At 72.2% G+C, this 41,634-nt stretch carries 38 protein-coding genes; 23 read left to right on the forward strand and 15 right to left on the reverse strand.

The window, feature by feature from the left end; all coding sequences use genetic code 11:
• From VK611_06475 to sulP (VK611_06505), 7 genes are all read right to left on the reverse strand, one after another.
• Positions 1-2,560, reverse strand: a 2,560-nt coding sequence (locus VK611_06475; GenBank protein HMG40955.1) for a PQQ-binding-like beta-propeller repeat protein, incomplete at its 3' end; no start/stop codon positions are given.
• An 83-nt stretch (positions 2,561-2,643) separates the two neighbouring features.
• Positions 2,644-2,853, reverse strand: coding sequence for a hypothetical protein (locus VK611_06480; protein HMG40956.1), 210 nt, complete (start codon positions 2,851-2,853; stop codon positions 2,644-2,646).
• A gap of 35 nt (positions 2,854-2,888) precedes the next feature.
• Positions 2,889-4,574, reverse strand: coding sequence for a sulfate permease (gene sulP / locus VK611_06485; protein HMG40957.1), 1,686 nt, complete (start codon positions 4,572-4,574; stop codon positions 2,889-2,891).
• 14 nt (positions 4,575-4,588) lie between these two features.
• On the reverse strand, positions 4,589-4,747 hold the full coding sequence (locus VK611_06490) for a hypothetical protein (GenBank protein HMG40958.1): 159 nt from the start codon (positions 4,745-4,747) through the stop codon (positions 4,589-4,591).
• Between the two features lies 1 nt (position 4,748).
• Complete coding sequence (locus VK611_06495; GenBank protein HMG40959.1) at positions 4,749-5,288, reverse strand: DUF6325 family protein; 540 nt, start codon at positions 5,286-5,288, stop codon at positions 4,749-4,751.
• Positions 5,289-5,371: 83 nt separating this feature from the next.
• Entirely contained in the window at positions 5,372-6,964 is a 1,593-nt protein-coding gene (locus VK611_06500) for a SulP family inorganic anion transporter (GenBank protein ID HMG40960.1), read from the reverse strand.
• 42 nt (positions 6,965-7,006) lie between these two features.
• Positions 7,007-8,767 carry a sulfate permease gene (gene sulP, locus VK611_06505; protein HMG40961.1) on the reverse strand — a complete coding sequence of 587 codons (1,761 nt, stop codon included), beginning with the start codon at positions 8,765-8,767 and terminating at the stop codon, positions 7,007-7,009.
• Between the two features lie 146 nt (positions 8,768-8,913).
• Here sulP (VK611_06505) and VK611_06510 point away from each other — a divergent pair, with 146 nt between their 5' ends.
• The 8 genes from VK611_06510 to VK611_06545 all read left to right on the forward strand — a co-directional run bounded on the left by VK611_06510 (position 8,914) and on the right by VK611_06545 (position 16,315).
• On the forward strand, positions 8,914-11,274 hold the full coding sequence (locus tag VK611_06510) for an arylsulfatase (GenBank protein HMG40962.1): 2,361 nt from the start codon (positions 8,914-8,916) through the stop codon (positions 11,272-11,274).
• A 50-nt stretch (positions 11,275-11,324) separates the two neighbouring features.
• Positions 11,325-11,714 (forward strand): PLDc N-terminal domain-containing protein, encoded by a 390-nt coding sequence (locus tag VK611_06515; GenBank protein HMG40963.1) that lies wholly within the window; start codon positions 11,325-11,327, stop codon positions 11,712-11,714.
• 36 nt (positions 11,715-11,750) lie between these two features.
• The gene (locus VK611_06520) at positions 11,751-12,734 is read left to right on the forward strand and encodes a formylglycine-generating enzyme family protein (GenBank protein ID HMG40964.1); all 984 of its coding nucleotides are present in this window, start codon (positions 11,751-11,753) and stop codon (positions 12,732-12,734) included.
• Positions 12,735-12,796: 62 nt separating this feature from the next.
• The gene (locus VK611_06525; protein HMG40965.1) at positions 12,797-13,291 is read left to right on the forward strand and encodes a hypothetical protein; all 495 of its coding nucleotides are present in this window, start codon (positions 12,797-12,799) and stop codon (positions 13,289-13,291) included.
• Between the two features lie 40 nt (positions 13,292-13,331).
• Positions 13,332-14,114, forward strand: a complete 783-nt coding sequence (locus tag VK611_06530) for a ZIP family metal transporter (GenBank protein HMG40966.1) — start codon at positions 13,332-13,334, stop codon at positions 14,112-14,114.
• A gap of 94 nt (positions 14,115-14,208) precedes the next feature.
• Positions 14,209-15,033 carry a hypothetical protein gene (locus VK611_06535; protein HMG40967.1) on the forward strand — a complete coding sequence of 275 codons (825 nt, stop codon included), beginning with the start codon at positions 14,209-14,211 and terminating at the stop codon, positions 15,031-15,033.
• A gap of 8 nt (positions 15,034-15,041) precedes the next feature.
• Positions 15,042-15,836, forward strand: a complete 795-nt coding sequence (locus VK611_06540) for a hypothetical protein (GenBank protein HMG40968.1) — start codon at positions 15,042-15,044, stop codon at positions 15,834-15,836.
• A 23-nt stretch (positions 15,837-15,859) separates the two neighbouring features.
• The gene (locus VK611_06545; protein ID HMG40969.1) at positions 15,860-16,315 is read left to right on the forward strand and encodes a RidA family protein; all 456 of its coding nucleotides are present in this window, start codon (positions 15,860-15,862) and stop codon (positions 16,313-16,315) included.
• Positions 16,316-16,440: 125 nt separating this feature from the next.
• Here VK611_06545 and VK611_06550 read toward each other — a convergent pair whose 3' ends face one another.
• The 3 genes from VK611_06550 to VK611_06560 are packed head-to-tail and all read right to left on the reverse strand — an operon-like array spanning position 16,441 to position 19,303.
• Positions 16,441-17,451, reverse strand: a complete 1,011-nt coding sequence (locus VK611_06550) for a hypothetical protein (protein ID HMG40970.1) — start codon at positions 17,449-17,451, stop codon at positions 16,441-16,443.
• A 39-nt stretch (positions 17,452-17,490) separates the two neighbouring features.
• Positions 17,491-18,354 carry an LLM class F420-dependent oxidoreductase gene (locus tag VK611_06555; GenBank protein ID HMG40971.1) on the reverse strand — a complete coding sequence of 288 codons (864 nt, stop codon included), beginning with the start codon at positions 18,352-18,354 and terminating at the stop codon, positions 17,491-17,493.
• Positions 18,355-18,382: 28 nt separating this feature from the next.
• Complete coding sequence (locus tag VK611_06560; protein HMG40972.1) at positions 18,383-19,303, reverse strand: SDR family NAD(P)-dependent oxidoreductase; 921 nt, start codon at positions 19,301-19,303, stop codon at positions 18,383-18,385.
• Positions 19,304-19,397: 94 nt separating this feature from the next.
• On the opposite strand from VK611_06560, the gene VK611_06565 reads away from it, so the two are divergent.
• Positions 19,398-19,973: a helix-turn-helix domain-containing protein gene (locus VK611_06565; GenBank protein HMG40973.1), complete on the forward strand. Its 576-nt coding sequence runs from the start codon at positions 19,398-19,400 to the stop codon at positions 19,971-19,973.
• Positions 19,974-20,055: 82 nt separating this feature from the next.
• On the opposite strand, the gene VK611_06570 is transcribed toward VK611_06565, so the two are convergent.
• A complete protein-coding gene (locus tag VK611_06570; GenBank protein ID HMG40974.1) occupies positions 20,056-20,964 on the reverse strand; it encodes a pseudouridine-5'-phosphate glycosidase in 909 nt (302 codons plus the stop codon).
• Positions 20,965-20,981: 17 nt separating this feature from the next.
• Complete coding sequence (locus VK611_06575; protein ID HMG40975.1) at positions 20,982-21,938, reverse strand: carbohydrate kinase family protein; 957 nt, start codon at positions 21,936-21,938, stop codon at positions 20,982-20,984.
• Between the two features lie 271 nt (positions 21,939-22,209).
• Here VK611_06575 and VK611_06580 point away from each other — a divergent pair, with 271 nt between their 5' ends.
• The 4 genes from VK611_06580 to VK611_06595 all read left to right on the forward strand — a co-directional run bounded on the left by VK611_06580 (position 22,210) and on the right by VK611_06595 (position 26,114).
• Entirely contained in the window at positions 22,210-23,961 is a 1,752-nt protein-coding gene (locus VK611_06580) for a S8 family serine peptidase (GenBank protein ID HMG40976.1), read from the forward strand.
• Positions 23,962-23,982: 21 nt separating this feature from the next.
• Positions 23,983-24,276: a hypothetical protein gene (locus VK611_06585; protein ID HMG40977.1), complete on the forward strand. Its 294-nt coding sequence runs from the start codon at positions 23,983-23,985 to the stop codon at positions 24,274-24,276.
• A 100-nt stretch (positions 24,277-24,376) separates the two neighbouring features.
• Entirely contained in the window at positions 24,377-25,588 is a 1,212-nt protein-coding gene (locus VK611_06590; protein HMG40978.1) for a glycoside hydrolase family 172 protein, read from the forward strand.
• A gap of 40 nt (positions 25,589-25,628) precedes the next feature.
• Positions 25,629-26,114: an SRPBCC family protein gene (locus VK611_06595; GenBank protein HMG40979.1), complete on the forward strand. Its 486-nt coding sequence runs from the start codon at positions 25,629-25,631 to the stop codon at positions 26,112-26,114.
• A 341-nt stretch (positions 26,115-26,455) separates the two neighbouring features.
• On the opposite strand, the gene VK611_06600 is transcribed toward VK611_06595, so the two are convergent.
• Positions 26,456-28,135 (reverse strand): fatty acid CoA ligase family protein, encoded by a 1,680-nt coding sequence (locus tag VK611_06600; protein HMG40980.1) that lies wholly within the window; start codon positions 28,133-28,135, stop codon positions 26,456-26,458.
• Positions 28,132-29,007 carry an alpha/beta hydrolase gene (locus VK611_06605; protein ID HMG40981.1) on the reverse strand — a complete coding sequence of 292 codons (876 nt, stop codon included), beginning with the start codon at positions 29,005-29,007 and terminating at the stop codon, positions 28,132-28,134. The genes VK611_06600 and VK611_06605 overlap by 4 nt, the downstream gene beginning before the upstream one ends.
• An 82-nt stretch (positions 29,008-29,089) precedes the next feature.
• On the opposite strand from VK611_06605, the gene VK611_06610 reads away from it, so the two are divergent.
• From VK611_06610 to VK611_06630, 5 genes are all read left to right on the forward strand, one after another.
• Positions 29,090-29,746: a TetR/AcrR family transcriptional regulator gene (locus tag VK611_06610; protein ID HMG40982.1), complete on the forward strand. Its 657-nt coding sequence runs from the start codon at positions 29,090-29,092 to the stop codon at positions 29,744-29,746.
• A gap of 85 nt (positions 29,747-29,831) precedes the next feature.
• A complete protein-coding gene (locus VK611_06615; protein ID HMG40983.1) occupies positions 29,832-31,343 on the forward strand; it encodes an alpha/beta hydrolase family protein in 1,512 nt (503 codons plus the stop codon).
• Between the two features lie 104 nt (positions 31,344-31,447).
• Complete coding sequence (locus VK611_06620; GenBank protein HMG40984.1) at positions 31,448-32,215, forward strand: class I SAM-dependent methyltransferase; 768 nt, start codon at positions 31,448-31,450, stop codon at positions 32,213-32,215.
• A 112-nt stretch (positions 32,216-32,327) separates the two neighbouring features.
• A complete protein-coding gene (locus VK611_06625; GenBank protein HMG40985.1) occupies positions 32,328-33,530 on the forward strand; it encodes a hypothetical protein in 1,203 nt (400 codons plus the stop codon).
• A gap of 41 nt (positions 33,531-33,571) precedes the next feature.
• Positions 33,572-35,851 carry an arylsulfatase gene (locus VK611_06630; GenBank protein ID HMG40986.1) on the forward strand — a complete coding sequence of 760 codons (2,280 nt, stop codon included), beginning with the start codon at positions 33,572-33,574 and terminating at the stop codon, positions 35,849-35,851.
• Positions 35,852-35,894: 43 nt separating this feature from the next.
• On the opposite strand, the gene VK611_06635 is transcribed toward VK611_06630, so the two are convergent.
• Entirely contained in the window at positions 35,895-36,242 is a 348-nt protein-coding gene (locus VK611_06635) for a DoxX family protein (protein HMG40987.1), read from the reverse strand.
• Positions 36,243-36,343: 101 nt separating this feature from the next.
• Between VK611_06635 and VK611_06640 the strand changes: the two genes are divergently transcribed.
• The 5 genes from VK611_06640 to VK611_06660 all read left to right on the forward strand — a co-directional run.
• The gene (locus VK611_06640; GenBank protein ID HMG40988.1) at positions 36,344-36,826 is read left to right on the forward strand and encodes a MarR family transcriptional regulator; all 483 of its coding nucleotides are present in this window, start codon (positions 36,344-36,346) and stop codon (positions 36,824-36,826) included.
• Positions 36,823-37,293, forward strand: coding sequence for an OsmC family protein (locus VK611_06645; protein HMG40989.1), 471 nt, complete (start codon positions 36,823-36,825; stop codon positions 37,291-37,293). Before VK611_06640 ends, VK611_06645 begins: the two co-directional genes overlap by 4 nt.
• A 298-nt stretch (positions 37,294-37,591) precedes the next feature.
• Positions 37,592-39,571 (forward strand): hypothetical protein, encoded by a 1,980-nt coding sequence (locus VK611_06650; protein HMG40990.1) that lies wholly within the window; start codon positions 37,592-37,594, stop codon positions 39,569-39,571.
• 67 nt (positions 39,572-39,638) lie between these two features.
• The gene (locus VK611_06655) at positions 39,639-40,409 is read left to right on the forward strand and encodes a phytanoyl-CoA dioxygenase family protein (GenBank protein ID HMG40991.1); all 771 of its coding nucleotides are present in this window, start codon (positions 39,639-39,641) and stop codon (positions 40,407-40,409) included.
• A 43-nt stretch (positions 40,410-40,452) separates the two neighbouring features.
• Positions 40,453-41,634: HAD-IC family P-type ATPase (locus VK611_06660; GenBank protein HMG40992.1), on the forward strand; the 1,182-nt coding region annotated here is incomplete at its 3' end.

Consider the following 41,634-nt stretch of genomic DNA (forward strand, 5'->3'; position numbering starts at 1 on the left):
CGACCCCGGGCACGGCGCTGGTCGGTCCGTAGCTCGCGTCGGCGGGCAGGCCGCTGGTCTCGGTGTTCTGCCAGACGACAGCGCCGGTGTCCAGGTCGAGGGCGTGCACCGTCGGCCGCTGCGGATCGAGGACGTCCTCGCCGGGAGCGGTCGAGAAGTACACCCGGCGGGCTGCCTCGTCGACCGAGGCGGTCTGGATGACGCCCCCGACGGCCCCGCCGGGCACGACGTTGGTCTGCCAGTAGGGCAGGTCCGCCGGGTCGTCGTCGTCCCAGGCCACGCCGTTGCGGACGTTCTCGCCCTCCCGGTCGACCACGTAGTAGGTGCCGTCCTTGCCGCCGATGCCCACGACGTCGCGGACCTCGTCGCCGACGGTGAGGCTGAACAGGTTGGGCGCCGCCCCGAAGGCCAGGTCGTCGTTGTCGACCTCCCGGGGCCGCCAGCGCCACTGCGGGGTCCCGTCGACCGACAGGGCGACGACGGCCTCGTCGTAGGCGGGCATGGGCGGCGCCGGGACCGGCGTGGCCGGATCGTCGTCGGTGTCGCAGTTGCTCGTGCCGAAGATCAGGAGCTGGCGGTCGGGATCGAAGGCCGCCGCCGACCAGATGTTGCCGCACCCGTTCGGCGTGCGCGGGGCGTCGCAACCGCTCCTCGTGGCCAGGAAGCCGGGCGGCAGGCCGAGCTCGGCCTCGGAGTGGTAGCCGTCGAACCGGCGGATCCCGTCGGACGAGGTCGGGCGGCAGACCAGGCCGCTCTCGGGGTCGAAGAACCACCGCAGTGTCCCGTTGACGGCATCGACGGCGTAGAAGCCGCCCTTGCCGGTGGCCACGTCGTTGACGTCCATCCCGAAGAAGACCAGGCCGTCGGCCACGACGGGCGTGCTCTCGATCTGGTTGCGCTCGCGGTCGAACGAGCACAGTCCCGGGGCGGCGCCGGTGGCGGCGTCGCGACAGCCGGTACCGGCGGCGAAGCGCCACCGCTCGGCCCCGGTGGCGGCGTCGAGCGCGTACATGGTCTCGCCGGCGGCGACGAACACCGTGCGCTGCCCGGCGACGTCCGCGATCGTCGGTGATCCCGACGCCGGGAACGACGACCCCGGCTGGGCCTCCCAGGCGAAGCGCCAGCGCTCGGCGCCGGTGGACCAGTCGAGCGCGTAGACGAACCCGTCCCACGAGGTGAAGAACGCCAGGCGGGTCGGGCCGGCGTGCGGCCCCGGCAGGTCGACGGTGGCCACGCTGGGCGACGACGTGACGACCGCGTCGGTCCGGAAGCGCCACCGTTCGACCAGCCCGCCGGCGGTCGCGGGCGTGAGCTTCGTCTCGTCGGGGTTGAAGAACTGGCGGTCGTGGCCGCCGGCCAGGGTCGGCCACTCGAGGGGGAGCGGCGGTTCGTCCGGCTCGAGGTCGCCGGGCAGCAGGGCGACACCGTCGGGGAACGCCAGACCCTGCCGGACGATCTGGGGCGGCCGCGGGTCGCCGGCGGCGTCGAACCGGATGCGGCGCACCTTGCCGTTGGGGCCGGGACCGACGTCGGGCAGGGCTCCCACCAGGTCGAGGTCGGCGTAGTAGACGGTGCCGTCGGCGCCGACGGCGATGCCCTGCGGGTTGCCGGTCGGCGCGGGCAACTCGGTGCCGTGCGGCTCCAGCAGGAACCGCACCAGGTTGCCGTCGAGGTCGTACTCGGCGATCCCTCCGGTGAGCACGCTGGCGGCGTAGAGGTTGCCGTTGGGGGCGAGCGCCAGGCCGGAGAACGTGAGCATGCCGTCGCCGGCGGTCGCGAAGACCTCGCGCTGCACCGCATCGGCGACGGGCGCACCGGTGGCGTCGGTCGCCCCACAGCCGCCGGCGGCGTCGGGCCCGGTCGGGAAGGGCGGCGAGAAGCGGTCGATGCGCAGGCCCGACGACTGCGAGACGTAGACGCGGCCCTGCCGGTCAACGGCCACCGACCCGGCCGTCCCCAGGTCGCCGGCCAGCTTGCAGAAGGTGGTCGACGCCTCGTCGGTGTCCGGATAGGCACCGGGTGGGCCGGGGAACCGGTCGTGGGGCGGGAACCACTGGATCAGCTGGCCGTTGGCGGTGCCGAAGCCCTGGAAGCCGACCTCGCTGGTGAACAGGGTCCCGTCGGGGGCGAAGGCGCAGCCGTGCGGCTCCGGGCCGTCCGTGTGGTAGGTCGCGGTCAGCTTGCCCACCTGGGTGCCGGCGGCGTCGAACACGCCCCAGCCGGCGGGCGGGTGCGGTTGCCCGCTGTCCTCGCCGCCGATGAACCCGCCCGGCGCGTCGGGACGCTGGCAGATCTGGCCGTTGATGTCCCGGCCGTGGTCGGGGTCGTCGCCGGCCGACTCCACCAGCACGTCCTCGGCCAGGGTGCCGGTGCCGATGGTGTCGACCTCGAGGCGGCGCAGCCGGTTCCCCTCCGTGACGTACAGCAGCTCGCCCGAGTCGCCGGTCGACGGCGCCGGGGCGGGCGCGGTCGGGGACGTGGTGACGATCGGATTGGCCACGCAGGCGCCCAGCGCCAGCACGACGCCCAGGGCGCGGGCGCGGTCGAACGGGCTCACCATCACGCTTCCCCCCAACGGTTCCCCCCGGTTGTGCCGGCATTGTGACGGATGACGTGAGTGTTAGCAATACCCGCTGTCGTGCTCTACCGCTGAGGTCGGCGGTCGATGCGTCTGGCGAGGGCGGCCATCTGGGTGTGGCGTGCCCCACGTCGTTCGCGGCGTTCGACGCGGGTCCACCACGACGTGACGTGATGGCCGAGCCGACCACGGAGGAGCCGCAGGTCGTCGATCAGCTCGGCGACGAGGAGCACCGCGACACCGGCCCACAGCAGGGCCTGTAGCCATCGCTTCACGGTCGGGTCGATGGTGGCTCTCGCCGGGCGGTCGGTCATGTCGCTGTGGTCGTCGCCTCGATGGCGGCCTGGAGAGAGGGGTACACCCGGTCGAGGGACTCGACCGCCGCGGCGTCCCGACGCAGGACGTCCCGCACCTGCCCGAGGTCCCCGGCGATCACCAGCTGCACGCCGCCGGCCTCGAGCTGGTCGGTCAGCTCGGCCAGCATCTTCACGGCGGTGACGTCGACGGCGGGGATCGACTCGGCGTCGAGGATGACCGTCCGCACGCCCGGTTCGGCCGCGTGCGCCTGAATGGCACGGCGGACGGCGTCGGCGTTGGCGAAGAACAGCCCGCCCTCCACCCGGAGCACGGCGAGGCCCGGGAGCGCGGCGTTGTCCGGGTGACGGTCCCGGTCGGCGTACTGGTCGTCGGTGCCGGGCACCTTCCCCAGCTCGGCGACGTGGGGGTGCGACGCCCGGTAGAGCAGCAGGAGCAGCGAGACGCCGACGCCGATGAACAGGCCCGGCAGCGTGCCGAAGACGAGCACCCCGAGCAGCGCCGCTACGGCGGCGATGAAGTCCGGTCGGGCGGCGACGCCGTAGATGGCCCGGAGCCGGCGGGACGAGAGCCGGTAGAGCTCGACCAGCGTCCGGTAGTCGACGAGCTCGACGACCGCGGCGATGACGACGGCGGCGAGCGTGGCTTCCGGCAGGTCCTCGAACAGGCCGGTGAGGAGCAGCAGGGTGACCACGGTCATGGCCGCCACGAGCAGGCCGGAGAGCTGGGTGTGCGCGCCGGCCGACCCGTTCACCGCGGTCTTCGACAGGCTGCCGTTCACGACCATGCCCTGCGAGAGCCCGGCGCCCAGGTTGGCGGCGCCCAGCCCGAGGAGCTCCCGGTTGGGGTCGATCTCGTAGTGGTCCCGGGCCGCGTACGTCTTCGCGGCGCCCAGCCCTTCGGCGAAGCCGACCAGCATCACGCCGACCGCGGCGCCGGCCAGCGCGAGGTACTCGTCGAGGTCGAGCCCGTCGGGCGTGCCCAACGACGGCAGCCCGCTCTCGATCGGGCCGACGATCGCCACCCCGTGGTCGTCGAGGTGGAACTGCGAGACGAGGACGACGCCGAGCGCGACCGTCACGAGCGAGCCGGGGATCACGGGCGCGACGCGCCGCAGGACCAGGACCACCGCCAGGCAGCCGGCACCGACCGCGCCGGTGACCGCGCTCGTGTCGCCGAGGTTGCCGAGCACGTGCCACAGCTGCTCGAAGAAGGTCTCGCCGTCCTTCTCGATCCCGAGCAGCTTCGGCACCTGGCCGACGATGATCGTGCACGCGACCCCGACGATGAAGCCCTTGATGACCGGCTCGGAGATGAAGCCGGCGAGGAAGCCGAGGCGGAGCAGCCCGGCGAGCAGCGCCAACGCCCCGGTGACGACGGCCAGCGCGGCCGTCAGCGCCACGACGTCGTCGGAGCCGACCGCGACATCGGCGACGGCGGCGGCCGAGAGCGCCGCCGTGGCCGACATCGGCCCGGTCACCAGGTGCTTCGAACTGCCGAACAGCGCGTAGAAGATCAGCGCCGGAGGTGCCGCGTAGAGCCCGATCACCGGGGACACCCCGGCGATCGACGCGTAGGCGAGGGACTCGGGTACGAGCACCGCCCACACGGTCAGCCCGGCGACGAGGTCGCTGCGCAACCAGCGCCGGTCGTAGCCCTGCAACGAGGTGAACAACGGCAACGAGGACCGGCGCCTCAGAACCGCCGGCCGACCCGGCGGACGGTGCGACGGGTCGACCGCCGGCGGACGCCCCGGGTGACCACGGCGGCGGTGGCGACGGTGGCCGCGGTGCGGGCGACCGGCGCGGGTCCGAGCACGGCGGCCCGGCGCATGCGGCGTCTTGCGAGTGGCATCTCAGTCTCCTCGGTCTTCCTGGTCGACTTCGTCGACCTCGTCGACCTCGTCGGGCTCGTCGTCGTCGGGCTCGTCGTCGTCGGGCTCGTCCTCGTCCTCGTCCTCGTCGTCCTCGACCGCGGCGAGCAGCGCCTGGATCGGGATGCGGCCGCCGGCGACGAGCTGCCCGCCGGAGTGGCGGACCGCAGCCCCGAACGGCGCGGCCCAGGTGTTCTCCCAGACGAGGACCGCGGCCGAGCTGCCGGGCTCGAGCGCGGCGGCGACGGCCTCCACGTCCTGCTCGCTCAGCAGCATCGCCAGCCCCTCCTCGAAGGACCGGAGCGCACCGAGCTCACCGACGTCGAGGTCGGACAGCTCGAACGCCTCGACCGAACCGTCGGTCTCCGTCTTCAGCACCAGCAGATCGAGCACCCGGACCAGGTCGCGCTCGACCAGATCGACGAGCGCGGGAGCTATCTCCCCGTTGAACTTGCTGCCCGGGAACTCGATGACGATCCAGTCGACGGGCCCGAGCTCGTCGACATCCGTGACGTCGTCCATCTGGGGACTCCCCTTCGTCGGTCGACCACTGCCGACGCATCGTCCGCCTCGATCGGCGCGACGGGATCATCCCTTCGGGATGACTAGGGCGAGGCGCCGTAGCCGGCGAGGGCCTCGCTCAGGGAGGCGAAGTGCCGGATGCCGTCGTCGCCCCCGGGCGGCGCGTGGGCGGCGGCGGCGAGGTCGCCGGCGATCCACAGCTCCACGCCCCGCTGGCCGAGCTGCACGGCGAGGTCGGCGTGGACCGCGAAGAGGGTGCTGCCGTGACGTGGCTGGTTGGACCAGTCGAGCAGCAGCACACGGGGCGGAGCGGGCAGGGCGTCGACGGCGGCGACGAGGCGTTCGGCGACCGGGCGTCCGCTGGCCCAGTACACCGGGAGGTCGACCCGGGCGACCACGAGGCCCGGACGGAGGGAGGCCGGGTGCTCCCCGAGCGGCACCCACGGCCCCTCGGGCTCCGCCTGGACGGAGATCGCCGGTCGGCCCAGCACCCGGAACAGCAGCAGGTAGCTCAGGGCGACCCCGATGACGACCCCCGCCACGGTGCCCCAGAGGAGCACGCCGAGGGCGGCCAGCGCCGCGACGACCAGCTCCTCCCGGCGCACCGCGGCCAGGCGCCGCAGCGCTCCGACGTCGACCAGCCCGGCGGCCGCGACGATCACGACCGCACCCAGCGTGGCCTGGGCGAGGTCCTCGAACAGCGGCGCCAGCAGCGTCAGCGTCATGGCCACGCCGACCACGGTGACCAGGCTCGCCGACTGGGAGCGGGCGCCGGCACCCTCGTTGACCGCGGTCTGCGACAGGCCCCCGGCCGCCGGCATCGACCCGAAGGCCGAGCCGGCCACGTTGGCGGCCCCGAGGGCGACCAGCTCGCGGTCGACGACGACCGGCGGATCGTCGGGGCGCCGGAACGATCGCGCCGCCGAGGACGACTCCACAAAGGCCATGAGCGCGATGGCGACCGCCGGCCCCAACAGCCCGGCGCTGCCGTCGAGCTCCGGCAGCGCCGGCCGCGGCAGTCCCTGGGGGACCGGCGTGATCAGCGCGACGCCGTCGTCGCCGAGGCCGAGCGACCACACCGCCGCGATCCCGAGCCCGACCGCGAGCAGCGGGCCGGGCACCCGGGGCACAACCTTGTGCGCCACCACCAGCCCGGCGATCGTGGCACCCGCCAACGCCGCGGTCGGCAGGTCGACGTCGCCGACGTGGCGGAGCGCGGCGCCCACCTGCTGGAAGAAGTTGTCGCCCGAGGCGTCGATCCCGAGGATCTTCCCCAGCTGCCCGGCGGCGATCACGAGCCCCGTGCCGACCTTGAAGCCGACCAGGACGGGCACGGAGATCAGGTCGGCGAGGAAGCCGAGCCGCAGGACGCCGCCCACGGCGAGGACGGCGCCGGTGAGCAGCGCCAACGTGATCGCCGCGCTGGTGGCCTGCGCCGGGTCGCCCTGCGCATCCGCAGCGACGAGGGCGGTGGCCGTGAGCGCCGCGACGGTCGACGTCGTGCTGACGCTCAGCACGCGTGACGTGCCCAGCACCGCGTAGACCGCCATGGGCACCAGCCCGGCGTAGAGGCCGAGCTGCACGGGCAGGCCGGCGATGGTGGCGTAGGCCATGGCCTGGGGCACCACCACCGCCGCCGTGGTCATCCCGGCGATGACGTCGGCCCGACGCTCCATCGTCGACACAATGGGCGGTCCCCGGTCGCCGAGCGTCACCCCTTAGGGATGACAGTCGGGGCCCGGGGTCGCCGTCGACGCGTAGGCGCTGACGGCGGCGCGGACCGTGGGGTGGAAGTGCTCCGCGCCGATCGCCTCCGTGAGCCCGGTGGCGTCGAACACCTCCCGGACCGGCTGCTTCAGGCGGGCGACGGCGAGACCGATCCCGTCCTCGTCGAGCGACCGGCGCAGCTCCCCGAGCGCCTCCGCCCCCGACGCGTCGAGCGCGGTGACCGCCTCGGCGTCGAAGACAAGGTGGTGGGTGCGGGTCGTGGCCCCGGCGATCGCCTCCGCCACCCGGGCCTTGACGTAGCGGGCGTTGGCGAAGAAGAGCCGGTCGTCGAGGCGGTAGACGACGATGCCCGGGGTGGTGCGGGCGCTGGGGTGGACGGACACGTCGGCGTAGCGGCCGAGCCGCTCGACCCAGCCCACCACGGCGTCGTGGGGCTGGGCGCTGCGGGTCACGGTCTCGACGATCGAGAGCAGCACGGCGAGCACCAGAGCCGGGAGGACCCCGAGCACGACCACCCCGACGGCCGCGACCGCCGCCACGACGACCTGCGCACGCCCGGCCTGGGCCAGGGCCCGCCACAGGTCCGGCTCGATGAGCCCGACGGCGGCACCGACGATGACCGCGCCGAGGCACGCGGTGGGGAGCAGCTCGACCGGGGCCGTGAGGAACAGCAGCACGACGGCGACGACCAGGGCAGCGATGCTCCCGACGGCCTGGGTGCGGCCGCCCATCTGGTCGTTGACGGCGGTGCGGGAACCGCTGGCGCCCACCGGGAAGCCCTGCGTGACGCCCGCCGAGAGGTTGGCGGCGGCGAAGGCGACCAGCTCCTGGTTCGCGTCGATCCGCTGCCCGTGCTGCCCGGCGAACGACCGGGCGGTGAGGATGCCGTCGGCGAAGCTCACGAGGAAGATGCCGATCGCGGCGGGCAGCAGCGTGAGCACGTCGCCGAGCGGCAGGGTCGGCCACGTGACCGACGGGAGGCCGGAGGGGATGTCACCGATCACGGCGACGCCTCGATCCTCCAGCCCGGCCGCTGCCGACAGCGCGATCCCGGCGATCACCACGACGAGCGCGGCCGGGACCTTCGGCGCCCGCCGGCGCAGCACCAGCAGCGCGCCGATCGACACCAGGCCGATGAGCAGCGTGAGCTCGTCGACCTCAGCCAGCTCCTGGACGACCTCGACGAGCTGGGGCACGGCGTCGTCGGCGTCGACCGAGATCCCGAGGATCTTCCCCAGCTGGCCCACGATCAGCACGACGGCGACGCCGTGGATGTAGCCGACGAGCACGGGGCGGGAGAAGTAGTCCGCCACCCAGCCGAGCCGCAGGAGCCGGGCGACGGCGAAGATCGCCGCCACCAGCACCGCCAGCAGCGCCGCGGCCTCGGCGTAGCGCTGGGGGTCGTCCGTGAGCGGCGCCACTGCGGTCGCCACGAGCACCGCCAGCGCCCCCTCGGGTCCGACGATCAGCTGGCGTGAGGATCCGAAGACCATGTAGGCGACCGCCGGCAGCAGTAGCGCGTACAGGCCGAAGATCGGGTCGAGGCCCGCGATCTCGGCGTAGGCCATGGCCGACGGGATGGCCAGCGCCGCGACGGTCACACCGGCGACGGCGTCGCGCTTCAGGCTCCGGCGCTGGTAGTGGGCGACGTGCGCCGTCACGGGGAAGGTGCGCTGGAGCAACGGCTGCTCGGCCCGCGGTCGGAACGGGGAGACCTCGTCGCCGTCGCCGTCCCGGTCCCCGTCCACCACGGGTGCACCGTGCGCCCCTCGTCGGGGTCCCCGGCTCATCCCGCCAGGGTGATTGCCCTCGACGATCACCCCGAGGGGATGAGGCGACGCGGTCGGGTCGGGCGGATGGTGGGGAGGATGCTTCGACCTGCGGGAGGACCGCGACCATGACACGCGACAACGACCTCAACCGGTTCTCGCTGCCGATCGTGGACCGCGCCTACGTGGGCCTCACCACGTACGACGCCAAGGACCCCGACACCGCGTACCCGCCGATCGAGCCCCTCCGCCCGCCCAAGGGCGCACCGAACGTGCTGGTCCTGCTGGTCGACGACGCCGGGTTCGGTTCGTCGAGCGCCTTCGGCGGGCCGATCGACACCCCGAACGCCGAGCGGCTGGCCGCCAACGGGTTGAAGTACAACCGCTTCCACACCACCGCGCTGTGCTCGCCCACCCGCCAGGCGCTGCTCACCGGCCGCAACCACCACTCGGTGGGCATGGGCGGGATCACCGAGATCGCCACCTCCGCGCCCGGCTACAGCTCGGTACGGCCCAAGGAGGCCGCGCCCCTCGCCGAGACCCTCAAGCTCAACGGTTACTCGACGGCGCAGTTCGGGAAGTGCCACGAGGTCCCCGTGTGGGAGACGAGCCCGATGGGCCCGTTCGAGCAGTGGCCCACCGGCTCGGGCTTCGAGCACTTCTACGGGTTCATCGGCGGGGAGACCAACCAGTACGCGCCGGCTCTCTACCGCGACACCGTGCCCGTCGAGCCCGACCGCACGCCGGAGGAGGGCTACCACTTCACCGAGGACATGACCGATCGGGCGATCGACTGGGTCCGCCAGCAGAAGGCGCTGATGGCCGACAAGCCGTTCTTCGTCTACTACGCGCCGGGAGCGACCCACGCCCCGCACCACGTGCCGGTCGAGTGGTCCGACAAGTACAAGGGCAGGTTCGACCAGGGCTGGGACCGGCTGCGCGAGGAGACCTTCGCCCGTCAGAAGGAGCTGGGGGTCATCCCGCCGGACGCCGAGCTGACCGCCCAGCCCGCCGAGATCCCCGCCTGGGACGACATGCCCGACGAGCTCAAGCCCGTGCTGGCCCGCCAGATGGAGGTCTACGCCGGGTTCCTCGAGCACACCGACCACCACATCGGGCGGCTCCTCGACGCGTTGCGGGACCTCGACGTCCTCGACGACACGCTCGTCTACCTGATCATCGGTGACAACGGGGCGTCGGGCGAGGGCACGTTGAACGGTTGCTTCAACGAGCTGATCACCCTCAACGGCGCCGCGGGCCTGGAGACCGCCGAGTTCATGGCCTCCAAGATCGACGACTTCGGCACCCCGGCGGCGTACAACCACTACGCGGTCGGGTGGGCCCATGCCATGGACACGCCCTTCCAGTGGACCAAGCAGGTGGCCTCGCACTGGGGCGGCACCCGCAACGGCACGATCGTGCACTGGCCCAACGGGTTCTCGTCGCGGGGCGAGGTCCGCACCCAGTTCCACCACGTGATCGACGTGGCCGCGACGGTGCTGGCAGCCGCCGGGGTCCCCGCGCCGACGTTCGTGCACGGCGTGCAGCAGATGCCGCTGCACGGCGTGGACATGGCGGCGAGCTTCGACAACGCGGCGGCACCGGAGCAGCGCGAGACGCAGTACTTCGAGATGTTCGTCAACCGTGGGATCTACCACAAGGGGTGGACCGCGGTGACCCGGCACAGCCTGCCCTGGGTCGTGACCGAGGTGCCGGCGCTCGACGACGACGTCTGGGAGCTGTACGGACCCGACGACTGGACCCAGGCCCGGGACCTGTCGGCCGAGCAGCCCGGCAAGCTCCACGAGCTGCAACGGCTCTTCCTCATCGAAGCCGCCAAGTACGACGTGCTGCCCCTCGACGACCGCCGCTTCGAGCGGTTCAACGCCGACCTCGCCGGTCGCCCGCAGCTCATCCAGGGACACTCGCAGCTGCTCTTCGGTGGGATGGGCCGGCTCAGCGAGAACTCGCTGCTGGTGGTCAAGAACAAGTCCCACTCGGTGACCGCCGAGATCGAGGTACCCGGCAGCGGGGCGCAGGGGGTCATCGTCGCCCAGGGCGGCGCCTTCGGCGGATGGTCCCTCTACGCCAACGACGGCCGGCCCGCCTACTGCTACAGCCTCTTCGGCCTGCAGAGGTTCAAGGTCGAGGCCACCACGCCGATCCCGGCGGGTGAGCACCAGGTGCGCATGGAGTTCACCTACGACGGTGGCGGGCTCGGCAAGGGCGGCGAGGTCGCCCTGTTCGTCGACGGCGACCAGGTCGGAGCCGGCCGGATCGACGCCACCGTGCCGATGGTCTTCTCGGCCGACGAGACCGCCGACGTCGGGAGCGACTCGGGCACCCCGGTCAGCGACGACGAGCACGGGGGGACACCGTTCAACGGCCGCGTGCGCTGGGTCCAGATCGACGTCGACAAGGCCGCCGAGGACGTCGACCACCTCATCACCCCCGAGGAGCGTCTCCGGCTCGCCATGGCGCGCCAGTAGCCCGCTCGGCTCGTCCAACCAGAAGCGACTCATCAGAAGGGGAAATCGAGATGACTTTGGCAACATGGCAGGTCGGCGAAGTGTTCTTGTCGATGCTGTGGTTCACGTTGTTCTTCCTGTGGATCTGGCTCGTCATCACGGTCTTCGGCGACATCTTCCGGAGCCGTGACCTGGGCGGATGGGCCAAGGCGATCTGGTCGCTGTTCATCATCGTCCTGCCGTACCTCGGGGTGCTCGCCTACCTGATCGCCCGGGGGCACAAGATCGGGGAGCACCGGGTCGAGGACGTCCGGCAGACCGACGCGGCGATGCAGTCCTACATCCGGTCCGCGGCCGCGACGCCGACCAGCGACCTCGTCCAGCTCACCGACCTGCACGACCGCGGCGTCATCGACGACGTCGAGTACGAGTCGATGAAGCGGCGCGTCGTCGTCCCGTGACCGGCTGAGCGACCCGACGAGCCCGTCAGCAGCAACGTGAGCACCTCCTCCACCCGACGCCGGAAGCCGCGCCACGGCGGCGACGGCGCCGGCGACGCCGACGAGATGGCGTGGGTCCCGGGCGGCTCGTTCGTCATGGGCTCGGATCGCCACTACCCGGAGGAGGCGCCTGCCCGTCGGGTGGCGGTCGAGGGTTTCTGGATCGACCGCCACCCCGTCACCAACGAGCAGTTCGGCCGCTTCGTCGCCGAGACCGGCCACGTGACGCTGGCCGAGCGGCCGCCGGACGCCGCGGACTACCCGGATGCCCGGCCCGATCTGCTGATCCCGGCGTCCGCGACGTTCCGCAAGCCCCGCCCGCCGGTCGGCCCGGGCGACGTCTACCTCTGGTGGATCCTCGTGCCCGGGGCCAACTGGCGCCATCCCCGCGGCCCCCAGAGCTCGCGGCGCGGGCTCGAGCGACACCCGGTCGTCCACGTCGCCTGGGAGGACGTCGAGGCGTACGCCGGCTGGGCGGGCAAGGCGCTGCCCACCGAGGCGGAGTGGGAGCGGGCTTGTCGGGGCGGTGGTCCCTACGGGGCCGAGTTCGCCTGGGGCGACGAGCTGACCCCGGGCGGGAAGCACATGGCGAACACCTGGCAGGGCGAGTTCCCCGTCGAGAACCTGGCGCTCGACGGCTACGAGCTCACCTCGCCCGTGCGTTCGTTCCCGCCCAACGGCTACGGCCTGTTCGACATGATCGGCAACGTCTGGGAGTGGACCGCCGACCCGTACGTCGACCACGGCGACCGTGCCCCGAGCCCGGGCTGCTGCGGCGGGAGCGTTCCGCACGAGGCCGGCCAGTCCGACGAGGCCGACCTCTCCGAGGCACCCGTCCTGCGCCGGGTGATGAAGGGCGGCTCCCACCTCTGCGCCCCCAACTACTGCCGGCGCTACCGGCCGGCGGCCCGCATGGCCCAGGCGGTCGACACGTCGACGTCGCACCTGGGGTTCCGTTGCATCCGGCGGGACCGCGGATGACCCCTGCGAACCGCCGACGCCTGACGCTGATCCCGACGGACCCACCACCCGAGGAGCTTTCGATGTCCACCGTTCCGGCCCCGGCCCCGGCGCCGCCCAAGCTCTGGCTGCTGCGTGCGGCCAAGGCGCTCGTGGTCTTCGTCTACGTCGTGGTGATCGTCGACCTGGTGCTGCTCACGCTGGGGTTCGTCCTCCAGCTGTTCGGCGCCAGCACCGACGCCGAGTTCACGAGGTGGGTGTACCGCAACGTCGAGCGCGTCATGGAGCCGTTCCGGGGCATGTTCCCGTCCAAGGCGGTGTCCGACCAGTCGGTCCTCGACGTCTCGCTGCTGTTCGCCATGATCGTGTACTCGATGGTCGGCCTCACGGTCCACGCCCTGATCACGTGGCTGACCGAGAGGATCGTCGCACTGCGCCGCCGCCAGCACCTCGCCCCGGCGGGCGTGCAGCCGGGCACGCCCACGGCGCCCCCGCCGGGTCAGCCCGTCGAGCCGGGCTACCCGACGCCCCGTTACCCGCGTGGGGTGCCGGCCGGCCCGGGACCGGGCCAGCCCTGACCGCCTGACCGCCTGACCGGGACAACCAGGAGTCGAGTCCGTGCTCGCCGCAGCGATCTGGGGCTTCGTCGCCGGCTCGGCGCTGCTGCTGGGTGGGTTCATGGCCCTGCACCGGCAGTGGTCGACCCGGGCGATCGGCCTGTTCATGGCCTTCGGCTCTGGGGTGCTCATCAGCTCGGTCGCCTTCGAGCTGGTCGAGGAGGCCCTCGAGCTGGGCGGCGGCGGGCCGACCACGCTGGGCATGACCGCGGGAGCGCTGACGTTCTTCGGCGGCGACCTGCTGGTCAGCCGACGTGGCCGGCCACACCGTCAGCGGGGGAGTGCCGGCTCGTCCCCCGACGATCCCCAGGTCGAGCCCGTCGAGCCCGTCGGGGAGGAGGCGAGCAACCCGATGGCCATCGTCCTCGGGGCGGTGTTGGACGGTGTCCCCGAGGCCGCCGCCATCGGCATCTCCCTCCTCGACAGCGGGCGCGTGGGCGGCACGTTCGTGATCGCCGTCTTCCTCTCGAACGTGCCCGAGGCGCTGTCGGCCACTGCCGGCCTGGCCCAGTCGGGTCGCCCGCCCCGGACCATCATGCGGATGTGGTGGTCGGTGGCGGCGGTCTCCACGCTGACCGCCGCCGCGGGCTATGCCCTGCTCGACGGAGCGAGCGACGGTGCCCTGGCCGCGCTGTCGGCCTATGCCGCGGGTGCCGTGCTCACCATGGTCGCCTCGACGATGCTGCCCGAGGCCCATCGCGAGGGCGGCCCGATCAGCGCCCTGGTGACCACCGGCGGCTTCCTCCTGGCGGTGCTCATCGGCTCGCTGGCCCAGGCGGTCTGACGGCTCGGCCGGGCCGCGGATACCGCGGATCCCGCGATCTCGCCCCGTCGGGGTGATGCCGGGGCGGGGGAGCGCGGGTCAACTGGCCACGGAGATGAACCTCGTCGTCGCCATCCTCACCGTCGCCGCGGCGACTGCCGTCGCGATCGCCGCGATGCTGCTGGTGCGGCGGACGGCGCCGGACGGCAGCTACTTCCACGACGGGGACCGGGCCGCGGGGGTCTTCGGGGTGTTGGCGACCGGCTTCGCGGTCCTGCTGGGCTTCGTCGTGTTCCTGGCCTTCACCAGCTACGACGCCGCCCGCGCCGGGGCCGAGGACGAGGCGCTCACCGTCGGGCAGCAGGTCGAGACGGCACAGTTCTTCCCGCCGTCGGTGTCCGGCGAGCTGACCGGTGAGCTGGTCTGCTACGCCCGCTCGGTGGCCGGCGTGCAGTGGGAGCGCATGGAGTCCGGGACCCTGGGGGAGCAGGTCAACCCCTGGGCGGTCGAGCTGTTCCGCACGCTCCGGACGGTCGAGCCGCAGACGGCGACCGAGCAGTCCGCCTACGACAACTGGCTCGACCAGACGTCGGCCCGGGAGGAGGCGCGCAACGCTCGGATCCACGGCGCCGTCGGTGTGATCCCCACGCCGCTGTGGGTCGTGCTGTTCTTCAGCGCCGGCCTCATCTTCGTGTTCATGCTCTTCTTCGCCGACAGCGGCGAGCGGGCAGTCGTCCAGGCGATGCTCATCGGCGTGGTCGTGGCGGTGATCACCGCGATGCTGCTGCTGCTCAACTTTCTCGACAACCCGGTCCATGCCGGCGTCGGCGGCCTCCGCCCGGTGGCGATGGAGCGCACGTTGGTGGTCATCGACCAGGAGCTGGAGATCGTCGGGCACGACGTGCCGCCACCGTGCGACGCCCGCGGGATCGCGCTGTAGGTGGTGGCGTGGACTGGTTGACCTCCCTGCCGGCGGCGGTGCTCGTCGTCGGCTGGCTCGCCTTCGCTCTGCTGATCGCCTTCGGCGCCCGGTTCGCGGTGCGGGCGGCGGTGCCGGCCGACGAGCACGACCAGGTGCAGGGCATCGCGTCACCCCTCATGCCCGCCCTCGGAGCCGCCTTCGGGGTCCTGATCGCGCTCACCCTGGCCGGCGAGGCGAACTACCTGAAGTCGGCGCAGGACATCGTCGCCGACGAGGCCTCGGCGGCCTCCCGGCTGGCCTGGGCCGCGACGAGCCCCGGCGTCCGGTCGGAGCCCATCCACGACGCCCTCGGCGACTACCTCCGGGCGACGCGCGCCACCGAGTGGCGCGGCGGAGGTGCCGCGGAGGGCGACGCGGGGGTCGCCGACGCCATCGCGACGTTGGAGCACGTGGTGCGGACGGAGGCGGCCCGCGCCGAGCTGGGTACGCCGACCAGCACCGAGCTCCTCGTCTCGTTGGATGCGGTGACCGGCGATCGGCGGCAGCGCATCGCCGCGGCCGCGCGTGAGATCCCGGTGCTCTACGTCGTCACCCTGGTCGTGGGTGGGGCGGCGTTGATCGCCAACGCCGGTGCCCTCGGCTTCCGCAGCAGCGTGCGGACCTCGTTCCTCGTCGGCGGCCTCGCCTGCGTGGTCGGACTGAGCCTCGCCCTCCTCTTCTCCCTCGGCGCGCCCTGGCGGGGATCGCTCGTCGTCAGCGGCGACCCCGTCGACGCCGTGATCGACGACCTGGAGACCGGCTTCTTCGACTCCACCCGTTGATCGCGGCCGTGTAGACCTTCCCCATGACCGAGCCGGACCTGAGCGGCCTCGCCATCCCACCCGTCTTCCCGCCGGCCGGCACGTACCGCAGCGCCGTCGTCCACGACGGCATCCTGTGGACGGCAGGCCACATCCCCCTCGGAGCCGACGGGACGCTCGTCACCGGCAGGCTCGGCGAGTCGCTGACCGTCGACGAGGGGAGGGAGGCGGCGAAGCTCGCCGCCCTCAGCCTGCTCGCCACCGTGCGACACGAGCTCGGCGGCTCGCTGGAGCGGGTCGACCGGGTGCTGCGGGTCTACGGCGTGGTGAACGCCACCCCGGACTTCACAGACCACACCGCCGTCATCGACGCCGCCTCCGACATCCTCGTCCGGGTGTTCGGCGAGCGCGGCGAGCACGCCCGCCTGGCCGTCGGCGTCGCCTCCCTACCCGCCAACCTGGCCCTCGAGGTAGAGGCAACGATCGCCATCCGCCCCTGACCTCCACTCGGCTCGGGCGGTTTGGCGAGTCGTTTGTGGTCGTTTGGTTGTTCTCGAGTCGCTTGTGGTCGGTCTCCGACGACGAACGACTCGACTGTGGTTTGGCGACTACAGATGACTCGGGCTCAGGCGGGGAAGTCGATGTAGGCGTCGATGAGGAGCTTGCCGAAGTCGGGGGCCGGGGGGCGGGGGCCGTCGAGGCGGCCGCGGGACCGGAGGTCGGTCTCGAGGGTGTCGAGGATGTGGTCGAGCGTGAGATCGTCGTGGTGGGCGGCCCAGGCGTCGCGCTCGGCCTCGTCGGCGAAGCAGTAGGCCTTCCACGAGACCGAGTAGCGCAGGTCCGACGTGCGGTACTCGGCGACCGGGGCATCGGCAGCGACCGGGCCAGCGTCGCCGCCTCGGACGGTCCAGCGGTCGTCGCCCTCGGGGTGCAGGCGCATCCCCGGCTCGAGTCGCGACAGCGGCGCCTCGTCGCCGGCCACCCGGTCGACGCCGTGGAACACCGTGTCGGTGTCGAGCACCACGCCGGTGTTGTGGCGGGGTTCGTAGGTGGCCGCCGGGCCGTCCGGGCCCTCGGGGTAGTAGGCCAGGTCACCGCCCTCGGCGTCGCCGAAGTAGGCGACGGCGGTGGCGATCCGCATCCGCCAGCTCTCGAACAGCTCCGAGTGGCGCATCACCACCAGCAGCCACTGCGGCACGATCCGCCGGTTGGCGCCCCGGAACTCGGGGACGTCGGTGTGCACCGCCAGCTCCTGGCCCGGGAGCAGGATGTTGGCGTAGACGATGGCCGGCACGGTCACCGGCCGGTCGTGCAGGCGGGCGGCGGCCGCCAGCAGCCCGGGGTCGTCCCGGAAGGCCTCGACGCCCGGGGAGCAGGCGTGCTCGCCGTAGAAGTAGGTCTCGCGGAAGTAGTTGGTCCGGGCCGCCAGCAGGCGACGGTCCTCCCGCCGGCCGAACCGTCCGCCGGTGCGGACGAAGTTGGCGCTGGCGTCGTAGCGCTGGGCCAGCTCGGGGGCGAAGCCGGTGTCGAAGCCCTCGTTGCTGTACTGCCCGTAGCTCCCGTAGCCGTGCCACAGCGCCACCATCTGCTCGGCAGCGTCCTCGGCGAGCAGGGGATCGAGCACGGTCGGCGTCACGACCCCAGCGTAAACGGCACCCGCGCCCGCTTCGGCGGGTCACCAGCCGGCGATCTCGGGGATCACCTTCGCTCCGAGCACGTCGAGCGCGCCGAACGGGTCGGGGCCGGGCACCATCACGTAGGCGACGGTGAAGCCCAGCTCGTGGAGGGCTCGCAGCTGCTCGACGAACGGCTCCGCTCCGCCGGACACGTCGGCCATCAGCGTGGCGGTCTTCTCGACGTCGTCGTAGTCGCGGCCCTCGCTCTCGCAGTGGCCGCGCAGCACGTCGAGCTTGTGCGCGGCCTCGGGCCCGCCGAAGAGGTTGCAGGCGTCGGCGTAGCGGGCCACGAGCCGAAGCGTCTTCCGCTCCCCGGTGCCGCCGATCATGATCCGCGGGCGGGGCGAGGTGAGGTTCTGCGGCGAGCTCAGCGTGCGACCGAGGTGGTAGTGGGTGCCGTCGAACGGCTCCTCGCTGTCGCTCCACATCTGCAGGCAGATCTTCAGGGTCTCCTCCAACCGCTCGAACCGCTCGGCCGTCGGCGGGAACGGCAGGCCCAGCCCGAGCGATTCCTCCTCGTTCCAGGCGGCGCCGATGCCGAGGCCGGCGCGGCCGCCGGAGAGCACGTCGAGGGTGGTCACGGCCTTGGCGAGCAGGCCGGGCTCGCGGTAGACGACGCCGGTCACGAGCGTGTGCAGCAGGATCCGGTCGGTGTGGGCGGCGAGGTAGCCGAGCGTGGTGTAGGCCTCGAGCATCTCGTGCTCGGGCGGGCCCAGCCCCGTGATCTGCCAGAAGTGGTCCATGACGGTGAGGCGTGCGAAGCCGGCGTCCTCGGCGGTCTTCGCCACGCGGGTGAGTGACGGCGCCAGCTGCGGGGCGCCTCCGGTCCAGGTGAAGTCGGCGACGTGCAGTCCGAGTTCCATGGTTCGAGCTCCTTCAGGGTGAGGGTGATCAGATCGGGTACGTGACGCCCGTGAGGTCTTCGGAGGCGGTCCACAGCCGACGCTGGACGTCGACTTCGTGCGACCGTGCGCTCGAGGCGACCACCTTCGGGTGCCCCCGGAGCTCGCGGAAGCCGCCGGGCCCGTAGTACTGGCCGCCGAGCGCGGCCGGGTCGGTGGCGGCGCGCAACGTCGGCAGCGCACCCATGGCGGCGCTCTGGGTGACCAAAGGACCGAACACGGCGTTGAGGGCGCGCAGCGGAGCGGGGGAGTTGCGGACGAGCTCGGTGTTCGAGCCCCCGGGGTGCGCCGCCAGGGCGACGGTGGTGGCGTCGGCCGCCGCGAGCCGGCGCTGCAGCTCGTAGGTGAACATCAGGTTCGCCAGCTTCGACTGCCCGTACGCCGCGACCCGGCTGTAGCCGTGCTCGAACTGCAGGTCGTCGAAGTTGATCCGCGCCCGGATGCGGTGCCCGACGCTGCTGACGGTGACGACGCGCGAGCCGTCGGTGGCGAGCAGCCGGTCGAGGAGCAGGCCGGTGAGGGCGAAGTGGCCGAGGTGGTTGGTGCCGAACTGGAGCTCGAAGCCGTCGGCTGTCGTGCTCTGCGGCGTGTACATGACACCGGCGTTGTTGACGAGGAGGTCGATCCGGTCGTGACCGGCACGAATCTTGTCGGCCGCCTCGCGCACCGAGGCCAGCGAGGACAGGTCCAGCCGCTGCAGGGTCACGTCGGCCCCGGGGCTGCCCGCGACGACCGCGGCCGCCGCGTCCTTGCCCTTGTCGAGGTTGCGGACCGCGAGCACGACGGCGGCGCCCCGGGCGGCGAGGGCCTTGGCTGTCTCCAGGCCGAGGCCGGTGTTGGCGCCGGTGATCACCGCGGTGCGGCCGGCCTGGTCGGGCATGTCGTCGGTGGTCCACTTGTCGTCGGTCATCGGGACTCCCTGGCTACGATACGGGGCGTGCGTTCCGCTTCACACTATATACGGAACGCACGCCCCGTTTGTTGACCGAGGATCGTGTGACCTCTTGCCCGAGGAGAAGACACCCAGGAAGCTGCGCTCCGATGCCGCGCGGAACCGCGCCCGGTTGCTCGACGTGGCGTACGAGGCGTTCGCCGCGGAGGGCCTGGCGGTCCCGATCGACGAGATCGCCCGCCGAGCGGGCGTGGGCGCGGGCACGGTCTACCGGCACTTCCCGACCAAGGAGGCGCTGTTCCAGGCGATCGTCACCAACCGGATGGAGCAGCTCGTGGAGCACGCCCACGAGCTGACCGACGAGCGGGGCCCGGGTGACGCGCTGTTCGCGTTCCTGGCCACGATGGTCGCCGAGGGCGCCAAGGACCAGGGCCTGGTCGACGCCCTTGCCGGCGTCGGGGTCGACTTCACCCAGGTCGCCAAGGGCGTCGAGAAACGCTTCATGGACGCGCTCGGCGGCCTGCTCGCCCGGGCCCAGCAGGCCGGCGCCGTGCGGTCCGACGTCGACGTGCGCGACGTGAAGACCCTCCTCGTCGGTTGCCAGGCGATGCAGAGCTACAGCGGCGACGCCGACGTCACCGAGCGCCTGCTCGCCATCGTCCGCGACGGCCTGACCGTCCCCGGCTGATCGTCGACCCGTCCGGTGCGGCGGCGCGAGCCGCATCATCACCGCGCTGGCCTCCTGGCGCCCGCGGCGCAGCCTGATCACGTCAGCGGCGGGTCTGTGCGTAGGCGATCGCGATGGCGGTGCCGAGCCGGGCGTTGGCGCGCACGAGGGCGATGTTCGCCTTCAGGCTGGCGCCTCCCGTGATCTCGACGATCCGGCCGAGGAGGTACGGGGTGGTGTCCTTGCCGCGGATGCCGCCGGCGTCCAGGTCGGCGAGCGCCTGGTCGACGATGCCGGCGATCTCGTCGGCGGGGATCTCGTCGTCCGTCGGGATGGGGTTGGCGACGACGAGGCCGCCGGAGATCCCGAGCGACCACTTCGCCGTCATCACTGCGGCCACCTCGGCCGGCGAGTCGACCCGCATGGGGGCGGGGTGGCCGCTGCTGCGGGAGTAGAACGACGGGAACTCGTCGCTGCCGTGCACGAGGACCGGTACGCCGAGGGTCTCGAGCGCCTCCAGCGTCAGCCCGATGTCGAGGATCGACTTCACGCCCGCGCTGACGACCGCGACGTCCGTGGTGGCGAGCTCGGTCAGGTCGGCGGAGACGTCGAAGGTCTGTTGTGCGCCACGATGCACGCCGCCGACGCCGCCGGTGACGAACACCGGGATCCCCGCGAGCGCGGCCAGCCGCATCGTGGCCGCGACCGTGGTGGCCCCGTGGGCGCCGCGGGCGACGACGTAGGGCAGGTCGCGCACGCTGACCTTGGCGACGTCCGGGTGGGAGGCGAGCAGTTCGAGGTCCTCGCCGCCGAGCCCGACGCGGGGTCGGCCGTCGAGCACGGCGATGGTCGCGGGCACGGCGCCGCCGGCGCGGACGATGCCCTCGACCTCCCGGGCCATGGCGACGTTGTCCGGGTACGGCATGCCGTGGCTGATGATCGTGCTCTCCAGCGCGACCACGGGGTCACCGTCGTGGAGCGCCTGCGCCACCTCGTCGGTGAGCAGCAACATCGGATGAGGGCGAGGTGTCACGGCAGCAGGCTCTCGACGAGCCGGTCGGTGAGGTCGGGCCGGACGGTATGCGGGCTGCCGACGGTGAGGGCGGCGGCGGCATGGCCGAAGGTCGCCGCGTCGGCCGGTGTGGCCCCGCCGAGCACGGCGTGGCAGAACGCCGCCAGCATCGCATCGCCGGCGCCCGTGACGTCGCGGACCGCGGCGGCCCGGGCAGGTAGGGCTTCGAGGATGCCGGGACCGCTGAGCCGCGAGCCGCGGTCGCCGAGCCGGACCCACACCAGCTCGACGCCGGCGTCGTGCAGGCCGCGCATGGCGTCGCGCACCTGGTCGTCGGTGCCGGTGGGCCGGCCGGTCAATGCCGCCAGCTCGTCGGCGTTGGGGGTGACGGCGTACACCGGTCGCCCGGAGCGGAGCTGGCCCGCCAGCCGGACGGCCTTGGGCACGCTGACGGGTTCGAGCACCACCCGGACGTCGGTCGCGGCGGCCAGGTCGAGCGCACAGCCGATGGTCTCCGGCGCCAGGTTGCCGTCGAGCACCAGCAGGCCGGCCCCGGCGATCAGGTCCTCGGCCGCCTGGACGTCCGCGGGTGCCAGCGCGTCGGTCGCCGCCATGTCGGAGACCGCGACGAGCAGCTCACCGTCGGCGTCGAGGACCGCGGTGTAGGTGCCCGTCGGATGCACGCCGCGGCGCACGTGCTCCACCTGCACGCCCGCCGCCGCGGTGGCGGTGACCAGCTGATCGCCGAGCAGGTCGGTGCCGACGGCTGCGACGAGGTGCACCGGCGTCCCGAGGCGGGCGAGGTTCTCGGCGACGTTCCTCCCCACCCCTCCGGGCGCAACCACAGTGGTCCCCGGATTGCTGGTCGCCGGCACGATCCGGTCGGCGCTCCACGCCTTGACGTCCATGTTCGCCCCACCCACGACCACCGCCCCCGGCCGCTCGCCACCCGGCAACCCTGGCCTGGACTCCACCCCGTGACTCTACGAGCCCTCGATCGCGGGGCGGCGGGGCGATGTCCTGGTCGTTCGACGGGTGACGGGCGGACCTTTCAATTGACACGAGGGGCGTGTCCAGGCGAAGGAGCTATGTCATGGTGAGAGGTGATCGGTGCGAGCGGGTTCCGTCGCATCGAGAGATGGCGGAATCGAAAGAGGAAACGGGGCGACGGCGATGGCGGAAGGTGCGGGCGGTTACGAGTTCACGCGCTTGCGCGGAACTGCGGGTGCGGAGGAAATGCCGCAGATGGATCCCCGGCTGCAGAAGCTGGTGGCGTTCCAGCAGCTCGGTCACACGAAGCCGGAGACCTCTTCCACGGACGCCGGGGAGGTCGCGGTGGCCGCGAGGATCACCGATCTCGCGGCCTGGGAGGAGCTGAGCGAGGTCCGGCCCGGCATCGTGGTGGGGGAGGAGGCCGCGGACGGCACCGTCATGGTCACCGGCCGCATCCCGGTGGCCCGAAGCGAGTACGTGCGCACGCGCCCGTTCGTCGTCAGCCTCAAGGCGGCCCGGCAGCTCAAGCAGCTGCTCGGCGCGACGACCGAGGAGATCGGTGCCCGGCCGGAGGACCTGCCCACCGGCGCTCGGGGACGGCGGGGTCGGGGCGTCGTCGTCGGGATCGTCGACGGTGGGGGCGACTTCGCCCACCAGAACTTCCGCACCGCGTCGGGGAGGACCCGTCTGCTGTCGCTGTGGGACCAGCACGCCCGGGGGAGCGGGGAGGGCAGCTTCGACTACGGCCTCGTCCATCGCCCGGCTGCGCTCGACGCCGCTCTCGAGAAGGCCGACCCGTACGGTGCGCTGGGCTACGACCCGGGCACCAGTGCCCACGGCACCCACGTGATGGACATCGCCGCGGGCAACGGCCGCGGCACCGGCGTCGCCGGGGTGGCGGCGTTGGCGAACCTCCTGTTCGTCGACGTGGCGAGCAGCGACATCCCCTGGACCGGCCCACGGGCCGTCGGGCGGACGTTCGGCGACTCCGTCCACCTCCTCGAGGCCCTCGCCTTCGTGTTCGAGACTGCCGGCGACCGGCCCTGCGCGATCAACGTGAGCCTCGGCACCAACGGCGGCCCGCACGACGGGTCGACGCTGGTGGAGCAGGGCGTCGACCGCCTGCTCTCCCAGCGGCCGAACCGGGCGGTGGTCATCGCCGCGTCGAACTCCTTCAACGACGGCATCCACGCGGCCGGCGTCGTGCCGGCGACCGGGACGCACGACCTGGTCTGGTCGGTGGCCGCGGGTGACTGGACGTCGAACGAGCTCGAGGTCTGGTACGACGGCGCCGATCGCCTCTCGGTCGAGCTGGTCGCCCCCGACGGCAGCAGCGTGGGCACGCTCGAGCCCGGCGAGAGCGCCACGGTCAGCCGCCAGCGCCAGGTCGTGCTGTTCGCCGCCAACCGGCTGAAGGACCCGAACAACGGCGACAACATGGTCGGCGTCTTCCTCCACCCGGACGTGCCGCCCGGCCAGTGGACCCTGCGGTTCCGCACCCGGTCACGGCGGAGGCGCGTCGCCTACCACGCATGGATCGAGCGAGACGACAAGGGCCAGTCGAGCTTCACCGAACCGCTCGACAACAGCCACACGCTCGGGTCGATCTCCTGCGGGCAGAAGACGATCGTGGTGGGTTCCTACGACGCCCACAAGGCGAGCCTGCCGCTCTCGTTCTTCTCCAGCTCCGGTCCGACCCGTGACGGTCGCCAGAAGCCCGAGGTGTCCGCGCCCGGGCACAACGTCATGGCGGCCGGGTCGCGCAGCGGCGACGGCACGGTCCGCAAGTCCGGCACCTCGATGGCCGCTCCCGCCGTCACGGGGTCCATCGCGGTGCTGCTGGGAGAGGCGAAGGCCAGAGGCAAGTCGCTGACCGTCGACCAGATCCGGGACCTCGTGACGAAGACCGCCCGCGCCGCGCCGCCGACCCCCGCCGGTTGGGACCCCCGCTACGGCCACGGGAGGATCTCGGCCACCGGCCTGGTCACCGAGCAGAATCCCTAGGACCTGGCTACCGTCGATCGGGTGACCGACGACCGCCTCCGATTCCGCGTCGACCGTACCGAGCCGGGCCGGTCCAAGCGGGAGTCCGTGGCGGCACCCTTCCCGCCGGCCCCGAAGGCCGGCCGCTCGGGGGAGCGCACAGCGGTCATCGTGAAGGTCGGTCCGTCGAACTACGTGCCACCGGGCTTCGACGTGCAGCACCGCATCGACGACAAGCTCTTCACCGCCCGCGCCGACGCCGATGCGATCCGCGCCGCGGACGACGACCCCGACGTCATCTCGATCTCCCCGTCTCGCCCCCTCCACTCGGACTGATCTCGACACAACACATCACCGAAATCTCGACAGAACGCGTTGCTATAGCGCCATCTCCGTCGAGATTTCGGGGTTGGTAGCCAGCTGCCAGGATGTGGGCGTGGGGCATCCGTTGGATGATCATCCGCTGCGGCGGCTGTTCCGGGCGTCGCGGGCGGGGGTCCGGCGGGTGTCCTCGTGGGATCGGACGGGGCGCAACGACGACTACGTCCGCATCCCGGCCGGCGAGAGCGTGACCCTGCTGGACGCCGATGGTGCCGGTTGCATCACCCGGATCTACGTGGCGCTCGCCGCGCACGAGCTGACCGACTACCGGGACGGCATCCTGCGGTGCTTCTGGGACGGCGAGGACACGCCGTCGGTGGAGGTGCCGCTGGGCGACTTCTTCGGCGTGGCCCACGGCCGGATCCGGCACTACAGCAGCTTCTTCACGACGGTGAACCCCGGCATGGGCGCCTCGCCGGGTCTCAACGCCTACTTCCCGATGCCGTTCGCCACCGGCGCCCGCGTCGAGGTCCAGAACCGGGCCGACGTCGCTCTGGGCGGACCGCTCGGCATGGTGTGGTTCCACATCGAGTACGAGACCTACGACGACCCGTTGCCCGGTGACGTCCTGCGCTTCCACGCCCAGTACCGCCAGGAGCGACCGACCGTCCCGGCGATGGAGCCCCGCGACACCCAGCTCCACGACGGCGTGAACCTCGACGGCATCCACAACTACGTCGCGCTCGACGCCGAGGGGCAGGGACAGATGGTGGGTCTGGTCCTGGAGATCGACAACGTCGCCGGCGGTTGGTACGGCGAGGGCGACGACATGGTCTTCGTCGACGGCGACACCTGGCCGCCCCGCATCCACGGCACCGGCCACGAGGAGGTCTTCGGCGCCGGGGCCTGCGTGCTCGAGGAGTTCACCGGTCCCTACTCGGGCGTCCACCTGATCGAGCACCGGGACTTCGCCGGGCTGGTCGGCATGTACCGCTGGTACGTCGCCGACCCCATCCGCTTCGACCGGTCACTCCGCTGGACCATCGAGCACGGCCACGCCAACAACTTCGCCAACGACTACACCTCGGTCGCCTACTGGTACCAGACCGAGCCCCACGCCCCCTTCCCGACCCTGCCCGACCGCGACGCCATGCGCCCACCGCTACCGGCCGACTTCGCCGAGGTGCGCCTCCAAGTGCTCGCCGGCATGGCCCGCCTGGCCGGGCCGGCCGAGAACATCCAGCGGATAGCCACGTTCACCGTGCCCTACTACCGCGGCGAGTTCGACCTGGCCGTCGAACGACTCCGCGCCCTCGACCAGCCCTGACATCTTCGCTTGTCGCCGGTCCGGTGGCAGGATGCCCGGCATGAGCAGCGAACGGATCGAGGTCCAGCGGATCATTCCGGCCGACCCGGCGACGATCTTCGCCGTGGTCGCCGACCCTCAGGGCCACGTCGCCATCGACAGCTCGGGGATGCTGATGGACGCCACCGGCGACCCCGTCGGCGCCGTGGGCGACACCTTCGTCGTACACATGGACCGCGAGGCCCTCAACGACTACCCCCTCGGCCTCTACGACGTGACCGTGCAGATCGTCACCTTCGAGCAGGACCGTGAGATCGCCTGGACGATCGTGGGCCAGATCAAGCCCCAGATCGGCCACGTCTACGGCTACACGCTCGAGCCCATCGACGAGGGCACCCTCGCCACCTCGTACTACGACTGGTCGAACATCGACCCGACCTGGAAGGAAGCCGACATCTTCCCGGTCGTGCCCGAGAGCGCCCTGCGGGCCACGCTCGGCATCCTGTCCCGCACCGTCGCCCGCGGCGTCCCCCGACCCCGGGCCTAAGAGTCTCGAGTTCCAAGGGGGTTGGCGAGTCGTTTGTGGTCGTTTGGTTGTTCTTGACTTGTTTGTGGTCGGTCTCCGACTTGTGAACGACTCGACTGTGGGTCGGTGGCTACAGATGACTCGGGACGGGACGGTCGCCTCTGGCCGGGTGGGTGAGGCCGTCGACGGTCTGTTCCGTGCGGTGTGTGGCGACTGAAATGGTCGCCTGGCACCGCACGATCATGGACGACCGGGCTCGATGCGGGATGAGGCAACCAGTTCGGTCGCTGGACGCCCCACGGTGCCAGGACCAACGACCCGTCGGCACAGAGAAGCCGAACACCCCTTGGAACTAGTCGGGCCTAGGCGTCTCGGGTCGCCAGCCGGGCCGCGAGGCGGGGTCGGTCGATCTTGGCGTTGTGCCGGCGATCGACGGGGAGGTGGTCGACGAGGACGACGCGCTCGACGAGCCCGGTGGCGTCGGTGCGCCCGGCGACCTGTTCGAGCTCGCGGGTGATCGCGGCGCGGTCGACGCCCTTGCGCAGCTCGACGCAGATGGTGGCCACGCAGCGTCCGGTCCCGTCGTCGACGCCGACGAGCGCGCTGCGCAGCACCCCCGGGTGGGCGTTGTACACGGGCTCGCAGCAGAGGGGGTAGGCCACGCCCCGATCGGTGGTGACGCGGTGTGATCGGCGCCCGCACACCCACAGGCGGCCGTCGGCGTCGAGGTACCCGGTGTCGCCCACCCGATGCCACGGTCCGGTGGGGTCGGCGATCTTGTTCTCCTCGTCGGCACGTGGTTGGCGGTAGTACTCCTCGCTGATGTGCGGGCCGCGGGCCACGACCTCGCCGATCTCGCCCGCGGGCAGCTCGGTCGCGTCGGTCCACGCCGGGATGGGCCCGTCGTCGACGGCGACGATGCGCACCTCCACGCCGGGGAGCGGCAGCCCCACGCACACGCCGGCCCCCTGCTCGGTCGCGGCCCACGTGCCGTCGACGCCGACGACGTCGCGGCCCGCGATCTCCGCCACCGGGAGCGCCTCGGTGGCGCCGTAGTCGGAGTACATCTCGCCGGTCGGCCCGAGCGCCTGCTTGACCTCGGCGAACAGCGGGCCGGGCACCTCGGCGCCGCCGGCGACGATCCGCTCGACGGTCGGGAGCGTGATCCGGTGCGCCTGCGCGTGCGCCGCGAGGTTCGTCAGCAGCGCCGGCGAGGCGAAGAGCGAGCGGACGCCGCACTCCCGGATCGTGCGGACGAGCAGGGCGGGGTCGGCGTCGCCGGGGCCCTTGAGCGTGAAGTCCATCGGGGGGACGACGACGGTGCCGCCCGCGGCGAGCCCGATGATCCAGAACATCGGGAAGGTGGGCATGTCGACCACCTCGCGACCGTCGGTGTAGCCCCAGTGCCCCAGGACCAGCGACATCATCGCCGCGAGGTTGCGCTGGCGGAGCACGGTCGGCTTGGGTGCCCCGGTGCTGCCGGTGGTGAACGCGACGACCGCAGGGTCGGCAGGGGAGATCGAGCCGCGTGCCGGAGCGGCCGGCACCGGGTGCCGTGCCAGCGAGCGCAGTGTCGGCACGCCGGGCCGGCCGACCCGCCCGACGACCACGTTGGTGCGCACGGTGCCGCGCCCCCACCCGAACGCGAGACGCGCCGCGTGGGCTCTCGGTGTGCCGAAGAAGACCTCAGGACCGACCTTGGCCAGGCTCTTCGCCACGTTGCGCAGGCCGTGGCTGTGCGGCTCGATCCCGACGACCACGGCACCCACGCGCCACAGGGCGATGCCGAGCACCATGGCGTCGAACCCGGGCGGCACCATGAACGAGCACAGCGTCCCCTCGGCGACGCCCAGCTCGCGCAGGCCGACGGCGAGGGACTCGGCCCGGTCGCTCAGCTCTCGGTAGGTGTGTCGCCGGTACCGGATCGTTCCGCCCGGCCGCTTCGACGCGTGGATCAGGGCGATCCGCTGGGGGTCGGTGTGCGCGACCTCGCGGACGCGATCGGCGATGTCGACGGTCTGCCCGGTGGTCGCGGTGCTCATCGCTTGCGCCCGTTCGCCGAGACGGTCGGCACGGTCGGGAGGTGCGCGGCCGCGAAGTCCTCGACGATCGCGGTGACCGCGTCGGGATCTTCGAGCATCGGGAAGTGGCCGCAGCCGTCGAGCAGCTCGGCTCGTTCCGGTCGCAGGCGATCGTCGAGCGCCCGTCCGGCCCGCGGTGACAGCACGCGGTTCTGGGCACCCCAGATCGTGCACAGCGGAGGCCCGCCGTCGGGTCGCCCGGCGTCGAGCGCACCGTAGGCGGCCATGTCGTCGAGCGCGTCGACGAGCGCCGGCAGCTGGTCGGCGCGGCGGTTGCCGGCGATGAGCGCCGGGTCGCGGTGGACGCCCTGGGCGCGGCCCTTGCGACCCACCTGGAAGCGCACGGTCGCCCGCGCGGCGAGGCGCGGCGGCACGATGCGGCGGGCGAGCCGGCGCCCGGCGCGCATCGGTCCCGGCGCCCGGCGGGCCAGCGTGTGCAGCGGCCCGAGCCGGCCGGCCGAGAAGGTGGCCTCGGTCAGCGGGTTGACGAGCACGAGCCCCGCGACGTCGTCGGGCCGTCGCGCTGCGATCGCGGCGGCCATGTTGCTGCCCATGCAGTTCCCGACCAGGAGGACCGGCGTCAGCTCGAGGTGGTCGATCAGGGCCTCCAGCAGGCCGACCTGGCCCGGGAGGTCGATGCCGGCCGCCGGGCGGGGCGAGCACCCGAAGCCGGGGAGGTCGACGGCGACCGTCCGGTACGACGCGGACAGGTCGGCCACCTGGTGGCGCCAGATCGTCGACGATGCCCCGCCGTTGTGGAGGAAGAGGATCGCCGGCCCGGAGCCCCGACGCTCGTAGGCCATCTCGACGCCGTCGTGCTCGAACGTGTCCATCGCCTCTCCTATGGTAGACACTAATGTCTACCACCTCGCCGGCGATCCGTGGCGGGGGAGACCGGTTGGGTAGGGTGCGGCCATGTCGGCGAGTGCGCGGCGTGGGCCTCTGCCGCGGGGCCCGCACGGTCTGAGCCGGGACGAGGTGAGCCGGTCGCAGCGGGCGCGGCTGCTGACCGGGATGACCGCGGCGGTGGCGGAGAAGGGCTACGCCAACACCGTGGTGGCCGACGTGGTGGCGCGGTCCGGCGTGTCGCGGGCGACCTTCTACAAGATGTTCCGGGACAAGGAGGACTGCTTCCAGGCGGCGTACGAGGCCACTGCGGCCGTGGTGGCGCAGGTGCTGGAGGTCGGTCTGCACGACGCCCGGACCGGCCCGGACCGGTCGCCGGTCGAGAGGCTGGACTACGTGCTGGGGCTCTACCTGGCCGCCCTGGCGAGCGCTCCGGACCTGGCGCGGGTGTTCCTCGTGGAGGTGTACGCGGCCGGGCCGGTGGCGATCCGGCAGCGGCGGGATTCGTTGGACCAGTTCGTGGACATCGTGGCCGCCACCCATGCGGGCGAGACCGGTGTCCTGGGCACGCGTCCGGAGCAGCGCTTCGCCGTGGAGGCGATCGTCGGTGCGGTGAGCTCGATGGTCACGACGCTGGTGGGCGTGGGGGAGATCGACCGGCTGCCCGAGCTGCGGGCGCCGTTGATGAAGCTGGCGCGTGAGATCCTCGGAGCGAGTCAGTTGTAGACAAGATTGTTTTCCTCTCTTAGGATGGGCTCGACCGCATCCGGGCGAGGCGCCCTGCCCCGCCCGGCCTCGGGGGGAGGCAGCCATGCGCAAGATCCTGTCCGTCGCGCCCAGGCCCACGAAGGCGACCCGCTCGCCGCGCCCGTCGCTCCGGCGGCGGCTCGCGGCGTTGCTCGCGCTGGTCACGGCGATCGGAGCGCTCCAGCTCGCGGTGCCGTCACCGGCCCAGGCGGATGCGCCGAACGTCGTGTCCGGCCACGGCATCACCGTGAGCGCCGTCCGCTGGATCAGCCCGCGCACCTTCGAGGCGGACATCTCGACGGCGTTGGTCAGCCCGGGTGCCGTCGCCGGCCCGCACCGGGTCCGGATCACCCTGCCGAACGACTACTTCCAGCGTCCGACGGTGCGCTACCCGGTCCTGTACCTGCTCCACGGCGGGGCCGGCGCCAACTCGTCCCAGTGGACCTCGGGAGGTGGCGCGGCGGAGCAGATCACCGCGAACCGGCCGGTCATCACGGTGATGGCCGACGGCGGCAAGGTCGGCTGGTACACGAACTGGGTCGACCAGTCCCAGGGCGCCCAGCGCTGGGCCGACTTCTACCTGACCCAGCTCATCCCCTGGGTGGACGGCAACGTGCGCACCATCGCCGCCAAGGGCGGCCGGGCGATCGCGGGGCTGTCGATGGGCGGCTACGGCGCGGTCCGCCTGGCCCAGGACCGCCCTGACCTGTTCGCCTCGGTGGCCAGCTTCTCCGGGGCGGTCGACCTGGGCGACGCCGCCATCCGCGCCACCGTCACCGAAGAGGCGATCCGGCACGGCTTCCCGGCCTCCGGTCCGTTCGGCTCGCCCTTCTGGCCCAACGACGGCGCCTGGAACGCCCAGGACCCCATGCGGCGGGCCACCCGTCTCCAGGGCCTCCAGGTCCTGCTCTACGCCGGGGCCGGCATCCACGACGCCGACATCCTGGAACGGACCGTGGGCCAGGCCACCGACCGGTTCAGCCGCACGCTCACCGCGGCCGGCGTCCCCAACTTCTGGTGGATGTACGGACGCCCCGGCCCCTCGGTGCCCTTCGGCTGCGACGGCGGCCACAACTTCGGCTGCTGGAACTTCGCGCTCAACGACGCCCTGCCCCGCATGCTGACCGTGCTGCAGACGCCCGGATCGCCACCGCCGTCGGGCGGCAGCGGGGTCGTCAACGGTGGCTTCGAGAGCGGTCTGGGCCCGTGGGCCTGCACGGGCCAGTGCGGTCGCGACGGTGGCGGCATGGCCCGCACCGGCGCGGGCAACGGCTGGGCCCGCAACACGTCGGGCTGGAACGACCTGCACCAGACCATCGCCGTGTCGCCCAACCGCACCTACCGGGTGACGGGCTGGATTCGCAGCTCGGCCAACACCACCGACGGCTTCTTCGGCCTGCGCACCACGTCCGGCCAGGTCGTCGGCGAGCAACGCTTCGGCCGACTCGACGGCTACACCCAGCTCGGCACTCTGGTGAGCACCGGCTCGAACACCACGCTGGTCGTCTTCGCCGGCCTGTGGGCCAACGGCGACACCTGGCTGCAGGTCGACGACGTCGCCGTGACCGCTACCTAGGGCGACCTGGGGGGCGCCGTCGAAGCGTGTCCGGACCGTGTCAATAGTGACGAGGGGAGGTTGTCGGGTAGACAGATAGCGAACACGAGGGAAACGGGGAGTTCGTGAGCGATGTGCGCTATGACCAGATCCAGGTTGCGAGCGAGTTCGACCGGGTTCGGGACAGACGACCTGAGGCGGTCGAGATCTGGTGTCGGCACATCGCCACGCACCTCGATGCCCACAACGGTGTCGACCACCCCCGGCGGGTCGTCGACGTGGGCTCCGGCACAGGGATCTGGTCCAAGGCGATAGCGACCCGTTGTGAGGTCTCGGTGGTCGGTGTCGAGCCGTCGGACGGGATGCGCGCTCGCGCCGCCCAGGCGCACCAGCACGAAGACGTGCGCTACGTCGCCGGGGCCGCCGGCACCCTTCCGTTGGGCGATGGCTCCGTCTCGGGTGCCTGGCTGTCCACGGTGATCCACCAGTTCCCCGACCTGCCGGCCGCGGCGGTCGAGCTGCGTCGGGTGCTGGTCCCCGGTGCACCGGTCATGATCCGCAGCTCGTTCCCGTGTCGTCACGACGAGCACGAGCACTTCCAGCGCTTCCCCGGTGCGCTGGCCGTGGCGGCGACGTGGCCCCGCCTGGGCGACGTGATCACCGCCTTCGACGATGCGGGCTTCGCCTGCGACACCTTGGAACGGGTGCGCGAACCGGCCTTCGACACCTACGACGAGTTCCTGGAGCTGCTGCCGACGATGCGCCGCAGCGACACCGCGCTGATCGGCATCGACGACGACGAGTGGGAGCGAGGCATGGCCGACGTCCGCCAGGCACGCGACCGGAAAGAACGCCCCTGGTTGCTCGGGCTCGACCTGCTCGTCTTCAGGTAGCAGCCCCGGATCGGCGCCCCGGGCCAGCGCCATGCGGCAGACACCGAAGCGCTCACTCAACGTCACCTGGACCTCACTGTGAGTTCACCGGGGGTCGTTAGCGTCGCGCTCGATGAGCGTGTCGATCGACTGGATGCGCAGGCTGGCGGAGCACCACGCCCGTTGCCGGACGATGTCGACGGGTTCCCGGCTCCTCCTGGTCTTCGACATCGACGGCAGGATCCTCGACGGCCAGGGCGGCGGTGTCATGGAGGTCATCCGCTGGTTCCAGCTGCAGCCGTCGACGTTCGTCGGCCTGATCACGAGCCGACCGGAGCGGCGGCGCGGCGAGACCCTGCGCTTCCTCAACGCCGCCGGGCGTGAGCATCGGGTGCAGTTCGACGACGACCTGCTCCGGATGAACCAGGGCACGGTCGCGGCGCTCCGCGCGTTCGCCGCGGCCGGCTACCAGGTCGTGGCCGTCGTCGGCGACGATCCCGAGGTCGTCGAGGCCGGGGCCGACGGGGCCGGCGGGGTGCTGTTCCTCCCGATCGGCGGGGCTCACCACGACCTGCGGTCGCTCATCGGCGAGCGCGACCTGCCCCCGCACGTCCAGCTCGTGTGGCACGGCGTCAACGACCCGGCGAACCTGCGCCAGTTCCTCGCCGCGCCCGTGCGCTGGGGCGAGGTCGACGTCCGCTACGACGCACACCGGGACCTCGTGCTCCAACACGACGCTTCCGACACGCGATCGATCACCTCGCCGGCCGACCGGCTGCTGCTCGGCGACTGCCTCGACGCGTTCCGCGGCGCGGGCAAAGCCGCGAAGCTCGATCTCAAGGACCCCGGCGTGGTCGACGAGACGCTCGGCTGCCTGCGGCGCAGCGGACTCGGCGACGACGAGCTGTGGTTCAACGGGCGGATCGACACGCTGGGCGAGCAGACCTTCCGTCGCCTCGCCCGGGCGCACCCGGGAGCCGTCCTGCAGTGCCCGGTCGACTCTCTCGGACCGCTGATGGTCGCCGCGCCGGCCGAGGCCAAGCACCACGTCGCGACGCTGGCACGGTGCGGCATCAACCGCTTCTCCGTCAGCTGGACGAGCCCGCACCTGCACCTCCTGCTCGACCGCCTCGACGAGTGGGGTCACGAGACGAACATCTACGCGGTGCCCGACCTGGAGCAGTTCCTGCGCGCCACGCTGCTGCTGCCCCGCTCGATCACCGCCGACTTCAACTTCCCCGAATGGCACTACTTCGGTCGGGGCGCCGGCCAAGGCGGCCAGTACCACAGCTACCAACTCGAAACCGTCGCCCCACCCACCGCCGACGTAGCTTGACCTCGGCCGGACCCAGGCCCGTACCGGGGGAGACGCATGCGATGAGCCAGCCGTTCGAGGGTGTCGTCGGTCGGACCTACGACGACTCCACACCCTGGTGGCCGCCACTCCCGGCGGCGCCCGAGGGTGCGCCCAACGTGGTCGTCGTGCTGCTCGACGACGTCGGCTACGCGCAGCTGGGTTGCTACGGCTCCGACATCGCCACGCCCTGCTTCGACCGCCTGGCCGCCGACGGCCTGCGCTACGCCAACTTCCACACGACGGCGCTGTGCTCACCGACCCGGGCGTGCCTGCTGACCGGCCGCAACCACCACTCGAACGGCGTGGCCCGCATCGTCGACCTGGCCGCCGGCTTCCCCGGCTACAACGCCACCATCCCGCGGGAGAACGGCTTCCTCTCCGAGGTGCTCCTGGGCGAGGGCTACGCCACCTTCGCGGTGGGGAAGTGGCACCTGGCGCCGCTGACCGAGACGACCATGGGCAGCCCCCGCGACAAGTGGCCGCTCGGCCGGGGCTTCGAGCGCTTCTACGGCTTCATGGGCGGCGAGACCGACCAATACCACCCCGACCTCGTCTACGACAACCACGCGGTCGACCCGCCCCGCACGCCGGAGGAGGGCTACCACCTCACCGAAGACCTCGCCGACCGGGCCGTCCAGTTCGTCAAGGACCTGCGGGCGACGGCGCCGTCGAAGCCCTTCTTCCTGTGGTTCACGCCCGGTGCCTGCCACGCACCCCACCAGGCGCCGGCGCCGTACATCGACGCCTACCGGGGCCGCTTCGACCAGGGGTGGGACCGCTGGCGCGAGCAGGTGTTCGAGCGCCAGGTCGCCTCGGGGCTGCTGGCGGAGGGGACCGCCCTGTCGGAGCGACCGACGTGGGTGCCCGCCTGGGACACCCTCCCGGCCGAGGAGCAGCGCCTCTACGCCCGGATGATGGAGGTCTACGCCGGCTTCCTCACCCACACCGACGCCCAGGTGGCCCGGGTGCTCCACTTCGTCGCCGCGCTGGGGGAGCTCGACGACACGATCGTCGTCGTCATGAGCGACAACGGCGCCTCCGCCGAGGGTGGCGCCAGGGGTTCGTTCAACGAGCAGTACTTCTTCAACTTCGTGCCCGAGAGCCTGGAGGAGAACCTCCGCCGCATCGACGACCTCGGCACGCCGCGGGCCAGCAACCACTACCCGTGGGGCTGGGCCTGGGCCGGCAACACGCCGCTGAAGCGGTTCAAGCGCGACACCCACGAGGGCGGGGTCGCCGACCCGCTGATCGTCCACTGGCCGGCGCGCCTGGGCCGCCCCGGCGAGACCCGGCACCAGTACGTCCACGCCGTCGACGTCATGCCCACGCTGCTCGACGCCATCGGCATCGCCCCGCCGGACACCATCGGCGGCGTCGGGCAGAGCGCCATCGAGGGCGTCAGCTTCGCCCCCTCGCTCACGGCCCCGGACGCGCCGGGTGCGCACCTCACGCAGTACTACGAGATGCTCGGGTCGCGGGCGCTCTACCACGACGGCTGGAAGGCGGTGGTGTTCCACCCCTCGCCGTTCCTCGCCTACGACGGCAGCGACGTGGACCACCCCTTCGACGACGACGTCTGGGAGCTGTACCACGTCGCCGAGGACTTCTCCGAGGTGCACGACCTGGCGGGGTCGGAGCCCGAGAAGCTGGCCGAGCTGCAGGAGCGCTGGTGGGAGGAGGCGGCCAGGTACCAGGTGCTCCCGCTCAACAACCAGCCGGGCCGCTTCCCCGACCGCCGCCACCGGCGCCAGCACTACGAGCTCCACCCCGGCGTCGGCCTGCCCGAAGCCATCGCCCCCAACCTCAAGGGTCGGGCCTTCGTCGTCGCGGCCGAGCTCGAGGTGCCCGCGCCGGGGGGCGACGTCGACGGCGTCCTGGTGGCCCACGGCAGCCACGCCGGCGGCTACGTGCTGTACGTCCGCGGCCGGCGCCTGCACTACACGTACAACTTCGTCGGGACCGACCTCACCACGGTGTCGGCCGACGTCGAGCTCCCCGCCGGCCCGGTCGTCGCCCGGCTGAACTTCACCCCGGACCCCGACGACCGCTTCGCCGGCGAAGTCCACCTCCACTACGGCGACGTGCCCGTCGGGTCCGGCACGATCGAGCGGACGACACCGCTCACCTACGGCACATCCGGCTTCGCCGTCGGCTACCAGCCCGGCAGCCCGATCGTGCCCGACCTCACCGGCCGAGCCAGGGCGACCCCGGGCGTGCTCCGCCGCGTGCTCGTCGACGTCGAGCACCGCTCCCAGCAGGACCCTGCGGCCATCATCCGCTCCGACCTCGCCACGCAATGACGCCAGGTGGGGCCTCGTCGGGGCAGGCGCTGGCGGCGCGTCGTCAGACCGAGGCCGCCCGGAGGACGAGCGCGGCGATCGAGACGAGCACCAGGACCGCAGCCGGCGCCAGGGTCATGTCGTGGGCGCGGAGGTGGTAGATGACCGCGCCCACGAAGTAGAGGACCACGCCGGCGGCGGCGGCGACCCCGATCGGCCACCAGAACAGACCGACGACCAGGCCGACGGCACCGGCGAGCTCGGCCACGGCGAGGAGCCAGAGCTTGTCCAGCGGGAACTTCACCCTGGTCATGACGTCGACGACGGGCTGGTCCCTGGTGAGCTTCATCCGCGCCGAGTTGACCAGCGTGACGGCGAGCAGCCCGGAGACGATCGCAGCGGCGACGAACATCAGACGAGGTCCGAGAGTAGGTAGTTCATGGATGATTGGTATAGCGCCAATCATCGGTATTTCACAACCTGTTTGCCTGGCGGCGCCAGTAGCGTGTGACCATGGCGAAGTCGAGGGCAGCAGCGGGCTACCACTCCCTCGCGTTGCTGGAGCATCTGGCCCGCGCCGGTCGTCGAGCCGCCGAGGGCTTCCTGGAGCCGAGCGGTCTGAGGCCCCGTCACGTGGTCGCACTGACGCTGCTCGACGACCACGGGCCCGCCGGCCAGCAAGGGCTGGCCGAGGCCTTGAGCCTGGACCCGAGCAACGTCGTCGGCCTGCTCAACGAGCTCGAGGAGCGCGGCCTGATCACCCGGCGCCGCGACCCTGCCGACCGGCGCCGGCACATCGTCGAGGTCTCCAGCGACGGCAGGCGTCAACTGCGCTCGATCCAGCGCCTGCTCGCTCGTGTCGAGGACGACGTGCTGCACGCCCTGTCGCCCGACGAGCGAGCGACGCTGCACGGCCTCCTCGTCCGGGCGGCCGCCGGTCAGCTCCTGCGCGACGACGCCTGCGAGGGGTCCAACGATCCGCCTTGCGAAGGGTGACATGCTCGCGGGGCGGGTTCGACATCGCCCAGGAGGACGTCATGCCGGCAAAGGGAAGTGCGGAGTGGAAAGGTGACCTGCCGTCGGGTGCGGGGACGTTCACCGCGGGTGACACCATCAGCGGGGGCTACACGTTCAAGTCCCGCTTCGAGGACGGGCCCGGTTCGAACCCGGAGCAGTTGATCGCCGCCGCCCACGCGGCCTGCTTCTCGATGGCCCTCTCCAACATCCTCGCTCAGGCCGGTAGCCCACCCGAGTCGGTGCACACCGACGCCACGGTCACCCTGCGGCCCGTCGACGGCAAGCCGACGATCACCAAGGTCGCCCTCGTCACCGTCGGACGGGTGCCGGGCCTCGACGAGGCTGCGTTCGTCGAGCACGCCCAGTCGGCCAAGGCCGGCTGCCCGGTGAGTCGAGCCCTGGCCGCCGTGCCCGAGATCACTCTCGAAGCATCCCTCACCGCCTGATCGCCCGAACTCGGGCCGGGTCGCACTGCCGCTCGCGGCCCGAGGGGTGTGACAGCGGGTGCCATGGACGGGGGAGTGGCGGCGTGTGAGCGTGGGGCTGGCGCGACCGGCGGAGGTCGCGGCGGAGCGAGGTGGACGAGGCGATGGCGGACCAGGACGGCGGGCAGCCGCGCTGCCCCGGGTGTGGCGCGGAGCTGCGCCCGGGTGAGGCGCGCTGCGGTGTTTGCGGCACGACGATCGGCTCCCCGGGGGGTTCCGACGGTTCCGGGCATCTGGCCCCGCCGTCGCCGCCGCCGGCTTGGCCGTCCGTGCCGCCGGGGCCCGGGGGCCGGTGCCCTTCGGTCCGGCCAGCGGCCCCCTGGCGTCCCCCGCTCCGTCGGGCGGTCGCACGTCGGTCGCCACGGCGCAGGTGTGGGGTGCGGTCAGCGTCGTGTTCGGCGTCCTCGTGCTCATCGGATCGGCGGTCCCCTGGTTCGCCGAGTCGTCGTTCGCCCTGACCGACGACATGAGCAGTGCCTGGCCGCTGGTCGTGGTCGGGCTGGTCGGCGTGCTGGGCGGTGTCGACGGGCTGCGTGGCAGCCTGCTCGGCCCGGCCGTGGCCGCCGGGGCCGGCAGCGTCTTCGTCCTGCTCCAGGTGGTGATGTTGCGCGCCTTCAGCCACGTGCCGGGGGTGACGATGGGCGGCGGGGGCGTGGCGTGGACCCTCGCGGCCGGCGCCGGGGTCCTGCTGGTGATCGCCGTGCTGTCCGCCCTACGGGCCGATCGGGAGCAGGGCACCGCCCCAGGGTGGCTCGGCGCTGTCGTCCTCGTCGCCGGTGCCGCCTGGGTCGCCGGGATGGTGATGCCGGCGACGCCGGGGCTGTCGATGGGCGGTCACGTCGAGTACGTCCTGTTCGGGGGCGACACCTTCTCCGACGTGATGACAGTGGCGTTCATCAGCATCCCTGCCGCCCTCGTCCTACTCGCCGCGGCGACCCGCAGCCGTGCCGCCTACGGACTCGCCGCGGGGAGCATGGTCTTCTGGACGCTTGCGGCGGTCACCGGCGCCGCCGGCTACGGGTCGAGCGGCGACGGTGCGCTCCGCTACGTGTTCGGCCAGTTCTGGCCGATGCTGCTCGGAGCGCTGGGGGTCGCGATCGGTGGCTGCGTGGCCATGCTCCAGCCGGGCCGCACGGCGCCCTTCCCGGCGCCCGGCCCGACCCGGCTGACGGGCACCAGGCCGGTCGTCGCGCTCGCGCCGGTGGTGGGCATCGCGCTCCTGCCCGTCGCGGGCATCATCGGGGCCGTCCAGTACACGGAGGGTCAGGATGCGTTCGGTACCGCCACGGTGTACGAGCCGTTCGACGAGTCCGACAGCGGGCAGTACGACGACCCGTACGGGACCGGTTCCTTCGGCGACGGTGGCATCGACGGCGACGTCGGCGGCGGCTCGCTCGACGTGGTGTGCACCGGCCTCGTCGACAGCACGATCCGATCGGCGTGGCAGGACGTCGACGGCGCGATCCACGTGATCGTCTTCGTCGACAACGACTGCGAGATCGGCCAGGAGCTCGACGATCCAGCGGCTTCGTTCACGCTGACGAGCGGGGGTGCGAACGTGGCCGACGCGACGTTCGACTTCTCGTCCCGCCCGGTCGTCGTCCCCGCCTTCGGCAGGAGCGAGACGGAGATCGTCTTCGGGCCCGGCACCTTCGTCGACCTGGGGGCTGTCGAGACCCTGGGCCTCGGGGCCGACACCACGGCCGCTGCCGGCTCGCTGGTGCTCTCGCACAGCTACACCTGCACCGATGTGTCCGACGCGTCCGATGCGTCCGACACCACGGCGCCGTCGGTCGGCACGGAGGTGGCCGGCGAAGCCACCGACAGCCCTGTCGCTCCGCAGACGACGACGGAGAGCGACGCGCTCGCTCGCCTCGCGGAGATCGCCCAGGCGGACGAACCCTTCGTCGGGAGCGACGTGACCGACCGCTGGGTGCCGCAGATCAGCTCCAAGAAGCCGAACGTCACGCTCCCCAACGGAACCGTGTGGGACGCCGTGTCGATCCTCGAGGACCACCGGGTCTGGCGGGAACGGTTCCCGCGGGTGCGCCTCCTCTGGTCGGGCGACTACAGCACCTACGAGCGGTCGGACTTCTGGGTGACGATCGTCGCGGTCCCCTTCGACACCGCCGACGGTGCCGTCGGATGGTGCGACGCCAACGGCCTCCCCGCAGAGGACTGCTACGCCAAGCTCATCAGCCACACCCACCCCCACGAAGCCAGCACGCAGCTCCGCTGACCCCCGCCTGCCACCAGAGCGAAACCCGTGGGGATCGACCAGGCGATCGCTGTCTACCGTGGGCTCGATGCTGACCGACGACCAACGTCGCCAGTTCGCGACCGACGGGTTCGTGTTGGTGCCCGGCGTGGTCGACGAAGCCCTGCTGCGAGCCGCCGACGCCGAGGTCGACGAGCTCGTCGCCGGATCACCGGCTCCGGCGGGGACGGTCGGCCCGCACTTCTACTTCCTCCCACCGGACCAGCTCCCGGCGGCCGACACCGCGCTGCGCGACTCGGGAGCTCTGGCGCTGGCCGACACCCTCGTTGCGCCGCACCACCTCGATCACGCGTCGGCCCACGTCCAGGCCGCGCTGAACATCCCGCCCTACCTGCACCGACCCGGCGCCCCGCACATCGACGGTCACCGTCCCGACAAGGACATCGACTCGTTCACGATGCTGGCGGCGATCTTCCTGTCCGACGAGTCGGCACCCGATCGCGGCAACCTCTGGGTCTGGCCCGGCTCGCACCGCGGCCACGGACAACTGTTCCGCGAGCAGGGCGTCGATGTGCTCAAGGCGGTCAGCGGGCACGCCATCATCCTCGACCCACCCGTGTGGTTCGGCCCGGGCGAACCACTGCTCGCCGGGCGAGGTGACCTGCTCCTCTCCCACTTCCTGCTTGGCCACAACATCGGCGGCAACACGTCGGACACCACGAGGCGGATCCTCTACTACCGCCTGGCCGCCGAGGGCCACGCCGATCGATGGACCGACACCTTCCTCGACCCGCTGACCGAGTACCCGTCGCTGCGCGGCATCGCCCCCACCGAGCCGTTCACACCAGCCACGACGTAGCCGTCCAGAGGTGGCTGAGTCTGCGTCTGGTAGGACTCTTCGTGTGACCTTCCATGCCGTCGACGCCGGGCAGGTGGCCTCCGAACTCGGCACCGACCCGGCGCGGGGGCTCACGGCCGAGGAGGCGGCGGACCGGCTGGTCCGCGAGGGGCCCAACGAGCTGGAAGGCGGGGAGGAGCTGAATCCCTGGCGGATCCTCCTCGGCCAGTTGACGTCGCCCATGGTCCTGCTCCTGGCGGCGGCGGGCATCCTGTCGGCGGCGCTCGGCGACGTCACCGAGGCGGTGTTCATCTTCTTCGTCGTGGTCCTGAACGCGTGGATCGGGTTCCGCCAGGAGTACCGGGCCGAGAAGGCGATGGCGTCGCTCCAGTCGCTGGCGGTCCCGATGGTCCGGGTGTTGCGCCAGGGAGCGATCCGGGAGATCGCGGCCCGGGAGCTGGTACCCGGCGACGTGGTGCAGCTCGACGCCGGCTCGCGCGTGCCCGCCGACGGCCGGCTGACCGAGGCGTTCGCCGTGCGCGTCGAGGAGTCGGCCCTGACCGGTGAATCGGTGCCGGTGGTGAAGCAGGTCGAGCCCGTCGACCCGTCGGCACCGCTCGCGGAGCGGGCCTCGATGGCCTACGCCGGCACGAGCGTCACGGCGGGCCGCGGGTCGCTGGTGGTGACCGCGACCGGGATGGCATCCGAGCTCGGCCGGGTCGCCGACCTGCTGCGCGGCGCCGAGGCCGGACGGACGCCCCTGCAGCAGCGGCTCGACACCCTCGTCAAAGGGCTTGCCATCGTGGCGGGCGCCGTCGTGGCTCTCGTCTTCGGGCTGGGCCTCCTGCGGGGCGAGGAGCTCGACGAGTTGCTGCTGACGGCGGTGAGCCTCGCCGTCGCCGCCATCCCCGAGAGCCTGCCCGCAGTGGTGACCATCACCCTGGCCCTCGGCGCCCAGCGGATGTTGGCCAGCCAGGCCCTCATACGGCGGCTGTACGCGGTCGAGACCCTGGGGTCGGTCACGACCATCTGCTCGGACAAGACCGGGACGCTGACGCAGAACCGGATGACGGTCGTGGTGCTCGACATGGCCGGTGACCGGCGCGACCTCCACGATCCACCGTCCACGTCCCCGCCCGACATGCTGCGCGACCAGCCCACGCTGCGCCTCCTGCTCGCCGGTGGCGCCCTGTGCAACGACACCGCAGTCGCCGACGACGGCTCGCTCGTCGGTGACCCCACCGAG

This window comes from Acidimicrobiales bacterium (assembly GCA_035316325.1).
Lineage (GTDB): Bacteria > Actinomycetota > Acidimicrobiia > Acidimicrobiales > VFJN01 > DASXTK01.

Coding starts and splice junctions, on each gene's coding strand:
- VK611_06490 (HMG40958.1), bottom strand. CDS start 4,747: ATGCCACTCGCAAGACGCCGCATGCGCCGGGCCGCCGTGCTCGGACCC.
- VK611_06495 (HMG40959.1), bottom strand. CDS start 5,288: ATGGACGACGTCACGGATGTCGACGAGCTCGGGCCCGTCGACTGGATC.
- VK611_06500 (HMG40960.1), bottom strand. CDS start 6,964: ATGGAGCGTCGGGCCGACGTCATCGCCGGGATGACCACGGCGGCGGTG.
- VK611_06510 (HMG40962.1), top strand. CDS start 8,914: ATGACACGCGACAACGACCTCAACCGGTTCTCGCTGCCGATCGTGGAC.
- VK611_06515 (HMG40963.1), top strand. CDS start 11,325: ATGACTTTGGCAACATGGCAGGTCGGCGAAGTGTTCTTGTCGATGCTG.
- VK611_06525 (HMG40965.1), top strand. CDS start 12,797: ATGTCCACCGTTCCGGCCCCGGCCCCGGCGCCGCCCAAGCTCTGGCTG.
- VK611_06535 (HMG40967.1), top strand. CDS start 14,209: ATGAACCTCGTCGTCGCCATCCTCACCGTCGCCGCGGCGACTGCCGTC.
- VK611_06545 (HMG40969.1), top strand. CDS start 15,860: ATGACCGAGCCGGACCTGAGCGGCCTCGCCATCCCACCCGTCTTCCCG.
- VK611_06555 (HMG40971.1), bottom strand. CDS start 18,354: ATGGAACTCGGACTGCACGTCGCCGACTTCACCTGGACCGGAGGCGCC.
- VK611_06560 (HMG40972.1), bottom strand. CDS start 19,303: ATGACCGACGACAAGTGGACCACCGACGACATGCCCGACCAGGCCGGC.
- VK611_06570 (HMG40974.1), bottom strand. CDS start 20,964: ATGTTGCTGCTCACCGACGAGGTGGCGCAGGCGCTCCACGACGGTGAC.
- VK611_06580 (HMG40976.1), top strand. CDS start 22,210: ATGGATCCCCGGCTGCAGAAGCTGGTGGCGTTCCAGCAGCTCGGTCAC.
- VK611_06595 (HMG40979.1), top strand. CDS start 25,629: ATGAGCAGCGAACGGATCGAGGTCCAGCGGATCATTCCGGCCGACCCG.
- VK611_06600 (HMG40980.1), bottom strand. CDS start 28,135: ATGAGCACCGCGACCACCGGGCAGACCGTCGACATCGCCGATCGCGTC.
- VK611_06605 (HMG40981.1), bottom strand. CDS start 29,007: ATGGACACGTTCGAGCACGACGGCGTCGAGATGGCCTACGAGCGTCGG.
- VK611_06610 (HMG40982.1), top strand. CDS start 29,090: ATGTCGGCGAGTGCGCGGCGTGGGCCTCTGCCGCGGGGCCCGCACGGT.
- VK611_06615 (HMG40983.1), top strand. CDS start 29,832: ATGCGCAAGATCCTGTCCGTCGCGCCCAGGCCCACGAAGGCGACCCGC.
- VK611_06625 (HMG40985.1), top strand. CDS start 32,328: ATGAGCGTGTCGATCGACTGGATGCGCAGGCTGGCGGAGCACCACGCC.
- VK611_06630 (HMG40986.1), top strand. CDS start 33,572: ATGAGCCAGCCGTTCGAGGGTGTCGTCGGTCGGACCTACGACGACTCC.
- VK611_06635 (HMG40987.1), bottom strand. CDS start 36,242: ATGTTCGTCGCCGCTGCGATCGTCTCCGGGCTGCTCGCCGTCACGCTG.
- VK611_06640 (HMG40988.1), top strand. CDS start 36,344: ATGGCGAAGTCGAGGGCAGCAGCGGGCTACCACTCCCTCGCGTTGCTG.
- VK611_06655 (HMG40991.1), top strand. CDS start 39,639: ATGCTGACCGACGACCAACGTCGCCAGTTCGCGACCGACGGGTTCGTG.